Source organism: Pseudomonas sp. GW822-FHT01E03 (assembly GCF_058802985.1).
This window is the reverse complement of record NZ_JBXAOQ010000006.1, coordinates 1-57,671: the sequence shown is the minus strand read 5'-3', so window position 1 is coordinate 57,671 and position 57,671 is coordinate 1. Positions and strand designations below refer to the sequence as shown.

The 57,671-nt window shown below is 60.0% G+C and carries 51 protein-coding genes and 1 tRNA gene (1 of these 52 running past the window's edge); 14 read left to right on the top strand and 38 right to left on the bottom strand.

Annotated elements, in window-relative coordinates:
- A protein-coding gene (ptsP, locus tag AC1RP7_RS13650; protein ID WP_493181940.1) for a phosphoenolpyruvate--protein phosphotransferase crosses the window boundary here: on the top strand, nt 1-2,011 show its 3' portion. The gene continues 506 nt to the left of window position 1, outside the view; only the last 2,011 of its 2,517 coding nucleotides appear in the window; its start codon lies beyond the left edge, outside the window; it ends in the stop codon at nt 2,009-2,011.
- A 29-nt stretch (nt 2,012-2,040) separates the two neighbouring features.
- Nucleotides 2,041-3,756, top strand: coding sequence for an N-acetylglucosamine-specific PTS transporter subunit IIBC (gene nagE, locus AC1RP7_RS13645; protein ID WP_493181938.1), 1,716 nt, complete (start codon nt 2,041-2,043; stop codon nt 3,754-3,756).
- 184 nt (nt 3,757-3,940) lie between these two features.
- Here the strand turns inward: nagE and AC1RP7_RS13640 are convergent, their stop codons facing one another.
- Nucleotides 3,941-4,252, bottom strand: coding sequence for a YqfO family protein (locus AC1RP7_RS13640; protein WP_057716278.1), 312 nt, complete (start codon nt 4,250-4,252; stop codon nt 3,941-3,943).
- Nucleotides 4,253-4,257: 5 nt separating this feature from the next.
- Nucleotides 4,258-8,154, bottom strand: coding sequence for a phosphoribosylformylglycinamidine synthase (gene purL, locus AC1RP7_RS13635; RefSeq protein ID WP_057716279.1), 3,897 nt, complete (start codon nt 8,152-8,154; stop codon nt 4,258-4,260).
- A gap of 285 nt (nt 8,155-8,439) precedes the next feature.
- Here purL and mltF point away from each other — a divergent pair, with 285 nt between their 5' ends.
- On the top strand, nt 8,440-9,900 hold the full coding sequence (mltF, locus tag AC1RP7_RS13630; protein WP_218494991.1) for a membrane-bound lytic murein transglycosylase MltF: 1,461 nt from the start codon (nt 8,440-8,442) through the stop codon (nt 9,898-9,900).
- Between the two features lie 123 nt (nt 9,901-10,023).
- Here the strand turns inward: mltF and pdxJ are convergent, their stop codons facing one another.
- The 8 genes from pdxJ to lptF all read right to left on the bottom strand — a co-directional run bounded on the left by pdxJ (nt 10,024) and on the right by lptF (nt 18,448).
- Entirely contained in the window at nt 10,024-10,770 is a 747-nt protein-coding gene (gene pdxJ, locus AC1RP7_RS13625) for a pyridoxine 5'-phosphate synthase (RefSeq protein WP_429520727.1), read from the bottom strand.
- A 49-nt stretch (nt 10,771-10,819) separates the two neighbouring features.
- Nucleotides 10,820-11,503 carry a DNA repair protein RecO gene (gene recO / locus AC1RP7_RS13620; RefSeq protein ID WP_493183327.1) on the bottom strand — a complete coding sequence of 228 codons (684 nt, stop codon included), beginning with the start codon at nt 11,501-11,503 and terminating at the stop codon, nt 10,820-10,822.
- 172 nt (nt 11,504-11,675) lie between these two features.
- Nucleotides 11,676-12,578, bottom strand: coding sequence for a GTPase Era (era, locus tag AC1RP7_RS13615; RefSeq protein ID WP_007973959.1), 903 nt, complete (start codon nt 12,576-12,578; stop codon nt 11,676-11,678).
- Entirely contained in the window at nt 12,571-13,260 is a 690-nt protein-coding gene (rnc, locus tag AC1RP7_RS13610; RefSeq protein ID WP_008053221.1) for a ribonuclease III, read from the bottom strand. The genes era and rnc overlap by 8 nt, the downstream gene beginning before the upstream one ends.
- Nucleotides 13,261-13,444: 184 nt before the next feature.
- A complete protein-coding gene (lepB, locus tag AC1RP7_RS13605; protein ID WP_057716283.1) occupies nt 13,445-14,299 on the bottom strand; it encodes a signal peptidase I in 855 nt (284 codons plus the stop codon).
- A gap of 5 nt (nt 14,300-14,304) precedes the next feature.
- The gene (gene lepA / locus AC1RP7_RS13600) at nt 14,305-16,104 is read right to left on the bottom strand and encodes a translation elongation factor 4 (RefSeq protein ID WP_008053223.1); all 1,800 of its coding nucleotides are present in this window, start codon (nt 16,102-16,104) and stop codon (nt 14,305-14,307) included.
- A gap of 171 nt (nt 16,105-16,275) precedes the next feature.
- Entirely contained in the window at nt 16,276-17,337 is a 1,062-nt protein-coding gene (gene lptG / locus AC1RP7_RS13595) for an LPS export ABC transporter permease LptG (RefSeq protein ID WP_057716284.1), read from the bottom strand.
- Nucleotides 17,330-18,448 (bottom strand): LPS export ABC transporter permease LptF, encoded by a 1,119-nt coding sequence (gene lptF, locus AC1RP7_RS13590; protein ID WP_102670179.1) that lies wholly within the window; start codon nt 18,446-18,448, stop codon nt 17,330-17,332. Before lptF ends, lptG begins: the two co-directional genes overlap by 8 nt.
- A 392-nt stretch (nt 18,449-18,840) precedes the next feature.
- On the opposite strand from lptF, the gene AC1RP7_RS13585 reads away from it, so the two are divergent.
- The 3 genes from AC1RP7_RS13585 to AC1RP7_RS13575 are packed head-to-tail and all read left to right on the top strand — an operon-like array spanning nt 18,841 to nt 21,236.
- Entirely contained in the window at nt 18,841-20,331 is a 1,491-nt protein-coding gene (locus AC1RP7_RS13585; RefSeq protein WP_493183329.1) for a leucyl aminopeptidase, read from the top strand.
- A 60-nt stretch (nt 20,332-20,391) separates the two neighbouring features.
- Nucleotides 20,392-20,820 (top strand): DNA polymerase III subunit chi, encoded by a 429-nt coding sequence (locus tag AC1RP7_RS13580; protein ID WP_057716286.1) that lies wholly within the window; start codon nt 20,392-20,394, stop codon nt 20,818-20,820.
- A gap of 8 nt (nt 20,821-20,828) precedes the next feature.
- The gene (locus AC1RP7_RS13575; RefSeq protein ID WP_090453250.1) at nt 20,829-21,236 is read left to right on the top strand and encodes a DNA polymerase III subunit chi; all 408 of its coding nucleotides are present in this window, start codon (nt 20,829-20,831) and stop codon (nt 21,234-21,236) included.
- A 140-nt stretch (nt 21,237-21,376) separates the two neighbouring features.
- On the opposite strand, the gene AC1RP7_RS13570 is transcribed toward AC1RP7_RS13575, so the two are convergent.
- Nucleotides 21,377-22,144, bottom strand: coding sequence for a sulfite exporter TauE/SafE family protein (locus AC1RP7_RS13570; protein WP_493183325.1), 768 nt, complete (start codon nt 22,142-22,144; stop codon nt 21,377-21,379).
- Nucleotides 22,145-22,340: 196 nt separating this feature from the next.
- On the opposite strand from AC1RP7_RS13570, the gene xseA reads away from it, so the two are divergent.
- From xseA to leuA, 3 genes are all read left to right on the top strand, one after another.
- Nucleotides 22,341-23,720 (top strand): exodeoxyribonuclease VII large subunit, encoded by a 1,380-nt coding sequence (xseA, locus tag AC1RP7_RS13565; protein ID WP_493183324.1) that lies wholly within the window; start codon nt 22,341-22,343, stop codon nt 23,718-23,720.
- Between the two features lie 3 nt (nt 23,721-23,723).
- On the top strand, nt 23,724-24,545 hold the full coding sequence (locus AC1RP7_RS13560) for a peptidoglycan DD-metalloendopeptidase family protein (RefSeq protein WP_102670186.1): 822 nt from the start codon (nt 23,724-23,726) through the stop codon (nt 24,543-24,545).
- Nucleotides 24,546-24,997: 452 nt separating this feature from the next.
- Entirely contained in the window at nt 24,998-26,677 is a 1,680-nt protein-coding gene (gene leuA / locus AC1RP7_RS13555) for a 2-isopropylmalate synthase (protein ID WP_057716291.1), read from the top strand.
- A 186-nt stretch (nt 26,678-26,863) separates the two neighbouring features.
- On the opposite strand, the gene AC1RP7_RS13550 is transcribed toward leuA, so the two are convergent.
- From AC1RP7_RS13550 to trmJ, 21 genes are all read right to left on the bottom strand, one after another.
- A complete protein-coding gene (locus AC1RP7_RS13550) occupies nt 26,864-27,655 on the bottom strand; it encodes an amidohydrolase (RefSeq protein ID WP_057716292.1) in 792 nt (263 codons plus the stop codon).
- On the bottom strand, nt 27,643-28,791 hold the full coding sequence (locus AC1RP7_RS13545) for a pyridoxal phosphate-dependent aminotransferase (RefSeq protein WP_150813626.1): 1,149 nt from the start codon (nt 28,789-28,791) through the stop codon (nt 27,643-27,645). Before AC1RP7_RS13545 ends, AC1RP7_RS13550 begins: the two co-directional genes overlap by 13 nt.
- A gap of 291 nt (nt 28,792-29,082) precedes the next feature.
- Nucleotides 29,083-30,552 carry a ribosome biogenesis GTPase Der gene (gene der, locus AC1RP7_RS13540; RefSeq protein ID WP_057716294.1) on the bottom strand — a complete coding sequence of 490 codons (1,470 nt, stop codon included), beginning with the start codon at nt 30,550-30,552 and terminating at the stop codon, nt 29,083-29,085.
- A gap of 240 nt (nt 30,553-30,792) precedes the next feature.
- Nucleotides 30,793-31,944, bottom strand: coding sequence for an outer membrane protein assembly factor BamB (gene bamB / locus AC1RP7_RS13535; protein WP_057716296.1), 1,152 nt, complete (start codon nt 31,942-31,944; stop codon nt 30,793-30,795).
- The gene (locus AC1RP7_RS13530) at nt 31,937-32,578 is read right to left on the bottom strand and encodes a tetratricopeptide repeat protein (RefSeq protein ID WP_057716297.1); all 642 of its coding nucleotides are present in this window, start codon (nt 32,576-32,578) and stop codon (nt 31,937-31,939) included. The genes bamB and AC1RP7_RS13530 overlap by 8 nt, the downstream gene beginning before the upstream one ends.
- Before the next feature lie 41 nt (nt 32,579-32,619).
- A complete protein-coding gene (gene hisS / locus AC1RP7_RS13525) occupies nt 32,620-33,909 on the bottom strand; it encodes a histidine--tRNA ligase (RefSeq protein ID WP_008053247.1) in 1,290 nt (429 codons plus the stop codon).
- A 37-nt stretch (nt 33,910-33,946) separates the two neighbouring features.
- Entirely contained in the window at nt 33,947-35,056 is a 1,110-nt protein-coding gene (gene ispG, locus AC1RP7_RS13520) for a flavodoxin-dependent (E)-4-hydroxy-3-methylbut-2-enyl-diphosphate synthase (protein ID WP_003185136.1), read from the bottom strand.
- Between the two features lie 3 nt (nt 35,057-35,059).
- The gene (locus AC1RP7_RS13515; protein WP_493183322.1) at nt 35,060-36,073 is read right to left on the bottom strand and encodes a RodZ domain-containing protein; all 1,014 of its coding nucleotides are present in this window, start codon (nt 36,071-36,073) and stop codon (nt 35,060-35,062) included.
- The gene (gene pilW / locus AC1RP7_RS13510; protein ID WP_493183320.1) at nt 36,073-36,831 is read right to left on the bottom strand and encodes a type IV pilus biogenesis/stability protein PilW; all 759 of its coding nucleotides are present in this window, start codon (nt 36,829-36,831) and stop codon (nt 36,073-36,075) included. Before pilW ends, AC1RP7_RS13515 begins: the two co-directional genes overlap by 1 nt.
- Nucleotides 36,832-36,847: 16 nt before the next feature.
- Nucleotides 36,848-37,990, bottom strand: a complete 1,143-nt coding sequence (gene rlmN, locus AC1RP7_RS13505) for a dual-specificity RNA methyltransferase RlmN (protein WP_046040918.1) — start codon at nt 37,988-37,990, stop codon at nt 36,848-36,850.
- 28 nt (nt 37,991-38,018) lie between these two features.
- Nucleotides 38,019-38,444, bottom strand: a complete 426-nt coding sequence (gene ndk / locus AC1RP7_RS13500; protein WP_007903599.1) for a nucleoside-diphosphate kinase — start codon at nt 38,442-38,444, stop codon at nt 38,019-38,021.
- Between the two features lie 89 nt (nt 38,445-38,533).
- Nucleotides 38,534-38,734, bottom strand: a complete 201-nt coding sequence (iscX, locus tag AC1RP7_RS13495) for a Fe-S cluster assembly protein IscX (protein WP_008070969.1) — start codon at nt 38,732-38,734, stop codon at nt 38,534-38,536.
- A 14-nt stretch (nt 38,735-38,748) separates the two neighbouring features.
- Nucleotides 38,749-39,090, bottom strand: a complete 342-nt coding sequence (gene fdx, locus AC1RP7_RS13490; RefSeq protein ID WP_007998670.1) for an ISC system 2Fe-2S type ferredoxin — start codon at nt 39,088-39,090, stop codon at nt 38,749-38,751.
- A 2-nt stretch (nt 39,091-39,092) separates the two neighbouring features.
- Complete coding sequence (gene hscA, locus AC1RP7_RS13485; protein WP_057716301.1) at nt 39,093-40,955, bottom strand: Fe-S protein assembly chaperone HscA; 1,863 nt, start codon at nt 40,953-40,955, stop codon at nt 39,093-39,095.
- A 51-nt stretch (nt 40,956-41,006) separates the two neighbouring features.
- Nucleotides 41,007-41,528 carry a co-chaperone HscB gene (gene hscB / locus AC1RP7_RS13480; protein WP_057716302.1) on the bottom strand — a complete coding sequence of 174 codons (522 nt, stop codon included), beginning with the start codon at nt 41,526-41,528 and terminating at the stop codon, nt 41,007-41,009.
- Between the two features lie 8 nt (nt 41,529-41,536).
- Nucleotides 41,537-41,860: an iron-sulfur cluster assembly protein IscA gene (iscA, locus tag AC1RP7_RS13475; protein ID WP_003227904.1), complete on the bottom strand. Its 324-nt coding sequence runs from the start codon at nt 41,858-41,860 to the stop codon at nt 41,537-41,539.
- 34 nt (nt 41,861-41,894) lie between these two features.
- Nucleotides 41,895-42,281, bottom strand: coding sequence for a Fe-S cluster assembly scaffold IscU (gene iscU, locus AC1RP7_RS13470; protein WP_028620148.1), 387 nt, complete (start codon nt 42,279-42,281; stop codon nt 41,895-41,897).
- A gap of 101 nt (nt 42,282-42,382) precedes the next feature.
- A complete protein-coding gene (locus AC1RP7_RS13465) occupies nt 42,383-43,597 on the bottom strand; it encodes an IscS subfamily cysteine desulfurase (protein ID WP_057716303.1) in 1,215 nt (404 codons plus the stop codon).
- Nucleotides 43,598-43,647: 50 nt separating this feature from the next.
- Nucleotides 43,648-44,139, bottom strand: a complete 492-nt coding sequence (gene iscR / locus AC1RP7_RS13460) for a Fe-S cluster assembly transcriptional regulator IscR (protein WP_007903581.1) — start codon at nt 44,137-44,139, stop codon at nt 43,648-43,650.
- A gap of 254 nt (nt 44,140-44,393) precedes the next feature.
- Entirely contained in the window at nt 44,394-45,170 is a 777-nt protein-coding gene (gene cysE / locus AC1RP7_RS13455) for a serine O-acetyltransferase (RefSeq protein ID WP_007982740.1), read from the bottom strand.
- 2 nt (nt 45,171-45,172) lie between these two features.
- Entirely contained in the window at nt 45,173-45,943 is a 771-nt protein-coding gene (gene trmJ / locus AC1RP7_RS13450) for a tRNA (cytosine(32)/uridine(32)-2'-O)-methyltransferase TrmJ (protein ID WP_008053257.1), read from the bottom strand.
- A gap of 146 nt (nt 45,944-46,089) precedes the next feature.
- Between trmJ and suhB the strand changes: the two genes are divergently transcribed.
- Nucleotides 46,090-46,908: a type III secretion system regulator SuhB gene (gene suhB / locus AC1RP7_RS13445; protein ID WP_008053258.1), complete on the top strand. Its 819-nt coding sequence runs from the start codon at nt 46,090-46,092 to the stop codon at nt 46,906-46,908.
- Nucleotides 46,909-47,159: 251 nt separating this feature from the next.
- On the opposite strand, the gene AC1RP7_RS13440 is transcribed toward suhB, so the two are convergent.
- The 6 genes from AC1RP7_RS13440 to queA form a co-directional block, all read right to left on the bottom strand.
- Entirely contained in the window at nt 47,160-47,708 is a 549-nt protein-coding gene (locus AC1RP7_RS13440; RefSeq protein WP_223501124.1) for a glycine zipper 2TM domain-containing protein, read from the bottom strand.
- Between the two features lie 121 nt (nt 47,709-47,829).
- Nucleotides 47,830-48,744: a protein translocase subunit SecF gene (gene secF / locus AC1RP7_RS13435; RefSeq protein WP_057716305.1), complete on the bottom strand. Its 915-nt coding sequence runs from the start codon at nt 48,742-48,744 to the stop codon at nt 47,830-47,832.
- A 9-nt stretch (nt 48,745-48,753) separates the two neighbouring features.
- Entirely contained in the window at nt 48,754-50,622 is a 1,869-nt protein-coding gene (gene secD, locus AC1RP7_RS13430; RefSeq protein ID WP_057716306.1) for a protein translocase subunit SecD, read from the bottom strand.
- 64 nt (nt 50,623-50,686) lie between these two features.
- The gene (yajC, locus tag AC1RP7_RS13425) at nt 50,687-51,022 is read right to left on the bottom strand and encodes a preprotein translocase subunit YajC (protein ID WP_007956696.1); all 336 of its coding nucleotides are present in this window, start codon (nt 51,020-51,022) and stop codon (nt 50,687-50,689) included.
- Nucleotides 51,023-51,065: 43 nt separating this feature from the next.
- The gene (gene tgt / locus AC1RP7_RS13420) at nt 51,066-52,181 is read right to left on the bottom strand and encodes a tRNA guanosine(34) transglycosylase Tgt (protein ID WP_162130301.1); all 1,116 of its coding nucleotides are present in this window, start codon (nt 52,179-52,181) and stop codon (nt 51,066-51,068) included.
- A gap of 14 nt (nt 52,182-52,195) precedes the next feature.
- Nucleotides 52,196-53,260 carry a tRNA preQ1(34) S-adenosylmethionine ribosyltransferase-isomerase QueA gene (queA, locus tag AC1RP7_RS13415; RefSeq protein WP_150718723.1) on the bottom strand — a complete coding sequence of 355 codons (1,065 nt, stop codon included), beginning with the start codon at nt 53,258-53,260 and terminating at the stop codon, nt 52,196-52,198.
- Between the two features lie 107 nt (nt 53,261-53,367).
- On the opposite strand from queA, the gene AC1RP7_RS13410 reads away from it, so the two are divergent.
- The 4 genes from AC1RP7_RS13410 (at nt 53,368) to AC1RP7_RS13395 (ending at nt 57,486) form a co-directional block, all read left to right on the top strand.
- Nucleotides 53,368-53,452: transfer RNA gene (locus AC1RP7_RS13410), tRNA-Leu, on the top strand.
- 161 nt (nt 53,453-53,613) lie between these two features.
- Nucleotides 53,614-53,943: a hypothetical protein gene (locus AC1RP7_RS13405; RefSeq protein ID WP_493183317.1), complete on the top strand. Its 330-nt coding sequence runs from the start codon at nt 53,614-53,616 to the stop codon at nt 53,941-53,943.
- 230 nt (nt 53,944-54,173) lie between these two features.
- The gene (locus AC1RP7_RS13400; protein WP_493183316.1) at nt 54,174-56,615 is read left to right on the top strand and encodes an AAA family ATPase; all 2,442 of its coding nucleotides are present in this window, start codon (nt 54,174-54,176) and stop codon (nt 56,613-56,615) included.
- A gap of 562 nt (nt 56,616-57,177) precedes the next feature.
- Complete coding sequence (locus tag AC1RP7_RS13395; protein ID WP_493183315.1) at nt 57,178-57,486, top strand: DUF3077 domain-containing protein; 309 nt, start codon at nt 57,178-57,180, stop codon at nt 57,484-57,486.
- Nucleotides 57,487-57,671: the final 185 nt, after the last annotated feature.

Sequence of the window (57,671 nt, the reverse complement as noted above, 5' to 3'; positions counted from 1 at the left end):
CGAAGAAGTGGTCGGCCACATCCGCATCGCCCATCGTGGCGGTCTGCACGCACGGCCGGCCGCGTTGATCCGTCAGACCGCACAAGGATTCAAAAGCAAATCGCAGCTGCATTTCGCCGGCAAGTCGGCCACCTGCGACAGCCTGATCGGCCTGATGGGGCTGGCCATCGGCGAACAGGCAGAAGTCCAGGTCAGTTGCCAGGGCCCGGACGCCGAAGCCGCGCTGCAAGCCTTGCTGACCGCGTTATCCACAGCCCTGGCCGAAAACAGCCATGCCGCCGCGCCGACCACGATTGCCCAACGCAATCGCCCCGCCGAAGCCGGTGTATTGCACGGCGTCTGTGCGGCGCCCGGCCTGGTCGGCGGGCCGCTGTTCCACCTGAATGCGATCAGCCTGCCGGTGGATGCCGGCCATCATGATCCCCAGCAACAACAGCAAGTGCTGGACGCGGCACTGAGCCAGGTGCGCAGCGAAATCGAACGCACGCTGGTCCTGGCGAAAAAACACAAGGACACCGCTGAAGAGGCGATCTTCGCCGCACACCTGGCGCTGCTGGAAGACCCGGCCCTGCTGGACGCCGCCATACAAACCGTCGCCCTGGGCACGGCCGCGACCCACGCCTGGAGCCAGGCCATCGACGTGCAGTGCGAAGTCCTCCAGCAAACCGGCAGCACGCTGCTGGCCGAACGCGCCAACGACCTGCGCGACCTCAAGCAACGGGTGCTGCGCGCATTGCTCGGCGACACCTGGCATTACGACGTGCCGGCCGGCGCCATCGTCGCAGCGCATGAACTGACGCCCTCCGATTTACTGCAACTGAGCCAGCAAGGCGTCGCCGGACTGTGCATGGCCGAAGGTGGCGCGACCTCCCACGTGGCGATTCTGGCCCGGGGCAAAGGCCTGCCGTGCATGGTGGCGCTGGGTTCGACGCTGCTCGATCAGCAACAGGGGCAACCGGTGGTGCTGGACGCCGACGGCGGCCGCCTCGAACTGACACCCAGCACACAGCGCCTGGCCGACGTGCGCCAGCTGCAACAGCAACAGCAACAACGCCGGGCCGAACAACAGGCCCAGGCGCACACCCCCGCACTGACCACCGATGGCCTGCGCATCGAAGTCGCCGCCAATGTGGCATCCAGCACGGAAGCGGCAGACGCGTTGGCCAATGGCGCCGACGGCGTCGGCTTGCTGCGCACCGAGTTTCTCTTCGTCGACCGCCACACCGCGCCGGACGAACAGGAACAACACCACGCCTATCAAGCGGTGCTCGATGCCATGGGCGACAAGTCGGTGATCATCCGCACCATCGACGTCGGCGGCGACAAGCAACTGGACTACCTGCCACTGCCCGCCGAGGCCAATCCGGTGCTCGGCCTGCGCGGCATTCGCCTGGCCCAGGCTCGCCCTGAACTGCTCGACCAGCAATTGCGCGCCCTGCTGCACCTGCGCCCGTTGTCACGCTGCCGGATCCTGCTGCCGATGGTCACGGAAGTCGATGAACTGCTGCACATCCGCCAGCGCCTCGATGCCTTGTGCGGTGAACTCGGCCTGGCGCAACGCCCGGAACTGGGTGTGATGATCGAAGTTCCGTCCGCCGCGCTGCTGGCCGAGCAACTGGCCGAACACGCGGACTTCCTGTCCATCGGCACCAACGACCTGTCGCAATACACCCTGGCCATGGACCGCGACCACGCCGGGCTCGCCGCGCGCGTCGATGCGCTGCACCCGGCACTGCTGCGGCTGATCGCCCAGACCTGCGCCGGCGCGGCGCAGCACAACCGTTGGGTGGGCGTGTGCGGCGCACTGGCGTCCGATCCATTGGCCACGCCGGTGTTGATCGGCCTGGGGGTCAGTGAGTTGTCGGTGAGCCCGGTACAGGTCGGCGAAATCAAGGACCGCGTGCGTCATCTCGACGCCAGCGAATGCCGGCGCATCAGCCAGGGCCTGCTCAAGTTGAGCAGCGCCAGCGCCGTGCGTCACGCCTGTCACCAGCATTGGCCTCTGAGCTGAAGAACAACAAGAATCCACGGAGAACCGCCATGTACCAACTTTTCATCGAAGGCCTGCAACGCCTCGGCCGCGCGCTGATGCTGCCGATCGCGATCCTGCCGATTGCCGGCCTGCTGCTGCGCCTGGGCGATACCGATCTGCTGAACATCGCGATCATCCACGACGCCGGCCAGGTGATCTTCGCCAACCTGGCAATGATCTTCGCCATCGGTATCGCGGTCGGTTTCGCCAGGGACAACAACGGTACGGCGGGTCTGGCCGGGGTGATCGGTTACCTGGTGATGATCTCCACCCTCAAGGCGCTCGACCCGAGCATCAACATGGGCATGCTCGCCGGGATCGTCAGCGGCCTGATGGCCGGCGCGCTGTACAACCGCTTCAAGGACATCAAGCTGCCGGAATACCTGGCGTTCTTCGGTGGCCGACGGTTCGTGCCGATTGTCACCGGGTTCGCCGCCGTGGGGCTGGGTGTGGTGTTCGGCTACATCTGGCCGCCGATCCAGCACGGCATCAACAGCTTCGGCACACTGATGATGGAAAGCGGCAGCTTCGGTGCGTTCGTCTTCGGCCTGTTCAACCGCCTGCTGATCGTCACCGGCCTGCACCACATCCTCAACAACATGGCGTGGTTCGTGTTCGGCAACTTCACCGCCCCCACCACCGGGGCGCTGGTGACTGGCGACCTGTCGCGCTACTTCGCCGGCGATCCGAAGGGTGGCCAGTTCATGACCGGCATGTTCCCGATGATGATCTTCGGCCTGCCCGCCGCGTGCCTGGCGATGTACCGCAACGCCCTGCCGGCACGGCGCAAGGTGATGGGCGGGATCTTCCTGTCGATGGCGTTGACCGCGTTCCTGACCGGCGTCACCGAGCCGATTGAATTCGCCTTCATGTTCCTCGCGCCGTTGCTGTTTGTGCTGCATGCGTTGCTGACCGGCCTGTCGATGGCCATCACCAATGCGCTGAACATCCACCTGGGGTTCACCTTCTCCGGCGGCTTCATCGACATGATCCTGGGCTGGGGCAAGTCCACCAACGGCTGGCTCGTGTTCCCGGTGGGCCTGGCGTATGCCGTGATCTATTACGTGGTGTTTGACTTCTGTATCCGCCGCTTCGACCTGAAGACACCGGGCCGCGAAACCAGCGCTGACGTCGAGCAGGTTGCCGTCGCCGACAATGAGCGCGCCGGGGCATACATCAAGGCCTTGGGTGGTGCCGAAAACCTGATCACCGTCGGCGCCTGCACCACGCGCTTGCGCCTGGACATGGTGGATCGCAACAAAGCCTCGGATTCCGACTTGAAAGCGCTCGGTGCCATGGCCGTGGTGCGTCCGGGCAAGGGCGGGAGTTTGCAAGTGGTGGTGGGGCCAATGGCCGACGCGATTGCCGATGAGATTCGCCTGGCGATGCCTGCGCTAGGTCGCGCCATGGTGTCGTCACCGGCTGCAGAAATCGACGCGCCGCCACCTGCCGCCATGGCGACACCCGAGGCCCAGCAATGGCTCAATGCCCTGGGCGGCGGCGACAATGTGCTGCAACTCGATTGCGTGGCCATGACCCGCATCCGCCTGCAACTGGCCGATGGCAAGGCGTTGTCGGAGTTCGATTTGAAAGCGTTGGGTTGCCAGGGTGTAAGTCAGCTGGATGGCGGTATCTGGCATCTGCTGATTGGCGACAAGGCGCCGACCTTGAGTGATGCACTGGAGGTGTTGGTCAATCGCAGCGAGGTCAGTGCCAAGGTTTAGATCCTCGGTGCCTGATAGGCCGCCATCGCGAGCAAGCTCGCTCCCACATTGGATCTGCATACACTGGACCACTGTGGGAGCGAGCTTGCTCGCGATGGCGGCCTATCAGGCACCACAATAGTTTGGGCAACAAAAAACCCGCTGAAATCTCTTTCAGCGGGTTTTTCATTTCAGCACCGGAGAATCAGAAATCCTCCAGCCGCCACACTTCATAAGCCGGTGTCTCATAGGGATGGCTCTGTTTCAGAGCCGCCACTACCGAGCGAATCAACTCATCGGCCACCACCAGCTCAACCTTCCATTCCTCGACCTGTTCGACCTGCCCTGCCTCGCCAATGAACGGCTGGCTGCCGTCCAGTGGACGAAACTGGCCAGTGCCCAACACTTGCCATGCACAGTGGTCATAAGCACCGATTCGCCCACCACCGGCGGCGAATACGGCGCTTTTGACCACCTCGACATGACTGTCGGGAACAAAAAAGCTGAGCTTGTACACGGTGCTTAGTTCACCCACACACGAGCGTTACGGAACATACGCATCAACGGAGCATCTTCGTTCCAGTCATCCGAACGCCACGAGTTCTGCACGGCGCGGAACACACGTTCCGGGTGCGGCATCATGATGGTCACGCGACCGTCGCGGCTGGTCAAACCGGTGATCCCGCGCGGCGAGCCGTTCGGGTTGGCCGGGTAGCTTTCGGTGACCTTGCCGTGGTTGTCGACGAAACGCATCGCCACGCAACCCGACAGATCGGCTTCCAGCAGTGCTTCTTCGCTGGCGAACTCGGCATGGCCTTCACCGTGAGCAATGGCGATCGGCATGCGCGAACCGGCCATGCCTTGCAGGAAGATCGAGTTCGACTCCTGGATCTGCACCATGGCAACACGGGCTTCGAACTGCTCGGAGCGGTTGCGCACGAAGTGCGGCCAGAACTCGCTGCCCGGGATCAGCTCGTGCAGGTTGGACATCATCTGGCAACCGTTGCACACACCGAGGGTGAAGCTGTCGTTGCGTTCGAAGAAGCCCTGGAACGCATCGCGGGCACGGCTGTTGAACAGCGCGGATTTCGCCCAGCCTTCACCGGCACCCAATACGTCGCCGTAAGAGAAGCCGCCGCAAGCGACCATGCCCTTGAACTCGTTCAGGTCGACCCGGCCGGCCAGAATGTCGCTCATGTGCACGTCGATCGCGTTGAAACCGGCGCGGTCGAACGCGGCAGCCATTTCCACCTGACCGTTGACGCCCTGCTCACGCAGTACGGCAACCTGTGGGCGAATGCCTTTCTTGATGTAAGGCGCGGCGATGTCCTGGTTGATGTCGTAGCTCAGCTTGACGCTCAGACCCGGGTTTTCTTCTTCCAGCAGCACGTCGAACTCTTGCTCGGCGCAGTCGGCGTTGTCACGCAGACGCTGGATCTGGTAGCTGGTCTCGGCCCACTGGCGTTGCAGCAGACGACGCTGGCCTTCGAACACAGTGTCACCGTTGAAGGTGATGCCGATCTCGCCATTGTTGATTGGCTGACCGATCACCGACACGCAGTCACCCAGGCCGGCAGCGCTGAACTGCGCGAGGATGTCCGGGGTCGCGTCCTGGCGAACCTGGATCACGGCACCCAGTTCTTCGTTGAACAGGATGGCGGCGATGTCGGCAGAGGTTTCTGCCAGACCGTCGAGGTTCAGGCTCAGGCCACAGTGACCGGCGAACGCCATCTCGACAACGCTGGTCAGCAGACCACCGTCGGAGCGGTCGTGGTAAGCCAGCAGGTGGCCGTCGGCGTTGAGGCCCTGGATCACCGCGAAGAAGGCTTTGAGGTCTTCGGCGTCATCGACGTCCGGAGCCTGCTTGCCGAGCTTGCCGTGAACCTGCGCCAGGATCGAGGCGCCCATGCGGTTCTGGCCGCGGCCCAGGTCGATCAGGATCAGGTCGGTGGTGCCCTTGTCCATGCGCAGTTGCGGGGTCAGGGTCTGACGGATGTCAGTCACTGGCGCGAAACCGGTCACGATCAGGGACATCGGCGAAGTCACGGACTTGTCCACGCCTTCATCGTTCCAGCGGGTGGCCATGGACATCGAGTCCTTGCCAACCGGGATGGTGATGCCCAGCTCAGGGCACAACTCCATGCCGACCGCTTTCACGGTGTCGTACAGGCGTGCATCTTCACCCGGGTGACCGGCAGCCGACATCCAGTTCGCCGACAGTTTGATGTCGGAGATCTTGCCGATGCGCGAGGCCGCGATGTTGGTCAGGGTTTCGCCGATGGCCATGCGGCCCGACGCCGGAGCGTCCAGCAGTGCCAGCGGAGTGCGCTCGCCCATGGCCATGGCTTCACCGGTGTAGACGTCGAAGCTGGTGGCGGTGACGGCAACGTCGGCCACCGGAACCTGCCACGGGCCGACCATCTGGTCACGGGCCACGAGGCCGGTGATGGTGCGGTCGCCGATGGTGATCAGGAAGCTTTTGCTCGCCACGGCCGGGTGATGCAGAACGCGCTCGACGCAGTCGGCGATGCTCAGGGTCGACGGATCGAAATCGTCGCCCAGTTCGTTCTCGCGAACCACCGAACGGTGCATGCGCGGGGCTTTGCCCAGCAGCACTTCCAGCGGCATGTCCACCGGGCTGTTGCCGAAGTGGCTGTCGGTCACGGTCAGTTGTGGCTCGGCAGTGGCTTCGCCGACGACGGCAAACGGGCAACGCTCACGCTCGCAGATCGCCTTGAAGCGTTCGAAATCTGCCGGGCCGACGGCCAGAACGTAACGTTCCTGGGATTCGTTGGACCAGATTTCGTGCGGGGCCATGCCCGGCTCGTCGTTTGGAATGTTGCGCAGTTCGAAACGGCCACCGCGGTCGCCGTCGTTGACCAGTTCCGGGAAGGCGTTGGACAGACCGCCCGCACCCACGTCGTGGATGAAGCTGATCGGGTTCTTGTCGCCCAGTTGCCAGCAACGGTCGATGACTTCCTGGCAGCGACGTTCCATTTCCGGGTTTTCGCGCTGTACGGAAGCAAAGTCCAGGTCTGCCGAGCTGGTGCCGGTGGCCATCGAGGAAGCGGCGCCGCCGCCCAGGCCGATCAGCATCGCCGGGCCGCCGAGCACGATCAGCTTGGAGCCGACGACGATCTCGCCTTTCTTGACGTGTTCTTCACGGATGTTGCCCATGCCGCCAGCCAGCATGATCGGCTTGTGGTAGCCGCGAACTTCGTCACCGTGCGGGGTGGTGATCGATTGTTCGAAGGTACGGAAGTAGCCGGTCAGTGCCGGACGACCGAATTCGTTGTTGAACGCAGCGCCGCCCAGCGGGCCTTCGATCATGATGTCCAGCGCGGTAACGATGCGCTCGGGCTTGCCGTACGGCACTTCCCACGGCTGTTCGAAGCCCGGGATCTGCAGGTTCGACACGGTGAAACCGGTCAGGCCAGCCTTCGGCTTGGCACCGCGACCGGTGGCGCCTTCGTCACGGATCTCGCCACCGGAACCGGTGGATGCGCCCGGGAACGGGGCAATCGCGGTCGGGTGGTTGTGGGTTTCAACCTTCATCAGGATGTGCACCGGCTCCTGCACCGCGCCGTACTGGCGGGTCTCAGGGTCCGGGAAGAAGCGACCGGCCACGGAGCCGACGATCACCGAAGCGTTGTCCTTATAAGCCGACAGAACGCCTTCGCTATGCATCACGTAGGTGTTCTTGATCATGCCGAACAGGCTTTTTTCCTGGCTCTCGCCGTCGATGTCCCAACTGGCGTTGAAGATCTTGTGACGGCAGTGCTCGGAGTTCGCCTGGGCGAACATCATCAGTTCGATGTCATGCGGGTTGCGCTTCAAGCCGACGAAGGCGTTGACCAGATAGTCGATCTCGTCTTCAGCCAGGGCCAGGCCCAGCTCGGTGTTGGCTTTTTCCAGCGCGGCGCGGCCGCCACCCAACACGTCGATGGCGGTCAGGGGCTTCGGTTCGGCGTGGCTGAACAGGCCGGCGGCCTGCTCGAGGTTGCCCAGGACGATCTGGGTCATGCGGTCGTGCAGACCGTCGGCGATCAGCTGGGCTTCAGCGTCGCTGAACTGGCCGGCCACGTAGAACGCAATGCCGCGCTCCAGGCGCTGGATTTTCGCCAGGCCACAGTTACGGGCGATGTCGCTGGCCTTGCTCGACCATGGCGAGATGGTGCCGAAACGCGGCAGCACCAGAAACAGACGACCGGTCGGTTCCTGTACCGGAACGCTTGGACCGTACTTCAGAAGGCGCGCGAGCACCTGCTGTTCGTCGCCGGTCAGGACGCCGGTAACTTCGGCGAAGTGAGCGAATTCAGCATACAGGCCGCTGACAGCCGGAACCTTCTGGCTCAGTTGCTCAAGGAGCTTGCTGTGGCGAAAGGCAGAAAGGGCAGGAGCGCCGCGCAGGATCAACATCTTCGGGACAGCCTCGGGAAGGGGTGTGCTTTGAGGCCGTGCATTCTAGCCTAAACAGCCCGCGACATCACCCGAAACGCTACGCACGGTTGCACTCGGGCGTCGATCTGTGTTTCTGCCTCGAAAGTCAGGTTAACCGGGCGTGCAGCAACAGCTTATTTTTACTGTAACAAAATGCAGGCAAGGCCCATTCCTGCGGGGTTTCGGCCGGTTTTGTGATCGCTAGCAGACAAGCCCCTCACTGTCGAGATATGGCGCTCGTGGTCCTTTGCGTATACTGCGCAGATGTTTTTCCCAACGGCTTTGCGTCCGCGGTACGCCAAATGGCTGATCGCAACCGGACTCTTCCTGATGCTCGGTGGCTGTGTTGATAAACCCAACACGCTCGAGCGCGTAAAGGAGGATGGTGTGCTGCGGGTGGTTACCCGAAACAGCCCCGCCACCTACTTTCAGGATCGCAACGGTGAGACCGGCTTCGAATACGAGCTGGTGAAGCGCTTCGCCGACGATCTGGGGGTCGAGCTCAAGATCGAGACCGCCGACAACCTCGATGACCTGTTCAACCAGGTCGGCAAGCCCAATGGCCCGGTGCTGGCGGCTGCCGGTCTGGTCAGCAGCGAAGAGCGCAAGAAGCAGGTGCGCTTCTCCCACTCCTATCTGGAAGTCACCCCGCAGATCATCTACCGCAACGGCCAGTCCCGGCCAACCGATGCGAAGGATCTGGTGGGCAAGAAGATCATGGTGCTCAAGGGCAGCACCCACGCCGAACAACTGGCGCAGCTGAAACAGAAGTTTCCTGGCATCGAATACGAAGAGTCTGACGCGGTCGAGGTCGTCGATCTCCTGCGCATGGTGGATGAAGGTCAGATCGACCTGACCCTGGTCGACTCCAACGAAGTGGCGATGAACCAGGTGTACTTCACCAACATCCGGGTCGCCTTCGACCTCGGCGACGCCAGCAACCAGAGCTGGGCCGTCGCCCCGGGCGACGACAACAGCCTGCTCAACGAAATCAACGATTACCTCGACAAGGTCAAGAAGAACGGCACCCTGCAACGCCTCAAGGACCGCTACTACGGGCATGTCGACGTCCTCGGCTACATGGGCGCCACCACGTTTGCCCAACACTTGCAGCAACGCCTGCCCAAGTACGAACAGCACTTCAAGGCCTACGCCAAGAAGGAGAAAGTCGACTGGCGCCTGCTGGCGGCCATCGGGTACCAGGAGTCGTTGTGGCAACCGACGGTCACGTCCAAGACCGGCGTGCGCGGCCTGATGATGCTGACCCAGAACACCGCGCAGGCCATGGGCGTGTCCAACCGCCTGGACCCCAGGCAGAGCATCATGGGCGGCGCCAAGTACCTGGCCTACACGAAAGACCAGCTCGACGACTCGATTCAGGAACCGGACCGGACCTGGTTTGCCCTGGCGGCCTACAACGTCGGCAGCGGCCACCTGGATGACGCACGCAAACTGGCGGCCAAGGAAGGGTTGAACCCGGACAAATGGCTGGACGTAAAGAAGATCCTGCCGCGCCTGTCGGAAAAGAAGTGGTACAGCAAAACCCGTTACGGCTACGCCCGCGGCGGCGAACCGGTGCATTTCGTGGCGAACATCCGTCGCTACTACGACATCCTGACCTGGGTCACGCAGCCGCAGCTTGAAGGGGACCAGGTCGCCGAGGGCAAACTGCTTGTTCCGGGGATCGACAAGAGCAAGCCGTCGCAGGAACCTGCACCGCTCTGACAGCCACCCAACATCAAATGTGGGAGCGAGCTTGCTCGCGATGAGGCCCTGTCAGTCACATCAATTGTGTCTGTCAGACCGCTATCGCGAGCAAGCTCGCTCCCACAGGGTTTTGTGTTGGTTTTAAGCCTTGGTAGCCGCCGCCAGAATCAGCGCCTTCATCTCCGAAACAGCCGACTTGAAGCCAACGAACAGCGCATGGGCCACCAGCGCATGGCCGATGTTCAGTTCGTTGATGCCCTTGATCGCCGCCACGGCTTCGACGTTGTGATAGTGCAGGCCATGACCGGCATTGACGATCAGGCCCTGGGCCAGACCGAAGGCCACGCCATCGGCTACACGCTTGAGTTCTTCGGCGACTTCGGTCGGCGTCTCGGCATCGGCATAACGCCCGGTGTGCAACTCGATGGCTGGCGCGCCGACACGGCGGGAGGCTTCGATCTGGCGCTCATCGGCGTCAATGAACAGCGACACTTCGGAGCCGATCTTCGACAGACGCTCGACCGCCGCCTTGATCCGCGCCTCCTGCCCCGCCACATCCAGGCCACCTTCGGTGGTCAGCTCCTGACGGGTTTCCGGCACCAGGCAAATGTGCGCCGGGCGGATGCGCTCGGCGAACAACATCATTTCTTCGGTGACCCCCATTTCGAAGTTCATGCGGGTTTGCAGCACGTCCTTGAGCAGCAGAACGTCGCGCTCCTGAATGTGCCGACGGTCTTCGCGCAGGTGCACGGTGATGCCGTCGGCGCCCGCCTCTTCCGCGTCCAGTGCAGCCTTGACCGGGTCCGGGTAACGGGTGCCCCGGGCCTGACGCAGGGTGGCAACGTGGTCGATGTTCACGCCAAGAAGAATACGGGTGCTGGTGGTCACGGAAGCGCTCCAGAAGAAGAGAAAGTTCGGTGCACAGCATACGGTGTGATCAGGGCTTGCGAAACAGCTCGCGACTGACAAGTGGACGGCCGCCCAGGTGAACGGCCAACGCCTGGCGCATCAAGCGCTTGGCGGCAGACAGAGCGCCGGGGGCAGACCAGTCGGCTTCAGCCATGGCCAGCAATTCGGTGCCGTTGAACAGGCCCGGTTGCAGCAGGTAGACACGTTCAAGCCCGGCATCCACTTGCAAACGGTAGAGGCCGTCCGGCGCGATGGGCTGATCATGAATATCAGTCGTCAGGGAAAAACCGTAGCCGAGGTCATCGAGCAAGCGCCACTCGAAGGAGCGCAGCAAGGGCTCCAGAGCACGACCTTCAGCCAGCGCCAGCAAAGTCGCAGCGTAGTGATCGAATACGCCGGGATGAGGATCTTCGGCGGGCAACAGGCGAATCAGCAATTCATTGAGGTAAAAACCGCTGAACAGCGCCTCGCCATTGAGCCAGGTGGAGATGCCAGCACTCTCCATGCGCCCGACATTCTTCAGCTCGCCCTTGCCCCGGAACTCGACTTCCAATGGCACGAACGGCCGCGCCAGTGTCCCGGCCTTGCCCCGTGCACTGCGCAACACCGCCCGTAGCCGACCTTGCGGCGTGAGGAAGTCCACCAGCGCGCTGTTTTCACGGTAGGCGCGGGAGTGCAGGACATAGGCGGGTTGGGCGGGCGCTTGGGACATGGAAATCGCAGTTCTCGATGAAGGAGCGCAGTTTTACATACAACCTGAAACCAATGTGGGAGCGAGCTTGCTCGCGATGAGGGCCTGATATTCAACATCAATGTTGACTGACAGACCGTTATCGCGAGCAAGCTCGCTCCCACAGGGGATCATTGTTGATCCGGAAAACGTATTACAGGTCGCCGTAACCCAACGAACGCAATGCACGCTCGTCATCGGACCAGCCACCCTTAACCTTGACCCACAGGTTGAGCATGATCTTGGAGTCGAACAGCAGTTCCATGTCCTTGCGCGCTTCGGTGCCGATGCGCTTGATGCGCTCGCCCTTGTCGCCAATGATGATTTTCTTCTGGCCATCGCGTTCGACGAGGATCAAGGCATGGATGTGCAGGGTCTTGCCCTGCTGCTTGAACTCTTCGATTTCAACGGTGATCTGGTACGGCAGCTCGGCGCCCATCTGGCGCATGATTTTCTCGCGCACCAGCTCGGCGGCGAGGAAACGGCTGCTGCGGTCGGTGATCTGGTCTTCCGGGAAGAAGTGATCGTTTTCCGGCAAGTGCTCGGCAATCACGCGTTCCAGTGCATCGAGGTTATGCCCGTGCTGTGCGGAAATCGGGATGATCTGCGCATTCGGCAACTGCTCCTGCAACCAGCTCAGGTGCGGCATCAGCTCGGCCTTGTCTTCGATGCGGTCGGTCTTGTTCAACGCCACGATCAGCGGGCCGGTCACGTACTGGACGCGCTCGAGCACCATCTGGTCTTCTTCGGTCCACTTGGTGCGATCGACCACGAAGATCACCACGTCGACGTCTTTCAGCGCCGCTGAAGCGGTCTTGTTCATGTAGCGGTTCAGGGCCTTTTCGCCGCCCTTGTGCATACCAGGGGTGTCGACGTAGATCGCCTGCACATCGCCCTCGGTCTTGATACCGAGCATGTTGTGACGGGTGGTTTGCGGTTTGCGCGAGGTGATCGCCAGCTTCTGACCCAGGATGTGGTTCAGCAACGTGGACTTGCCCACGTTCGGACGGCCGACGATGGCAACATAGCCACAGCGAGTTGCGTTTGTATCAGTCATTGCCATTCTCCACACCCAGGGCAATCAGTGCTGCGGCGGCCGCTACCTGTTCGGCAATACGACGACTCACACCCTGACCTCGGCTTTTTTCATTCAGTAAGATGATTTCGCATTCGACGAAGAACGTCCGGCAATGCGGCTCACCCTGGATATCCACCACTTCGTAACGCGGCAGCTCACAACCACGGGACTGCAGGAACTCTTGCAGGCGGGTCTTTGGATCTTTGTTGGTGTCGACCAGCGTCAGGCCTTCGAACTCGCCGGCCAGCCAGGCGAGCACACGCTCGCGGGCCATTTCCATGCCAGCATCGAGGTAGATCGCACCGATCAGCGCTTCGAGGGCATCGGCCAGAATCGACTCGCGACGGAAACCGCCGCTTTTCAGCTCGCCCGAGCCCAGGCGCAGGTATTCGCCCAGATCGAAACCACGGGCCAGTACGGCCAGGGTCTCACCTTTGACCAGACGTGCGCGCAAACGCGACAACTGGCCTTCGCGAGCCAGCGGGAAGCGCTCGAACAACGCCTCGCCGGCGACGAAGTTGAGAATGGCGTCACCGAGGAATTCCAGGCGTTCGTTGTTACGCCCGGCAAAGCTGCGGTGAGTCAGGGCCAGGACCATCAGTTCCTGATCCTTGAAGGTGTAGCCGAGCTGACGCTCTAGACGGCTTAAGGAGACGCTCACGGTTTACCCACGCTGAGTTCGTGGCTGGATTCCACCGCCATCGCCGTAAGTTGGCGCAGGCTTGGGACAATTAAAGCTGTGTTCAAAAATAACGTCCTGAATATCATTGTTTTCATGCCTCTGGCGCCCATTGTGCCGGCTCCAGAAATGCATTCGGCGCTGTGTTCAACAGCGCCGTGTCTGATTACTTGATCAGGCCAACCCGCGAGAAATTCGGCAGGTGGCTGAGTTTGGGTTCCGGCCAGCTCATCCAGACCGCAAAGGCCTTGCCGACGATATTCTTGTCGGGAACCATGCCCAGCAGATCCTTGGGAATGTTCGGATCATCCCAGTAGCGACTGTCGTTCGAGTTGTCGCGGTTGTCGCCCATCATGAAGTAGTGCCCGGCCGGCACGGTCCACGAATGGTCCGGCATTGCGCGGTAGCGGCTCATTTCCTTGCGGATCATGTGCTCGGCCACACCGAGTTTTTCCTTGTAGAGCTCAGCGCTGCCCAGCGTGCCCGGCTCGGAGCCGACCAGTTGCTCGGCAATCGATTGACCGTTGACGAACAGGCGCTTGTCGGCGGTGTAGCGAACCGTGTCGCCCGGCAAACCAACCACACGCTTGATGTAGTTGACGTTCGGGTCGCTCGGGTAGCGGAACACCATCACATCGCCGCGCTGCGGATCACCGACTTCGATGACTTTCTTGTCGATCACCGGCAAGCGGATCCCGTAGGAAAACTTGCTCACCAGGATGAAGTCGCCGACATCCAGGGTTGGCTTCATCGAACCGGAAGGAATCTGGAACGGTTCCACCAGGAACGAACGCAGCACCAGCACGATGAACAACACCGGGAAGAACGACTTGCCGTATTCAACCAGCAGCGGCTCTTTGTTCAGCTTCTCGACCACGACCATGTCAGGCTGGCTGACGCTGCCCTGATAGGAAGCGATGGCGGCACGCCGACGCGGGGCCAGGATCAACAGATCGAGCAACGCCAACAGGCCGCAGACGAACACGGCAATGACCAGCAACAGCGGGAAATTTAGCGACATAGGACCTAACTATCCAACCTGAGCACTGCAAGGAAGGCTTCCTGTGGAATCTCCACGTTGCCGACCTGCTTCATGCGTTTCTTACCGGCCTTTTGCTTCTCCAGCAGTTTCTTCTTACGGCTGACGTCACCACCGTAGCATTTGGCCAATACGTTCTTTCTGAGCGCCTTGACGGTTGTCCGCGCCACAATCTGCCCGCCAATGGCGGCCTGGATTGCCACGTCGAACATCTGCCGCGGAATCAGTTCTTTCATCTTCTCGGTCAACTGGCGACCTTTGTAGTGCGAGTTGTCACGGTGCACGATCAGCGCCAGGGCGTCGACCTTGTCACCGTTGATCAGCACGTCCAGTTTCACCAGGCTAGCCGATTGATAACGATCGAAATGGTAGTCCAACGAAGCATAGCCGCGGCTGGTGGATTTCAGGCGGTCGAAGAAGTCCAGCACCACTTCGTTCATCGGCAGGTCGTAGGTCACTTGTACCTGGGAGCCGAGGAACAGCATGTCAACCTGCACACCACGTTTTTCGATGCACAGGGTAATGACGTTGCCCAGGTGCTCTTGCGGCACAAGAATATTGGCCCGCACGATCGGCTCACGCATGTCTTCGATCGAGGACAGGTCCGGGAGCTTCGACGGGTTATCGACGTAGATCGTCTCGCCGGTCTTGAGCAGCAGCTCGAAGATTACCGTCGGCGCCGTGGTGATCAAGTCCAGGTTGTACTCGCGCTCCAGGCGCTCCTGGATGATTTCCATGTGCAGCATGCCGAGGAAGCCGCAACGGAAGCCGAAGCCCAGTGCGTCAGAGCTTTCCGGCGTGTATTGCAGCGACGAGTCGTTCAGGGTGAGCTTTTGCAGCGCTTCGCGGAAATCTTCGAAGTCGTCGGAGCTGACCGGGAACAGACCGGCGTAAACCTGCGGCTGAATACGTTTGAAGCCTGGCAGTACATCAACGTCCGGCGTCGAGCTCAAGGTCAGGGTGTCGCCCACTGGCGCACCGTGAATGTCCTTGATGCTGGCGATGATGAAGCCCACTTCACCGGCCTTGAGGTCAGCGGTAGGGGTGTGCTTCGGGTTGAAAACACCGACGCTGTCTACCAGGTGGATCTTGCCGGTGGACTTGACCAGGATCTTGTCGCCCTTCTTCACACGACCGTGGCGCACGCGCACCAGGGAAACAACACCCAGGTAGTTGTCGAACCAGGAGTCGATGATCAACGCTTGCAGCGGATCTTCGTAGTTGCCGGTCGGTGCAGGAATGGTGGCGACCAGGCGCTCGAGCACTTCGTCGACGCCCAGGCCGGTCTTGGCCGAACACTCGACCGCATCGGTGGCATCGATGCCGATGATTTTTTCGATTTCTTCTTTAACACGGTCCGGATCGGCCTGTGGCAGGTCGATCTTGTTCAGCACCGGCATCACTTCCAGGCCCTGCTCGATGGCCGTGTAGCAGTTGGCAACCGACTGTGCTTCAACGCCTTGACCGGCATCGACCACCAACAGCGCGCCTTCACAGGCAGCCAGCGAACGGCTCACCTCATAGGTGAAGTCAACGTGGCCGGGGGTATCAATGAAGTTCAGCTGGTAGTTGATACCGTCGCGAGCCTTGTAATACAGGGTGACGCTGTGCGCCTTGATGGTGATCCCGCGTTCACGCTCGAGGTCCATGGAGTCCAGGACCTGGGCTTCCATTTCGCGCTCGGCGAGGCCGCCACACATCTGGATGAAGCGATCGGCCAGCGTCGACTTGCCATGGTCAATGTGGGCGATGATGGAGAAATTGCGGATATGACTCAAATCACTCACGGATCAACACTCAAAAAGGCTGCAGGCATAGCCCGCCGAAAAATAGCCGGGAATTGTACCTGATCCACGGCGCAAGCGTCACGTTCGCAGGTCAGACGGTGCCTACAAAAACGCCCCGGTCTTGCGACAAGGGCGTTTTTTAACGTCAAAGCGGTCGGAAAATGCCCGCCATCAGCCAGCTCGACGCAACAGCCAGAGCCCCGCCACGGCACAAACACCCGCCGGCACCAGCACCGAAAGCAACGGCGGGAAGCCGAACACCTGGCTCGAAGGCCCCAGCAGATCCTGAACGATACGGAAGGTGAAACCCACCAGCACGCCGGTGAACACCCGTTGACCCAGGGTCACCGAGCGCAGCGGACCAAAGATGAAGGAAATCGCCATCAACACCAGAGCGGCAGTCACCAGCGGCTGCAACACTTTGACCCAAAATGCCAGCCAGTAGCGGCCATTGTTCAGCCCCTGGTCCGCCAGATAATGGATGTAACTCCACAGGCCACTGATCGACAGCGACTCGGGCACCATGATCACGGTGTTCAGCAACTGCGGACTCAACGCAACGTCCCAGCGCTCTTGCGGGGTCGAAACCACTTCGGTGCTGCGCTCGTGGAACAGCGTGGTCGTGACATCCGACAACTGCCAGTGATCGTTTTCGAAGTTGGCACGCTTGGCGAAACTCGCCGACAGCATGTGCCGCTCTTTGTCGAAGCGATAACGGGTCACGCCATACAGGATGCCGTTGGGTTGTACCGAGTTGACGTGAATGAACTCATCGCCCTGGCGGTGCCACAAGCCGTGCCTGGCGCTTTGTGCATCACCGCTGCCCTGGGCCAGCGAGCGATTGGCCTGTGCGGCGGTTTCAGCGGGCGGAGCGACGTACTCGCCGACCAGCACGCCGGCCAGCATCAATACCAGCATCGGCTTCATGACCGCCCAGACGATCCGGCCGATCGACACGCCGGCGGCGCGCATGATGGTCAGCTCACTGTTGCTGGCCAGGCTGCCCAGACCGATCAGGCAGCCGATCAGCGCAGCCATCGGCAGCATTTCGTACATCCGGCGCGGAGCGGTCAACAACACATAACTCAGCACATCGACCAGGGTGTAGGTATCGCTGATTTCCCCCATCTCGTCGATGAAGGCAAACAGTGTCGCCAGACCAAGAATGATCCCGAGCACCGCCAGGATCGCCATGAACACACTGCTACCAATGTAGCGATCAAGCTTAACCACGGGCCACCTCCAGCGCGCTGCGGCGACTCGCCCTCTTCAAGCGCAAGGGTTCCCAGTAGAGCAAGCCCAGGCCGATGGACAGGAAAATCCCGTGCACCCACCACAAGCCAAACACCGCAGGGATCTTGCCCTTGTCGAGGGCACCGCGGGCGGCAATCAGAATGCTCAGGTAAGCCATATAAAGAAGAATCGCCGGCAGTAACTTGAGGAATCGGCCCTGACGCGGGTTGACCCGTGACAGCGGCACCGCCATCAAGGTCACGATGAACACCAGCAACGGCAGAGACATGCGCCATTGCAGCTCGGCGCGCATGCGAATGTCGTCACTGCCGATCAATGTACGGGTCGGCATTGCGTCACGGTCGGTGACTTCGTCACTGACTTCCGGTTTTGGCAGCAACACACCGTACTCGTCATACTTGATCGCCCGGTAGTCGGCCTGCCCCGGACTACCGTCATAGCGATAGCCGTTATCAAGAATCAGGTAGCGGTTGCCGTCCGGACGAATTTCCTGGCGCCCCTTTTCCGCCACCAGCACAGAAATCCCGCGATCCTTGTTATTGGAACTGATGTTTTTTTGCGAGATGAACACACCACCCAGATTGACGCGGTCATCGGACATGCTCTCGGTGTAGGTGACCCGGGTGCCGTCACGCAAAGCCTGGAAACGCCCTGGCTCCAGGGTATCGAATTCGGTCAGGGCATCCTGCTTGTTCAGCAGCAACTGAAACTGATTGGCCCCCTGTGGCGCCAGGCTCAGGCTCAGCCACGCAACGACGAGCGCAACCAGGGTGGCCGGGAACAGCGTCATGCAAAACAGCCGCTGCTGGCTCATGCCCGTGGCCGAGAGCACGGTCATTTCGCTTTCGAGGTACAGGCGACCGTAGGACAACAGGATCCCGAGAAACAGCCCCAGCGGCAGGATCAGCTGGAGGAAGCCCGGCAGGCGATAGCCCATGATCAGGAACAACGACCCCGGATCCAGCAGGCCCGAAGCCGCCTGGGCGAGGTATTTGATGAAGCGACCGCTCATGATGATGACCAGCAGCACGGCACTGACGGCGCTCAAGGTCAACAGGACTTCGCGGGATAGATAACGGAAGACGATCAAACCAGACACTCCAGGGTTGTCAGGCTAAGGCGGCCGAACAAGCAAACGTATCGGACAGCCCGCAAGGCAGAGCCGCCGAAAAAAGATGGCGCATTATCCTGTGATTGGGTGCGCCTGTCACTGCGCAATGCATCCCCCCTTGTAGGAGCGAGCCTGCTCGCGATGGTCGTCAACGATAACGCGGGGAGCCTGACACCCTGCGTCAATCTAGGGTTCTTCGCGAGCAGGCTCGCTCCTACATTCGTGCGGTCGAGGGTTGTCAGCCGCCGGTAGCGAGGTTCAAACTGCGGCCTTTGTCGCCGGTCGATCCTGGCGCCTTTCTGTTTATAAGCAATCGACGCACATAAGGTGTCGGGCGCATGCGTGATAACCATCAATTCAGGGACCCGGACATGGAACTGGTTGTAAAAAGCGTCAACCCCGAAACGTTGAAGACCGCCACTCTCGTGGTCTCCGTCGGCGAAGGCCGCAAGCTCGGCGGTGTTGCCAAACAACTCGACGAACTGAGCGGCGGCGCGATCAGCACTGTGCTCAAGCGCGGCGACCTGGCCGGCAAGGTCGGCCAGAGCCTGCTGCTGCACAGCCTGCCGAACCTCAAGGCCGAGCGTGTGCTGCTGGTGGGCGTTGGCAAGGACGACGAACTGGGTGACCGCCCGTTCCGCAAGATCATCGCCGGCATCCTCAATACCCTCAAAAGCCTGGGCGGCAGCGATGCGGTGCTGGCCCTGGATGAAGTGGTCGTCAAAGGCCGCGACAGTTATGGCAAGACCCGCCTGCTGGCCGAAACCCTGGTGGACGGCGAGTACAGCTTCGACCAGTTCAAGAGCCAGAAGGCCGAACCCCGCGCGCTGAAGAAAATCACCCTGCTGACCATCAAGGCCGCCCAGGCTGAAGTGCAACGCGCCGTGACCCACGCCACCGCCATCGCCAACGGCATGGCCTTCACCCGCAACCTGGGTAACCTGCCGCCGAACATCTGTCACCCGACCTTCCTCGGTGAGCAGGCCAAAGACCTGGGCAAAGAATTCAAGGACCTGAAAGTCGAAGTCCTCGACGAGAAGAAGATCAAGGCCCTGGGCATGGGCTCGTTCTACGCCGTCGGCCAGGGCAGCGCCCAGCCTCCGCGCCTGATCGTCATGCAATACAACGGTGGCAAGAAATCCGAGAAGCCGTACGCGCTGGTCGGCAAAGGCATCACCTTCGACACCGGCGGCATCAGCCTCAAGCCGGGCGCCGGCATGGATGAAATGAAGTACGACATGGGCGGCGCCGCCAGCGTGTTCGGTACCCTGCGTGCCGTGCTCGAGCTGAAGCTGCCGATCAACCTGGTGTGCATCCTGGCCTGCGCCGAAAACATGCCGAGCGGCAACGCTTCGCGCCCGGGGGACATCGTCACCACCATGAGCGGTCAGACCGTGGAAATCCTCAACACCGACGCCGAAGGCCGTCTGGTGCTGTGCGACGCCCTGACCTACTCCGAGCGCTTCAAGCCGCAAGCGGTCATCGACATCGCGACCCTGACCGGCGCCTGCGTGGTTGCCCTGGGTTCCCACACCTCGGGCCTGCTGGGCAACAATGACGAACTGATCGGCCAACTGCTGAGCGCCGGCAAGGCCGCCGACGACCGCGCCTGGCAACTGCCGCTGTTCGATGAATACCAGGAACAGCTGGACAGCCCGTTCGCCGACATCGCCAACATTGGCGGCCCGAAAGCCGGCACCATCACTGCGGCCTGCTTCCTGTCGCGCTTCACCAAGAACCTGAACTGGGCGCACCTGGACATCGCCGGCACGGCCTGGACCAGCGGCGGCAAGGACAAGGGCGCCACTGGCCGTCCGGTTCCCCTGCTGACCCAATACCTGCTGGACCGCGCCAAAGCCTGAAACCGTTGATGGGCCGCGGCGTCACTTTTCGGTGGCGCCGCTTGCCGCTCTGGAACCGCAATGACCAAAGTCGACTTCTATATCCTGCCCAGCGCCGATCCTTCGGCACGCCTGGACTTTGCCTGCAAGCTCACCGAGAAAGCCTGGCGCATGGGCCACCGCATCTACCTGCATTGCAGCGACGCGGCCCAGCGTGACGATCTCGATGCGCGGCTGTGGACGTTCAAGGGCGAAAGCTTCGTGCCCCACGGCCCTGCCGACAGCGAGCCTGAGGGTTTGATTGTCCTGGGGTTGGGCGATGACTGCGGTCAACATCAGGATTTGCTGGTCAATCTCGACCTGAAAGTCCCGGCCTTCGCCAACAGGTTCGCCCGGGTGGCGGAAGTGGTGGTGGAGGATCCGACGATCAGAGCGGCCGCGCGGGAGAGTTTCCGTTTCTACCGCGAACAGGGCTATCCTCTGCAAGATCACCGTTTACAGCGACTCTGAGCCTTCCAATGGACACTCCAAAACCGCTGCAACAGTCCGCGCACCTGCTGGACGACCTTGAGTCGATCCGCCAATTGCTCGGCGATGACAACCTGCAACCGCCTCTGCTGACCGACACGGTCGAGGAAGGTGATCAGGAACAGATTCCCATGTTGTTCGACGCCGTGAGCGAACCTTCGCCACCCGTCGTACCGACAACGCCTGCCCCGATCGTTGAACCCGTCACCGCGGCAACGTCGGCGCCCGCCCCCAGCAAGAACCCGGATGACTTGCTGCACCTGGACAGCGAATTGCGCGCCGCCGCGCAATTGATCATGCAAGACGTGATCGACGATTTCGCCCCGCACATCGAGACCGAAATCAAACGCCGCCTCAGTGCGCGACTGGAGCGCTTGTTGAGCCAGTACAACGACTGAACAACTTGCAGTGGGGGGCTCTTCTGTGGGAGCGAGCTTGCTCGCGATGACGATCTGTCTGGCACATCAATGCTGAATTTGCTGACCCCATCGCGAGCAAGCTCGCTCCCACACAAAGCGTCTCGCCACAAGTTGAATCTTCAGGTACTGAGATAGCGTCCGATCAACGCGATCCCGCTGGCCAGCACCAGCCACGTCACCAGGCGCACAAACGCCTCGCGGGACAAGCGCATGGTCAGCCGTCGACCGAACCACAGCCCCAGCACCATCGCCGGCAACAGACAAACCGCCAGCACCAGCAACGGCAAATCGGCATACACACCGGCGATTGCAAACAGGCTCAAACGCACCACCGTACTGCAACTGATCAGCGCGCTCTGGGTGGCCCGGGCCGCCTCCTTGGGCAACCGGCTGTTCAAATAGATCGCATAGAGAAAGCCGCCGCTGCCAAACAACGCGCCAAACATTCCGCCCACCGTCCCCATCGGCAGCGCCCACGCGGCGGACAACTGCGCCGGACGGACCTTTATCCACAGGCTGTAAATTGCATAGGCGCTGATAAACAGCCCCATCAGCAGCAGCAACAGGTCGGATTTCAGGTTCAGCAGGAATATCACGCCAAGTGTGCAGCCCACCGCCATGCACGGCAGCAACCGCAACAGCTCCGGCCTCGCCACATCTCGCCGTGACGGCAGCAGATTGCCGAATGCCGCGACAAAATCGAGCAACACCAGTAAAGGCACGATCTTCGACAGCGGCATGAACAGAATCAGAATCGGCCCCGCCACCAGCGCGGTGCCGAAACCGGCGATGCCGAACACGATGTAGGCCAGGGCGATGCCCGCACCGATTACCAGCCAATCCAGCGGGACGAATGGCCATTGGTTCAACAGTTCAAACACATTCATCCGAACATCTTCCTTGATCACATGAGGCGACTTTACCTCTGTGGGAGCGAGCTTGCTCGCGATGGCGATCTGTCTGGCACATCAATGCTGAATTTGCTGGCCCCATCGCGAGCAAGCTCGCTCCCACATAAATGCCCTCAATGGATTTGTGAGCAGTCGTGGAGATTGCCAGGCAAATGCCTTTAAACTGCGCCCCATGATTAAAGATCCCTTTGCAAGACTCGGCCTGGACCGCGAAGTCCTGACCGTCAGCCAGCTCAACGGCCGCGCGCGGGTGTTGCTTGAAGACGTGTTCAGCAACATCTGGGTCGAAGGCGAAATCTCCAACCTCGCCCGCCCGGCTTCCGGCCACGTGTATTTCACCCTCAAGGACAGTGGCGCCCAGGTGCGTTGCGCGTTGTTCCGGCAGAACGCGGCACGGGTTCGTCAGGCCTTGAAAGACGGCCTGGCGGTCAAGGTGCGTGGCAAGGTCTCACTGTTCGAGGGACGCGGTGATTATCAGCTGATCCTCGACACCGTGGAGCCGGCCGGCGATGGCGCCTTGCGCCTGGCGTTCGATGCACTCAAGGAAAAGCTCAGCGCCGAAGGCCTGTTCAGTGCCGAGCGCAAGGTGCCGTTGCCGGCGCATCCGCAACGCATCGGCATCATCAGTTCGCCCACTGGGGCGGTGATCCGCGACATCATCAGCGTGTTCCGCCGTCGTGCACCGCAGGTGCAATTGACCCTGATCCCTACCGCCGTACAGGGCCGTGAAGCCACAGCACAGATTGTCCGCGCCCTGAAACTGGCCGATGCCCGCGGTTTCGACGCGCTGATCCTGGCCCGGGGCGGTGGCTCGCTGGAAGATCTCTGGTGCTTCAACGAAGAAGCCGTGGCCCGCGCCGTAGACGCTTGCGTGACGCCGATTGTCAGCGCGGTCGGCCATGAAACCGACGTGTCGATCAGCGACTTCGTGGCCGACGTACGCGCGCCCACCCCTTCCGCTGCCGCCGAATTGCTCGCACCGGACTCCAGCGACTTGATGCGTCGGGTCGAAAGCCTGCACCGACGGCTGGTGATGCGCATGCGTGACCGCTTGATGCGCGACCGCCTGCGCCTGGAAGGCGTTTCCCGACGCCTACGCCATCCCGGCGAGCGCCTGCGCCAGCAAGCGCAACGCCTGGATGACCTGGACATGCGCATGCGCCGCGCGTTCGAGCGCAGCCTCAACAGCCGCCGCGAACGCTTGATCCGCCTGGAAACCCGTCTGGCTGCACAACATCCGGGCCGGCAACTGGCAATGCTTCGCCAGCGCCTCGACAGCCTGGCCGAACGCCTGCCGCGCGCGATCCGCGAAGGGCTGAAGAGCCGTCGCCTGCAGTTGCACAGCCAGATGCAGACACTGCATGTGGTCAGCCCGTTGGCGACCCTCGGCCGTGGCTACAGCATCTTGCTGGACGAGCGCGGCAACGCGATCCGCAACGCCGCGCAAACCCATACCGGCCAGCGCCTGAAGGCCAAACTGGGCGAAGGCGAACTGCAAGTGCGGGTCGAAGACAATCACCTGACGCCCGTCACCCTTTCTTTACTGGATTGATCCATGCCGCGTTTCTTTGCTCCGCTGCTGTTGCTGCTCCTGACCTTCAACGCCCATGCCGACAGCTACATTACTCGCCAGTTGAACAAACCGGTGCCGGGAGGCGTTGCGGTGGTGGACCTGGGCACGTCCGCCCAGGCACCAAAAGCCACTTATCAAGGCAAACCGGTGCTGGTAGTGAAGGAACAGAACAACTGGCTGGCCATTGTCGGCCTGCCGCTGACGGTCAAGCCGGGGGTTCAATCGGTCAGCAGCGGCGGCCGTAATCTGAATTTTACGGTTGGCAATAAGAAATACCCGGAACAGCGCATCACCCTGAAGAACACCCAACAGGTCAATCCGGACCCGGAAAATCTCAAGCGCATCGAGCGTGAACTGGCTGAGCAGATTACTGCCTACCGCACGTTCAGCCCCAACACCCCGAGCAACCTGCTGCTGGACAAACCGGTGAACGGGCCGCTGTCGAGCAAGTTCGGCGTGCGGCGCTTTTTCAACGGTGAAGAGCGCAACCCCCACTCAGGCCTGGACTTCGCCGTACCCGGCGGTACGCCAATCAAGACCCCGGCCGCCGGCAAGGTGATCCTGATCGGCAACTATTTCTTCAATGGCAACACGGTGTTCGTCGACCATGGCCAGGGCTTTATCAGCATGTTCTGCCACATGTCGAAAATCGACGTGAAGGTGGGGCAGCCACTGGCCCGTGGTGACGTGGTCGGCAAAGTCGGCGCGACCGGCCGCGCGACCGGACCGCACATGCACTGGAACATCAGCCTGAACGATGCGCGGGTCGATCCGGCTATCTTCATTGGTGCGTTTCAGCCCTAGCTTTTTGTTGAAGCTGATGGCCTCATCGCGAGCAAGCTCGCTCCCACAGGGTTTGCGCTGTACCTGTGGGAGCGGGCTTGCTCGCGATGGCAATATCACAGACACCGAAAGCAGTCCGGCAGTGTCACATCATCAATTGCGCACCACTCAAACCTCGCGCAAACAACAAAACAATCACTGCCAATCACAGCAATAAAATCTCGATAAATACCCGCCCACGAGTATTCCTCTCAATTTTTTTCGACTGCTTGCCATCTTTCCCCCCCAAGGTTAGGGTTGAAGGCATGAAAACCTCTCACACCCTCATTCAGCTCCGCCAACACCGCAGCCTGTGCCTCGTCAGTGCACGACTGCCGGGCTGAATCGTGGTGCCTCGTCCCAAGCGTTAGTCCAAGAACTTTTGATCCACCGGCAGGCCGCCTTTTTTCGGCCAACACAATAAGGATTTCCTGATGAGCATGCTCAAAGACCCGTCTTCGAAATACCGCGCGTTCCCGACCATCGACATTCCGGACCGCACCTGGCCGTCGAAAACCATCACCGCCGCGCCGATCTGGTGCAGCTCCGACCTGCGCGACGGCAACCAGTCGCTGATCGAACCGATGGACGCCGTCAAGAAGCTGCGTTTCTGGAAAACCCTGGTGCAGGTCGGCGTGAAGGAAATCGAAGCGTCGTTCCCGGCCGCCTCGCAAACCGACTTCGACTTCGTCCGCACCCTGATCGAAGGCAACCACATCCCGGACGACACCACCATCCAGGTGCTGACCCAGGGCCGTGAAGACCTGATCGAGCGCACCTTCGAATCCCTGCGCGGCGCGAAGAAAGCCATCGTTCACCTGTACAACGCGACCTCCCCTTCCTTCCGCCGCATTGTCTTCAACCAGGACAAGGACGGGGTCAAGGCCATCGCCGTGAACGCCGCCAAGCTGTTCGTCAAATACGCGGCCATGCAGCCGGACACCGAGTGGACCTTCGAATACTCGCCGGAAACCTTCAGCGCCACCGAAATGGAGTTCGCCAAGGAAGTCTGCGACGCGGTGATCGAAGTCTGGAACCCGACGCCCGAGCACAAGATGATCCTCAACCTGCCGGCCACGGTGGAATGCGCGACGCCGAACATCTATGCCGACCAGATCGAATGGTTTGGCCGTCACATCAACCGTCGTGACAGCGTGATCATCAGCCTGCACACCCACAACGACCGTGGCACCGGCGTTGCCGCCACCGAACTGGGCCTGATGGCTGGCGCCGACCGTGTCGAAGGCTGCCTGTTCGGCAACGGCGAGCGTACCGGTAACGTCGACCTCGTGACCGTGGCGTTGAACCTCTACACCCAGGGCGTGAACCCTGAGCTGGACTTCTCCGACATCGACGGCGTGCGCAAAGTCGTCGAAGAGTGCAACCAGATCCAGGTGCACCCGCGTCACCCGTACGTCGGCGACCTGGTGCATACCGCGTTCTCCGGCTCGCACCAGGATGCGATCCGCAAGGGCTTTGCCCAGCAGAAACCGGACGCACTGTGGGAAGTACCGTACCTGCCGATCGACCCGGCCGACATCGGCCGCAGCTACGAGGCGGTCATCCGCGTCAACAGCCAGTCGGGCAAGGGCGGTATCGCCTACCTGCTGGAACAGGAATACGGCATCAGCCTGCCGCGTCGCATGCAGATCGAGTTCAGCCAGGTCGTGCAGCGTGAAACCGACCGCCTGGGCCTGGAAATGACCGCCCAGCAGATCCACGCATTGCTGCACAGCGAGTACTTGCAGGCCAACACCCCGTACGCGCTGGTCAGCCATCGCCTGCAGGAAGAAAACGGTCACAGCGCCGTCGAAGTGGAAGTGGCCAGCCAAGGCCAGGGCGAGACTAACCTGCACTGGCGCGGCAAGGGCAACGGCGCCCTGGAGGCGCTGGTGGCCGGCTTGCCGGTACCGGTGGAAATCATGGATTACAACGAGCACGCCATCGGCGCTGGCACCAATGCCAAGGCTGCGGCCTACATTGAACTGCGAGTGAACGGCGAACGCGCGGTGCATGGCGTCGGCATCGACGAAAACATCACCACCGCCAGCTTCAAGGCCCTGTTCAGCGCACTGAACCGCTCGCTGAGCCAGCCGGAAGCGAAAGCGGCGTAACCCATCGCTGAAATGCAAAAGGCCTCAAGGTGCGAACCTTGGGGCCTTTTTGTTTGCCTGCCTGTTTTTGTGTTGCTTGTCCCGGCCCCATCGCGAGCAAGCTCGCTCCCACATTTGATCGGTGTGAACGCGGTCACTGTGGGAGCGAGCTTGCTCGCGATGAGGCCCTGTCAGACAGTAAAGATTTCAGGTGAACTCGAAGGTATCGGCATCCAGATTCGCCGGAAACCGCGTGCGATACGCCGCCAGTTCCGCCGCATCCAGCACCACCTTGAACACCCCGTCAGCCTCTCCGGCACTGAGCAGCGTCTCGCCCTGGAAATCCAGGACCTGGCTGTCACCGGTATACGCAAAACCTTTGCCATCCGTGCCAATACGGTTCACCGCCGCCACATAGCACAGGTTCTCGATCGCCCGCGCCGGCAGCAAGCGGTTCCAGTGCTGGCGCCGCGCACCGGGCCAGTTCGCCGTGTACAGCAGCAGGTCGGTGTCCTGGGCGTCGCGGCTCCACACCGGGAAGCGCAGGTCGTAGCAAATCAGCGGCCGTACTCGCCAGCCCTTGAGCTCGAACTGCACCTGGCGCTCGCCGGGGGTGTAGTGGTTATGCTCACCGGCCATGCGGAACAGATGACGCTTGTCGTAATGCCACACCTCGCCATCCGGGCGGGCCCACAACAGACGATTGCGATGACTGCCGTCGGCGGCCTGGACGATCACGCTACCGGTGATCACCGCATCAAGCCTCAAAGCCTGAGCCCGCAACCATTTACTGGTAGGCCCGTTTTCCGCTTCGGCGAGGGCTTCCGACTCCATGGAAAAACCGGTGGTGAACATCTCCGGCAGAATGATCAGGTCGGCGCCGCGAGCCTGCTCCAGCAACGGCTCGAAATGCTCAAGGTTGGCCTGGCGGTCGTGCCAGGCCAGGGACGTCTGGATCAGCGCAACGGTCAGTTTCGGCAATGCACTCAGATCACGCATAGTTTTTCCGCCGCTTCACGCAGGGTCTCCTCACGCTTGGCAAAGCACAGCCGCACCAGGCGCTGGCCGACCGGTGGCGTCTGGTAGAACACCGAGATCGGGATACTGGCCACGCCGTGCTCGCGAGTCATCCACAGGGCCATCTCGACGTCATTGAGGTCCGGGCGGATCTGCGAGTAATCGACCAACTGGAAATAGGTGCCGGTCACCCGGGTGAAACTGAAACGCGACGGCGCCAGCAGATCGCAGAACAGATCACGCTTGGCCTGATAGAAAGCAGGCAGCTCTTCGACGTGCTCGGGATGCTCGGCCATAAAATCGGCCAAGGCATATTGCAGCGGCGTCACACCACAGAAATTGACGTACTGGTGCACCTTGCGCAATTCCGCCGTCAGGGCCGGCGGTGCGATCACATAACCGGTTTTCCAGCCGGTGACGTGGTAGGTCTTGCCGAACGAACTGACCACGAATGCACGCTGATACAGCTCTTCATGGGCCAGCACGCTGACGTGAGGCACGCCGTCATACACCAGGTGCTCGTAGACTTCGTCGCTGATCACATAGATATCGCGATCACGGATTAACGTCGCCAACTGGTCGAGTTCGTCACGGCTGATCAACGCACCGCTAGGGTTGTGCGGGGTGTTGAGAATGATCATCCGCGTGCGCGGGCTCAGTGCCTGAGCAAGCTTCTCGAAGTCGATACTGAAATCGTTCAGGCCCAGTTGCACATGCACGCAACGGCCGCCTGCCAGCTCCACCGAAGGTTCGTAGCTGTCGTATGCCGGGTCAAACACAATGACTTCGTCACCGCTGTGGATAACCGCCTGAATGGCACAGAAAATCGCCTCGGTCGCACCGGGGGTAACCGTCACTTCAGTATCCACATCCACCTGCACGCCATAACTGCGGGCGATCTTCGCCGCGATCTGCTGACGCAACACCGGCAGCCCGGTCATTGGCGAATACTGGTTATGGCCGCTGGCGATATGCCGGCCGACCGCATCGCACAGGGCCTGCGGGGCCGCGAAATCGGGAAAGCCCTGGGACAGATTGAGCGCGCCGGTCTGAGCCGCGAGCTGAGACATCTGAGTGAAGATAGTGATGCCGACATTCGGCAGCTTGCTGGTGATCATCGGTGGTTCCCTGCTCTACACCCGGCTCTACGGCGGCGCGGGGGAATCCGAGGATAGCCCAAACGGCAGGCATGAAAAAGGGCGCCTTATAGACGCCCATCTTCAATTGATCACCGCCGTACCTTGTGGCGAGCGGGCTTGCCCGCGTTGGGTCGCGAAGCGACCCCAATCCTGCGATCTCGGTGTGTCTGGTAGACCGCACTTGCAGGTATTGCGGCTGCTGCGCAACCGAACGGGGGCAAGCCCCCTCGCCACAACAAGCCCACCCCAAAAGAGTGAGCAAGCGCTGAATCAGCGCTTGTCGCGACGCTTCTTGTCGGCCTTCTTGTGGTGCGACATCAAGCGACGCTTCTTGTTGACCTGACGGTCGGTGAGCGTGTTCTTGTTGCCTTCGTACGGGTTCTCGCCACCCTTGAACTCGATGCGGATCGGTGTACCGACCAGCTTCAGCACACGGCGGTAGGTGTTTTCCAGGTAACGCACGTAGGACTTCGGCACCTTCTCGATCTGGTTGCCGTGGATCACGATGATCGGCGGGTTCGCGCCACCGAGGTGAGCATAACGCAGCTTGATCCGGCGGCTGTTGACCATCGGCGGCTGGTGCTCGCTGACCGCGTCTTCCAGGATCTGGGTCAGGCGGCTGGTCGGCCAGCGGGTAACCGCGGACTTGAACGAGTTCTGTACCGACGCGTAGAGGTTGCCCACGCCGGTGCCGTGCAGTGCCGAGATAAAGTGAATATCGGCAAACTCGACGAAAAACAGACGACGCTGCAACTCGATCTTGACGAAGTCGCGCTCGCTCGGCGTCATGCCGTCCCACTTGTTGATCGCGATGACCAATGCACGACCGGCCTCAAGGGCAAAGCCCAGCAGGTTGAGGTCGTGATCCACCACGCCTTCGCGGGCGTCCATCACGAAGATCACCACGTTGGCGTCTTTGATCGCTTGCAGGGTTTTGACCACGGAGAACTTTTCGACTTCTTCGTGGATCTTGCCGCGCTTGCGCACACCGGCGGTGTCGATCAGCGTGTACTTCTCGTCGTTACGCTCGAACGGGATGTAGATACTGTCGCGGGTGGTGCCGGGTTGGTCGTAGACGATTACCCGGTCTTCCCCGAGCATGCGGTTGACCAGGGTCGACTTGCCGACGTTCGGACGGCCGATGATGGCGATCTTGATCCCGTCTTTTTCGCTTGGGCCAGGAATGCGCTTGGCTTCCTCGCCTTCGGCTACATCTTCTTCCTCGCCTTCTTCCAGCTCGTCTTCGTCTTTCGGGAAGTCACTCAGTGCGATTTCCAGCAACTGGGTGATACCACGGCCGTGGGCACCGGCGATCGGGATCGCGTGGCCCATGCCCAACGGGGCGAATTCGGCGCGGGCCATTTCCGGGTCGATGTTGTCGACCTTGTTGGCCACCACGTGGGAACGCTTGTTACGTTTGCGCAAATGCTCGGCGATCATCTGGTCGGCGGCGGTGAAACCGGCCTTGGCATCTACCAGGAACAGAACGACATCCGCTTCTTCAATGGCCAGCAGCGACTGCTCGGCCATTTTTTCGTCCATACCGTGCTCGTCACCGGAGATACCGCCGGTGTCGATCAGAATGTAGGAACGCCCTTGCCACTTGGCCTCACCGTACTGGCGATCACGGGTCAGACCGGACAAGTCGCCGACGATGGCGTCACGAGTCCTGGTCAGGCGGTTGAACAAGGTGGACTTGCCGACGTTCGGTCGGCCCACCAGGGCGATTACGGGAACCATGCGGCTCTCCACTTCGTTATTTCAGAAAATACAAAAGCCGCTGCGAGGCAGCGGCTGGTGCTCGGGGCAATCACCGTGTGTTTTTTTGTAGGAGCGAGCTTGCTCGCGAAAAACGCAAAGACACCGCGTTTATCCAGATTGCCAACGTAATCGTTGACGTCCATCGCGAGCAAGCTCGCTCCTACACTCTTACAAACGGTGAAGCAGCCTGGGGGGTTAACCCCAAGCATAGTCAAACCTTTACTTAATGGTCAGGGCTTCCAGTTTGCCGCTGTTGCCATATACATAAATCGTGTCACCCACCACCAGCGGACGGGCACGCAGGCCGTCGCTGTCGATGCGCTCGCGGCCGACGAAACGACCGTCCACCTGACTCAGCAGGTGCAGGTAACCTTCCAGGTCACCGACTGCAACGTAGCTGGAGAACACTTCCGGAGCCGACAGTTGACGGCGGGCCAGCGAGTCGTTGCTCCACAAGGCTGTGGTGGAACGCTCGTCGACGCCTTCAACGGTGCCCGAAGACAGGGTCACATAAACGGTACCGAAACCCTGGGCGACACCGGCATAGCTGGAAGCATCACGCTGCCAGAGCTGACGGCCGCTTTGCAGGTCCAGAGCAGCAACGCGCCCCTGATAGCTGGCGACATACAGCGTCTCGCCCGACAGCAGCAAGCCACCGTCGATGTCGACCACACGCTCCAGCTCCGAACGACCTTGCGGGATCGCTACGCGCTGTTCCCACACCGGTACGCCGTTGGAGATGTCCACGGCAACCACTTTACCGGTCGACAGGCCAGCCACCGCGAGGCGGTTGGTCACGATCGGCGCACTGGTGCCACGCAGGGTCAGTACCGCAGGCGTGCTGTCATAGATCCAGCGACGGTCACCGGTGGAGGCATCCAGGCCGATCAGACGATCGTCCTGGGTCTGAACCACCACGACGTCACCGTTGTTGGCTGGCGGCGCCAGTACTTCGCTGGACACGCGAGCGCGCCACTTTTCTTCACCGTTGATCGCGTCCAGGGCAACGATTTCACCCTTGATCGTACCAATGGTGACCAGACCGTAACCTACGCCAACGGCGCCGGAAACAGGCAACTCGAGGTCTTTCTTCCATTTGACGTCGCCGGTGTTGCGGTCCATCGCCATCAACACGCCAGTGACGTCGGCGGCATAGATGGTATCGCCATCGATGGCCGGAACCAGCATGTTGTAGGTTTCGCCCTGACCGTCACCGATCGAACGACTCCACTGCTTGTGCAGAACCACTTCTTCCTTGAAGTCGACCAGCTCGGCCGGAGGCAGTTCTTTTTTGCTGTTGCTGCTGCAACCCGCGGCCAAAATGGCCAGGGCCAGCAATGCTGCATGTTTCCAACGAATCACGTCACGCATCCCCTTTGGCCAGGTCGTCCAGCTTGATTTGCAGGCCACCGACCGCCGCTTCATCCGACAGTGCCGCCTTGGCTTTTTGATACGCCGCGCTCGCCTCGTCAGTACGACCCAGCTGCACCAGCAGGTCACCCTTGAGCTCTTCGCGAGTGGCCAGGAATGCCTTGTCGGCATCGCCTTCGAGCAGCTTCAGTGCTTCGTCGGCCTTGTTTTGCGCGCCGAGTACCTGGGCCAGACGCTGACGGGCGATTTCGCCCAGCGCCGGGTTGGCCGGTTTGGCGACAATGGCCTTGAGCTCGGTGACCGCGTCGTCCAGCTTGCCGCTGTCGACCGCTACCTTGGCCACGAACAGGCTGCCGTACTGCGCATAGGCGCTGCCGCCGAACTCGCTGTTGAGCTTGCCGGCCAGGTCCGAAACACGGGCCGCATCAGGCTTGCCGTCAGGCGTCAGCGTGGTTTCGAGCAATTGCTGATAGAGAATCGAGGCGCCTTGCGACTGATTGCTCTGATACTTCTGGAACGCCTGCCAGCCGAACACGATGACCAGCGCCAACAGGCCGCCAGTGACCAGGGGCTTACCGTTGCGTGACCACCATTCCTTCAATTCCATCAAATGTTCGTCTTCGGTACTCGACACCCCAATACTCCTTAATCGCTAATTCGGCTGTTAAGACAGCTTCAACCCTGCACGACGCAGGTGGCCAGGTGTGCAGCAAGCGCATCCCAGGCAATGCTTTGTTGTTCGCCCTGGCCACGCAGGGGTTTGAAACCTACCACTTGCTGGGCCATTTCGTCGTCACCGAGGATCAGCGCGTACAGCGCGCCGCTCTTGTCGGCCTTCTTGAACTGGCTTTTGAAACTGCCGGCGCCGGCATTCACTTGCAGGCGCAGGTTGGGCAACTGGTCACGCACGCGCTCTGCCAGGGTCAGGCCGGCCAGTTCGGCGGCTTCACCGAAGGCGCAGAGGTAGACGTCGACCTGACGGGAGATCTCTTGCGGGATCTGCTCCAGGGTTTCGAGCAACAGCACCAGGCGTTCGATGCCCATGGCAAAGCCAACGCCGGCGGTCGGCTTGCCGCCCATCTGCTCCACCAGACCGTCGTAGCGACCACCGGCACACACGGTGCCCTGGGCGCCCAGCTTGTCGGTGACCCATTCGAAAACGGTCTTACTGTAGTAATCCAGCCCGCGAACCAGCTTCGGGTTGATCACATAAGGAATGCCGGCGGCGTCCAGACGAGCCTTGAGGCCCTCGAAATGCACGCGGGATTCTTCGTCGAGGTAGTCGGCCATTTTCGGCGCATCGACCAGAATCGCCTGCGTCTCGGCGTTCTTGGTGTCCAGGACTCGCAACGGGTTGGTCTTCAGGCGGCGCTGGCTGTCTTCGTCCAGCTTGTCCAGATGCCGGGACAGGAACTCGACCAGAGCCTCGCGATAACGACCGCGAGACTCGCTGGTGCCCAGGCTGTTGAGCTCGAGCTTGACCGCATCGCGGATACCCAGTTCGCCCCACAGGCGCCAGGTCAGCACGATCAACTCGGCGTCGATGTCCGGACCGTCGAGGTTGAACACTTCGACACCGATCTGGTGGAACTGGCGATAACGGCCTTTTTGCGGACGCTCGTGGCGGAACATCGGACCGATGTACCAGAGTTTCTGAACCTGGCCGCCGCCAGTGATGCCGTGCTCCAGCACCGCGCGCACACAGGCCGCCGTGCCTTCAGGGCGCAGGGTCAGGGAGTCGCCGTTGCGGTCGTCGAAGGTGTACATCTCTTTTTCGACGATGTCGGTCACTTCACCGATGGAACGCTTGAACAGTTCGGTGAACTCGACGATCGGCATGCGGATCTGCTTGTAACCGTAGTTATCCAGCAGGCGCGAAACGGTGCCTTCAAAATGACGCCACAGGGGAGTCTGTTCGGGCAGGATGTCGTTCATGCCACGAATGGCTTGCAGAGACTTGCTCACTTTAAATCCTTAAATTCATGCGGCTCGTTAGTCGGACTCAGCCGCGCGCAATGACTGCAGCGTCAGCTTCGACCTTTTCGGCCGCTTTCTGGCGGATCAAGCGTTCAAGCTCATCCACCAGATTGTCATTCGTAAGCTTCTGCGACGGCTTGCCGTCGATGTAAATCAGGTTCGGCGTGCCGCCGGTCAAGCCGATATGGGCTTCCTTGGCTTCGCCCGGGCCATTGACCACGCAACCGATAACCGCGACATCCAGCGGCACCAGCAAATCCTCGAGGCGCCCTTCCAGCTCGTTCATGGTCTTGACCACATCGAAGTTCTGCCGCGAGCAGCTCGGGCAGGCGATGAAGTTGATGCCACGGGAACGCAGGTGCAGGGATTTGAGAATGTCGTAGCCGACTTTCACTTCCTCGACCGGGTCGGCCGCCAACGAGATGCGGATAGTATCGCCAATCCCTTCGGCGAGCAGCATACCGAGGCCCACGGCAGATTTCACCGTGCCGGAACGCAATCCACCGGCTTCGGTGATGCCCAGGTGCAACGGCTGGACGATTTCCTTGGCCAGCAAGCGGTAGGCTTCGACGGCCATGAACACATCGGAGGCTTTCACGCTGACCTTGAAGTCCTGGAAGTTCAGGCGCTCAAGGTGCTCGACGTGGCGCAAGGCAGACTCGACCAGTGCCGCCGGGGTCGGCTCGCCGTATTTCTTTTGCAGGTCTTTTTCCAGGGAACCGGCGTTCACGCCGATACGGATCGGGATCCCGCGGTCACGGGCGGCATCCACCACCGCACGAACGCGGTCTTCGCGACCGATGTTGCCCGGGTTGATCCGCAGGCAATCGACACCCAGTTCGGCTACGCGCAAAGCGATCCGGTAGTCGAAGTGAATGTCGGCAACCAAGGGTACTTTGACCAGCTGCTTGATCTTGCCGAAGGCTTCGGCGGCGTCCATGTCCGGTACGGAGACCCGCACGATATCGACGCCGGCCGCTTCCAGGCGATTGATCTGTGCGACGGTGGCCGCAACATCGTTGGTGTCGCTGTTGGTCATGCTCTGCACAGCGATAGGCGCATCGCCGCCCACAGGCACGTTACCGACCCAGATCTTGCGGGATTCGCGACGTTTGATTGGAGATTCGCCGTGCATGACTTATTGACCCAACTTCAGGCGAGCAGTCTCGCCACTGGTGAACGGAGCGACATCAACCGGCTGGCCGTTGTAGCTGACCTGAGCGCCACGGGCAAAGCCCAGACGCACGGCAAACGGTGGTTTGCCATTGACCGCCAGGCTGTCGCCTTTGCGTTTGAGACCGCTGAACAGCACCTTGCCGTTACCGTCGGTCACTTGTGTCCAGCAATCGGAGGTGAACTGCACCTGAACCTGGCCTTGACCGGCCACCGGCGCGGCTGCCGCTGGAGCCGGAGCCGGAGCGACAGGGGCTACCGGTGCAGTCGCCACCGGGGTCGGGACGGCAGGAGCTGCCGGGGTCACCGGCGCTGCGACAACGGGCGCGGGTGCGGCTGGCGTGGTCGGCGCTACCGGGGCGGCTGGCGCAGTCGCCTGAGCCTGCTCTGGTGCTTCAGCCGGAACGTCGGCCTGTGGCAGCGCGAGGGCGGTTACGCCTTCGCTCTGACCTTCCACGACGGCCTGGTCTTCCGGCTCGTCCAGCGGGTGAATCTGTGTAGTACCGTCGGCGCCTTCGACTTCTACGTGCTCTGGTGCCAGACCGATCAGGTCCTTGGTGCGCATCGAGGTCTGATCCTGCCACCAGACGAAACCGCCACCGATCACCGCGACCAGCAACAGCAGGCTGACGATTCGTAAAATGGTGTGGGAAACCCGGACCGGCTCTTCAATACGGCCCAGGCTGTGAACATTGCTGCCCTGGGAGTCGGTACCGGTGGATTGATCGAATTGCTGGACCAGAACGGCCTGGTCCATGCCGAGCAATTTGGCATAGGCGCGAATGTAACCACGGGCAAAAGTATGCCCGGGCAGCTTGTCGAAGGCGCCGGCTTCCAGATTGCTCAGGGAAGTGGTGGTGAGGTTGAGCTTGAGGGCCACTTCGGCCAGCGACCAGCCATTGCTTTCGCGGGCCTGGCGCAAAGTCTCACCGGGGTTTACGCGATTCGCTGCTACAACTTCGGGATGCGCCGCTTTCATCATTGCTCCGACAGGTATTGCTGATATTCCGGCGTACCGGGATAGAGTCTTTTTAGTTGCAGGCCTGCACTTGCGGCCTTGTCGCGGTCTTCGAACACTTTTGCCAGCCGAACGCCGAGCAATAGACTACGTGCATTTTGCTCGGAGAGCTGGCTAAAACGGTCGTAATAGTCACGCGCAGGCACATAATGCCTGTCTTCGTAAGACAACTCAGCCATTTCCAGCAATGCACGTGGTTGTTGGCGGTTCAGGCGCAGGGCTTTTTCCAGTTGCTGCCGGGCCAGATCGCGCTGACCGAGCATCGCTGCGGTCATGCCAAGGTTCTCGAACACCCGCGAACGCTCAGGATACAGGGTATCGGCAGCGGCCTGTTCAAAGCGCTCGTAGGCTTCGCTGTAACGCTTCTGCTCGAACAGGAAACTGCCGTAGTTATTGAGGATTCGTGCATCGGCGGGACGGGAAGCCAGCGCCTTGCGAAAATGCTCGTCGGCAAGTTCCGGTTCCATCTCGGCCTGGAACACCAGCCCCAGCGCCGCGTTGGCATCAGGGTCGGAGCCATCCAGCTCCAATGCTTTCTTCAACGGAACCTTGGCGCGCTCGGTCATGCCTTGTTGCAAATACCCGATACCGAGTTGCACATAGGCCTCACGCGCTTCATCACGGCCCTTGCTGGTCTTCATCGGGTTGTAATCACCCGAAAGCACGCAGCCAGCACACAGGCTGGCCAACAGCAAAAGCAGCGCAAAGCGCAGGGACATAGAGATCCTCTCTTGGTTATTTCGCGGCGTCTTGCGCTACATCGTTGTCGGCGTTGAGTTCACGCACGGCGATATAGCGTTCGCTGCGACGGGTGCGATCCAGCACCTGCCCTACCAGTTGACCACAGGCCGCATCGATGTCTTCACCACGGGTGGTGCGGACGGTGACGTTGAAACCGGCATGATGAAGCTGATCCTGGAAACGACGAATGGCGTTGTTGCTCGGGCGCTCGTAACCGGAGTGCGGGAACGGGTTGAACGGGATCAGGTTGATCTTGCACGGGATGTTCTTGAGCAGCTCGATCATCTCCACGGCGTGCTCGACCTTGTCGTTGATATCTTTGAGCAAGGTGTACTCGATGGTCAGCACGCGCTTTTCGCCGAGATTCGACATGTAGCGCTGGCACGACTCGAGGAGCATCTTAAGCGGATACTTCTTGTTGATTGGCACCAATTGGTTACGCAATGCGTCATTCGGTGCGTGCAGGGACAACGCCAGGGAGACGTCGATGTGCTTGGAGAGCTCATCGATCATCGGCACCACGCCGGAGGTCGACAGGGTCACACGGCGCTTGGAAATGCCGTAGCCCAGGTCGTCCATCATCAAATGCATGGCCGCGACGACGTTGTCGAAGTTCAGCAGCGGCTCACCCATGCCCATCATCACCACGTTGGTGATGGCACGGTCGACGGTTGCCGGGACGCTGCCAAAGGATTTGTTGGCAATCCACACCTGCCCGATGACTTCGGCGGCGGTGAGGTTGCTGTTGAAGCCTTGCTTGCCGGTGGAGCAGAAACTGCAATCCAGGGCACAGCCTGCCTGGGACGAAACGCACAAGGTGCCGCGTTTGCCCTGGGGAATGTAAACGGTCTCGACGCAGCTGCCGGACGCCACGCGCACCACCCACTTGCGGGTGCCGTCGCTGGAGATGTCCTCGCTGACCACTTCCGGACCACGGACCTCAGCAACAACCTTGAGCTTTTCGCGCAAGGCCTTGCTGACGTTCGTCATGGCATCGAAATCATCGACACCAAAGTGGTGAATCCATTTCATTACCTGACCGGCACGGAAACGCTTCTCCCCGATTGAGTCGAAGAATTTTTCCATTTCCAGCTGGGTCAGACCCAGCAGGTTAGTTTTTACAGTCGATGTAGTCATGGATTCACCTTCACTCTTAAGCCAATGCTTAGCGAGTGGTTACTTCAGTAGCTGCGAAGAAGTACGAGATTTCGCGAGCGGCAGCGGCTTCGGAGTCCGAACCGTGTACGGCGTTGGCGTCGATGGAATCAGCGAAGTCAGCGCGGATAGTGCCGGCAGCAGCTTCTTTAGGGTTGGTAGCGCCCATCAGCTCACGGTTCAGAGCGATAGCGTTTTCGCCTTCCAGAACCTGAACGACAACCGGACCGGAGATCATGAAAGCAACCAGGTCGTTGAAGAAACCACGAGCGCTGTGCTCAGCGTAGAAGCCTTCAGCTTCGGCTTTGGACAGTTGCTTCAGTTTCGAAGCTACAACGCGCAGGCCAGCTTTTTCGAAACGAGTGGTGATCTCGCCGATAACGTTTTTAGCAACGGCGTCAGGCTTGATGATGGAGAAAGTACGTTGAACAGCCATGGTGTAACTCCAGAAACGGTAATTTACGAAAAATTAAACCCGCGAATTATACGCGGGTTCTCGGGTATTGCCTAACCTGCTCGACAGACTCAGTCTGCCTCTTCGATCCAGGCGGCCTGAATGGCTTCAAGCACTTTCTCGCCGCCGCGGGTCGGATCATCGCTGAACTCCGGCAATGCCAGCACCCATTGGTGCAGATCGACGAAGTTCACGTAACGCGGGTCCACCTCAGGCTTGCTTTCAGCCAACTGGATCGCGATTTCCAGCACATCAACCCATTTCAGACTCATTTCAGATCCTTGAATCAGTGCGGTGCTTCGGCCGCATGGTTGAGCGAATACTTCGGAATCTCGACGGTCAGGTCTTCGGTACCGACCTTGGCCTGGCACCCCAGACGGGACTCGCGTTCAAGACCCCAAGCCTTATCAAGGTAGTCCTCTTCCAGCTCGTCAGCCTCTTCCAGCGAGTCGAAACCCTCGCGGATGATGCAGTGACAAGTGGTGCAGGCACAAACGCCGCCACAGGCACTTTCCATCTCGATGTGGTGCTCGTGGGCCAGTTCGAGGATGGAAATACCCGTCTCAGCCTCAACAACCATGCCTTCGGGGCAAAACTTCTCGTGTGGCAGAAAAATGACCTGCGGCATCGTTATTCCTCAATCTCATTCAGGTTGCGCCCCGCCAGCGCGGCTTTCACCGTCGAGTCCAGGCGGCGGGCAGCAAAGGCGTCGGTCACTTGCGACAGACGCTTGGTCTGCTGCTCGATGGCGTAACCATCGGTACCTTTCATCAGTTCGGTCAGTTCCTGCACCTGCAGGTCGATGACCATGCGCTCGTCGGCGTCGAGCAGTCGGTCGCCGTCGGCCTCCAGGGCAGCCTGCACCGCTTCGATCAGGCGCTGGGCATCGACCTGCTGCTCACGCAGTACCCGGGCAACCTTGTCATCGTTGGCGTGCTGGAACGAATCCTTGAGCATCTTGGCGATTTCGCCGTCGGTCAGACCGTAGGACGGCTTGACCTGGATGCTGGCTTCGACGCCCGAACCCAGTTCGCGGGCGGACACACTGAGCAAGCCATCGGCATCGACCTGGAAGGTCACGCGAATCTTCGCTGCGCCGGCCACCATCGCTGGAATGCCACGCAGCTCAAAGCGCGCCAGTGAGCGGCAGTCGCTGATCAGCTCGCGCTCGCCCTGCAACACGTGGATTGCCATGGCCGACTGGCCGTCTTTGTAAGTGGTGAAGTCCTGGGCACGAGCGACGGGGATGGTGGTGTTGCGTGGAATCACCTTCTCCATCAGGCCGCCCATGGTTTCCAGCCCCAGGGACAACGGAATCACGTCGAGCAGCAGCAGCTCATCGCCATCGCGCTTGTTGCCGGCCAGGGTATCGGCCTGGATCGCGGCACCGATGGCCACCACTTGATCCGGGTCGATTTCAGTCAGCGGCTGGCGACCGAAGGCTTCGGCGACGGCTTCACGAACGCGAGGCACGCGAGTCGAACCACCGACCATGACCACGGCATGCACGTCTTCCAGCTCGACACCGGAATCACGCACCGCGCGGCGGCAGGCCTTCAGGCTTCGCGCGACCATCGGCTCGATCAACGCATCAAAGGCTTCACGGGTCAGTTCGGCTTTCCAGGCGCCATGCGCCACTTCGACCGACGAGGCACTGGTCAGCGCTTCTTTGGCGGCACAGGCAGTCTGCAGCAGTTGACGCTGCGCGCCCGGATCAAGGTCGGCCGACAAACCGGCGCCCTCAATGATCCAGCCAGCAATCGCGTGGTCGAAGTCATCGCCACCCAGGGCGCTGTCGCCGCCAGTGGCCAACACTTCGAAGACACCGCCGGTCAGGCGCAGAATCGAAATATCGAAGGTGCCGCCGCCCAGGTCGTAAATCGCGACCAGACCTTCGGCGTGCTGGTCCAGACCGTAAGCCACGGCTGCCGCGGTCGGCTCATTGAGCAAGCGCAATACGTTCAGACCGGCCAGCTTGGCCGCGTCCTTGGTGGCTTGACGTTGAGCGTCGTCGAAATAGGCCGGAACGGTGATCACCGCGCCCACCAACTCACCGCCCAGGGTCGCCTCGGCACGCTGACGCAGGACCTTGAGGATGTCGGCGGAGACTTCCACCGGGCTTTTCGGCCCCTGGATCGTCTCGATGAACGGCATGTGCGATTCGCCACCGACAAAGCGGTACGGCAACTGATCACCCAGCTGCTTGACGTCGGACAGACCACGACCCATCAAGCGCTTGACCGACAGCACGGTGTTCAAAGGATCGGTGGCGGCGGCCAGTTTGGCGGACTCGCCAACTTCGACGCGATCGGCGTGATAGCGTACGGCAGACGGCAGAATGACCCGCCCTTCTGCGTCAGCCAGAGGCTCGGAAAGTCCACTGCGCAATGCAGCGACCAGCGAATTGGTAGTGCCCAAGTCGATCCCCACAGCCAGACGACGCTGGTGCGGTTGAGGACTTTGGCCGGGTTCGGCGATCTGCAGTAGGGCCATCGTTATCAGGACTTATCTGTATATCAGGCGTGCGACCGGAGCGGCACTGGGTTAATCGTCGAGGCGCTCTTCTAACTGGCGCACTTCGTAGGTGAGCTTGTCGAGGAACTGCATGCGCCGCATCAGGCGTTCGGCCCGTTCACGGTGCGCGGCATCGTTCCAGCAAGCTGCGAAGCTTTGGTTCAGTTCATCCTGGGCAGCCTTGAGGCGGCGCTTGAAGACGGCAACGCCATTCAGGTCGGCGCTGTCCTGCAGGTCTTCGAGCTCTTCGCGCAGCTCCATCTGCTGCAGCAGAAACTCCGGATCATGCACCGTGACCTCCAGCGGCAGCTCGCCACCATTCAAGGCGAGCAGGTAACGCGCGCGCTTGGGTGGACTCTTGAGCGTCTGGTAGGCCTCGTTGAGGCTCGCGGATTGTTCCAGCGCCAACCGCTGCTCGCGCTCGGAAGCGTCAGCAAAACGGTCCGGATGAACGCCGCGCGCCAACTCACGGTAGCGCGTAGCCAGCTGATCGAGATCCAGATCGAAACTCGGTTGCAGCTCAAATAAAGCGAAATGACAAGGAGTACCCACGACAAGCCTCAGATGTTGAAGCTTTCGCCGCAGCCACATTCACCGCGTACGTTGGGGTTGTTGAACTTGAAGCCTTCGTTCAACCCTTCCTTGACGAAATCGAGTTCGGTGCCGTCCAGGTAGGCCAGGCTCTTCGGGTCGATGATCACTTTCTCGCCGTGACTCTCGAACACCTGGTCCTCTGCAACCACCTCGTCGACAAACTCCAGCACGTAGGCAAGGCCGGAACAGCCCGTGGTGCGAACACCCAGACGAATCCCTTCACCTTTGCCGCGCCCGTCGAGGGAGCGCCGCACGTGTCGAGCAGCCGCTTCTGTCATGCTGATAGCCATCGGTGACTCCTTACTCGTCGCCAAAACTCGAAAATCAGATCAAGCCTTTCTTCTGCTTGTAATCGCGAACAGCCGCCTTGATGGCGTCTTCAGCGAGTACCGAGCAGTGGATTTTCACTGGCGGCAGGGCCAGTTCTTCAGCCAGCTGGGTGTTCTTGATGGTTTCCGCTTCGTCCAGGGTCTTGCCCTTCATCCACTCGGTGGCGAGGGAGCTGGAAGCGATAGCCGAACCGCAGCCGTAAGTCTTGAACTTGGCATCTTCGATGATGCCGGCTTCGTTGACCTTGATCTGCAGGCGCATCACGTCGCCGCACGCCGGAGCGCCGACCATGCCGGTGCCGACATCAGGATCTTCCGCGTCCATCTTGCCGACGTTGCGCGGGTTTTCGTAGTGGTCGATGACCTTTTCGCTGTAAGCCATGATTCTCAATCCTCACTCATCAGGGCCGCTCTTGAGACCCTGCAGTTACGCTGCGTGGACCGCCGCGCTGCTACAGGACCCGTATCCGGCGGCTTCTTTGTTTAGTGTGCCGCCCACTCGATCTTCGAGATATCGACGCCGTCTTTGTACATGTCCCACAGCGGCGACAGAGCGCGCAGCTTGGTAACGGCCTCGCAAACTTTCTGCGCGGCGTAATCGATTTCTTCTTCGGTGGTGAAACGGCCGAAGGTGAAGCGGATCGAGCTGTGTGCCAGTTCGTCGTTGCGACCCAGGGCGCGCAGTACGTACGAAGGCTCAAGGGACGCCGAGGTGCAGGCCGAACCGGACGAAACCGCCAGATCCTTGAGTGCCATGATCAGCGACTCGCCTTCAACGTAGTTGAAGCTCAGGTTCAGGTTGTGCGGAACGCGGGCGGTCATGCTGCCGTTGACGTACAGCTCTTCCAGGTGCTCGACCTGCTTGTAGAAACGGTCGCTCAACGCCTTGATGCGCGCGTTCTCGGCAGCCATGTCTTCCTTGGCTACGCGGAAAGCTTCACCCATGCCGACGATCTGGTGGGTCGCCAGGGTGCCGGAACGCATGCCGCGCTCGTGGCCACCGCCGTGCATGGTCGCTTCGATACGCACGCGCGGCTTGCGGCTTACGTACAGGGCGCCGATGCCTTTAGGACCGTAGGTCTTGTGGGCGGAGAACGACATCATGTCGACTTTCAGCTTCTGCAGGTCGATCTCGACCTTGCCGGTGGACTGAGCGGCGTCGACGTGGAACAGGATGCCCTTGGAACGGAGCAGTTCGCCGATCGCTGCGATGTCGTTGACGGTGCCGATTTCGTTGTTCACGTGCATGACCGAAACCAGGATGGTGTCGTCGCGCAGTTCGGCTTCGATCATCTCCGGGGTCACCAGGCCATCGGTACGAGGCTCGATGTAGGTCACTTCGAAGCCTTCACGCTCCAGTTGGCGCATGGTGTCCAGGACAGCCTTGTGCTCAATCTTGGTGGTGATCAGGTGCTTGCCTTTGGTGGCATAGAAATGTGCCGCACCCTTGATTGCCAGGTTGTCGGATTCGGTGGCACCGGAAGTCCAGACGATTTCACGCGGGTCGGCGTTGACCAGATCAGCGACCTGACGACGAGCGTTTTCAACGGACTCTTCAGCTTTCCAGCCGAACACGTGGGAACGGGACGCCGGGTTACCGAAGTTTCCGTCGACCAGCAGGCATTCACTCATTTTTTGCGCAACACGCGGATCAACCGGGGTGGTCGCAGAGTAATCAAGGTAAATCGGCAATTTCATGGACTATCTCCTAAATCAGGCTGGCTGGCGTGCCGCTAGCTCTTTGGCTGTCATTCGACGGCGGACGCTTCAATCTTGTCCAGGCGTGGCGCCTTGCTGTTGCAACGGCGCTGGTCCTGACGCTGGGCTACTTCTTGTACCTCACGGCGAGTCACAAGGTCAGCCAAGCTGATACCGCTCAGAAATTCGTGAATTTGCAGGCTCAGATCGCACCACAAGTGGTGGGTCAGACAGGTGTCGCCTTGATGGCAATCACCCTGGCCCTGGCATTTGGTTGCATCGACCGATTCGTTCACCGCATCGATCACCTGGGCGACCTGGATGCCCTGCATGTCGCGGGACAATTGGTAGCCACCACCCGGACCACGTACGCTGGACACCAGATTGCTGCGGCGCAGCTTGGCGAAAAGCTGTTCGAGGTAGGACAGGGAGATGCCTTGGCGCTCGGAGATATCGGCCAGGGACACGGGCCCGTGCTGCGCGTGTAACGCCAGGTCAAGCATGGCGGTCACGGCGTATCGGCCTTTTGTAGTCAGTCGCATGGACAATTACCACGGAGTTCGGAATGAGGCGAGTATGCAATTCCCGAGTATTTAAGTCAACTATAAGACCTAGTACTTTAGTCAGGTTTACCCGCAAAAGAGCGGCAGCATCATAGCAAAGGCCGGCCATATACAGCCAGCAGTACCGCGTTATCGTTCATCGCGAGCAAGCTCGCTCCCACACTGGACCGCGTCAGCCTGTACAACTTGATCACCTGTGGGAGCGAGCTTGCTCGCGATGAATTCGACTCGGTTTAGCTGGCCTGACTCTGATCCTTGTCCTTCACGCAGGCGAAATCTTCTTCGCGCAGCTCAGGCAGATCTTTCGCACAGTAATTGCTGCCCAGGTCCTTCAACGCCCCGCACATCCCCTCCAGACGACCATCGACCGCCTGCAGGTGATCGAGCAACTGGTTAATGGCGCGAGCCACCGGGTCAGGCATGTCTTCAGTCACACCGTAGGCATCGAAGCCGATTTTCTCGGCCATGGCCTTACGCTTGGCATCTTGTTCTTCGTCGGACTTGACGATGATCCGCCCCGGAATACCCACCACAGTGGCACCCGGCGGCACTTCTTTAGTCACAACGGCGTTGGAACCGACCTTGGCCCCGGCACCAACCGTGAACGGGCCGAGCACCTTCGCGCCCGCCCCGACCACGACGCCATCACCCAGCGTTGGGTGACGCTTGCCCTTGTTCCAGCTGGTGCCGCCCAGGGTCACGCCCTGATAAATAGTGACGTCATCGCCGATCTCGGCGGTTTCACCGATGACGATGCCCATGCCATGGTCAATGAAGAAACGACGACCGACCTTGGCCCCCGGATGGATCTCGATCCCGGTCAACCAGCGGCCGAAGTTCGACACCAGCCGCGCCAGCCATTTCAGGTCCGCGCGCCACAGCATCGCCGACAAACGGTGGATCCAGATGGCGTGCATGCCCGGATAGCAAGTCAGGACTTCAAAAGCGTTACGCGCCGCCGGGTCTCGGTGGAATACGCTCTGGATATCTTCACGCAAACGCTCGAACATCATTAATCCTTCCGCTTAAGGAGCTCACCACGGGCCGCTTTTTGGGTTTCCGTGAGGATGCCACGCAAAATATTCATTTCCGCCCGGCTGACCGAGCTGCGTCCGTACAACCGGCGCAGGCGCGCCATCAAGTGCCGTGGCTTTTCCGGATCGAGGAATTCGATGGCCACCAGGGTCTGCTCCAGGTGCTCATAGAATCGCTCCAGCTCGTCCATGGTCGCCAGCTCAGCGCTTTTGACCGAGGCCACTTCTTCCTTCTCGACCTTGCTCGGCTGACCTTGGGCCGCCAGCCAGGACATGCGCACTTCATAACCCAACACCTGCACCGCCGCCCCAAGGTTCAACGAGCTGAACTCAGGGTCTGATGGAATGTGCACGTGATAATGACATCGCTGCAGCTCTTCGTTGGTCAGGCCGGAATCTTCACGACCGAACACCAGAGCGATTTCCGCACCCTGCCCCGCTTCCTCGACCACCTTCGTTCCGCATTCGCGGGGGTCGAGCAGCGGCCAGGGAATGCGCCGGTCGCGAGCACTGGTACCAAGCACCAGGTTGCAACCGACCAAGGCATCTTCCAAGGTGGCGACGACTTGCGCGTTTTCAAGGATGTCCCCGGCACCGGAGGCACGGGCATCGGCCTCGTGATGCGGGAACACACGAGGCTCGACCAGCACCAGCCGCGACAGCCCCATGTTCTTCATGGCACGCGCAGCCCCGCCGATATTGCCCGGATGGCTGGTATTGACCAGGACGACACGAATGTTTTGCAGCAAGGGAGGCGCTCTCGAACACAATAATCGGGAGCCGAATCTTACAGCTGAACCTACCGTTAAGCCATGAAAGCGAACGTCGTCCTTCTCCTGTAGAAACTTTCTGATAGAATGCCCGGCTTTCTTTAACAACCTTAGGTGACACATCCATGCAGCCCATGCTGAATATCGCGCTGCGCGCCGCCCGCAGCGCCAGTGAATTGATCTTCCGCTCCATCGAGCGCCTGGATACCATCAAGGTCGACGAAAAAGACGCCAAGGATTACGTATCCGAGGTGGATCGCGCCGCCGAACAGAAAATCATCGATGCCCTGCGCAAGGCGTACCCGAATCACTCGATCCTGGGTGAAGAAACCGGCATGCACGCCGGCACCGGCATCGAAGGCGAAGAGTACCTGTGGATCATCGATCCGCTGGACGGCACCACCAACTTCCTGCGCGGCATTCCTCACTTTGCTGTCAGCATCGCCTGCAAATACCGCGGTCGTCTTGAGCACGCTGTTGTTCTGGACCCGGTTCGCCAGGAAGAATTCACCGCCAGCCGTGGTCGCGGCGCTCAACTGAACGGTCGTCGCCTGCGCGTCAGCGGTCGCACCAGCCTCGACGGCGCCCTGCTGGGTACCGGCTTCCCGTTCCGTGACGACCAGATGGACAACCTCGACAACTACCTGGGCATGTTCCGCGCCCTGGTTGGCCAGACCGCCGGCATCCGCCGCGCCGGCTCTGCAAGCCTGGACCTGGCCTACGTGGCTGCCGGCCGCTTCGACGCCTTCTGGGAGTCGGGCCTGTCCGAATGGGACATGGCGGCAGGCGCCCTGCTGATCCAGGAAGCTGGCGGCCTGGTGAGCGACTTCACCGGCGGTCACGACTTCCTTGAAAAAGGCCACGTCGTTGCTGGTAACACCAAGTGCTTCAAGGCAGTCCTGACGGCCATCCAGCCGCACCTGCCAGCCTCGCTGAAGCGCTAAGCTTCCAGCGACAGAAAAAGCACCCTTCGGGGTGCTTTTTTTATGCCTGGAATTTGCCCCCTCAAACACCGCAAATCCAAATGTGGGAGCGAGCTTGCTCGCGAAGAGGCCGTGTCAGTCAATTGAGATGGCGACTGACACACCGCCTTCGCGAGCAAGCCCGCTCCCACAAGGGATTGCGGTGGCGCATAAATCGCGGGCACAAAAAAGCACCCCGCAGGGTGCTTCTTTTTTAATCCAGCGTCAGCAGATCAGTGAGCCGTCTGATTATCCGACAAGATCAACTTGCCCTCTTTATCCACAGGGATCTGGTTCCCCGGATCACGATCCATGCGCACCTTGCCTTCCTTGCCGTCCAGCGAATAACGCACGTCGTAACCTACAACCTTGTCACTGATGTCGTTAACCGTGTTACAGCGGGTCTGGGTGGTGGTGTAGGTATCACGCTCCTGCATGCCTTCCTGCACCTTGTTACCGGCGTAACCGCCACCGACAGCACCTGCGACCGTGGCGATCTTCTTGCCGCTGCCGCCACCGATCTGGTTACCCAGCAAACCACCTGCCAATGCACCGACCACCGTACCGGCGATCTGATGTTGATCTTTCACCGGCGCCTGCCGGGTGACCGCTACATCCTTGCACACTTCACGTGGAGTCTTGATTTGTGTCTTGACCGGCTCAACGGCGAGTACTTGTGCGAACTCCGGGCCGCTTTTAACCAGGCTGTAGGTGGCCACAGCACCCCCGGCAGTCACACCGACAGCACCCAGTACAGCACCAACCAGCATCGACTTGTTCACATGAACCTCCTGGACCATCACATGCGGGATAAACCCGCGCTTCTCCCTGCCTTGGAGCACAAAAAAAGGCGCGAGTTCAACTCGCGCCTTTTTCGGACTACATCGCTGAAAGAAGCTTCCTTCAAGGACGGTCGTCGACTTCCTTCTCGGCATTGGCCGGAGGAATCAGGTCTTCCGTGCTCAGGTTCAGCCAGATCAGCACCACGTTCGCGATGTAGATCGACGAGTAAGTACCCGCCAGAACACCGATGAACAGGGCGATGGAGAAGCCGAACAGGTTGTCGCCACCGAAGAACAGCAGGGCCGCGATCGCCAGCAAGGTGGAAATCGAAGTCGCCATGGTCCGCAGCAGGGTTTGCGTGGTCGAGATGTTGATGTTCTCGATCAGGCTGGCCTTGCGCAGTACCCGGAAGTTCTCACGAACCCGGTCGAATACCACGATGGTGTCGTTGAGCGAGTAACCGATGATCGCCAGCACCGCCGCCAGTACCGTCAGGTCGAAGGTGATCTGGAAGAACGACAGGATACCGATGGTCACGATCACGTCGTGGATCAGGGACACGATCGCACCGACCGCAAACTTCCACTGAAAGCGGAACGCCAGGTAGATCAGGATGCCGCCCAGCGCCATCAGCATGCCGAGGCCGCCCTGGTCGCGCAGCTCTTCACCCACCTGCGGGCCGACGAACTCGACGCGCTTGACCGTCGCCGGGTTTTCGCCGCCCACCTTCTGCAAGGCTTCGGCCACCTGGTGACCCAGTTGCGGGTCTTCGCCAGGCATGCGCACCAGCAGGTCGGTGGTTGCACCGAAGTTCTGCACGATGGCTTCGTGATAACCCGCGGTCACCAGCTGCTCACGCACCTGGGTGACGTCGGCCGGACGCTCGTAGGTCAGCTCGATGAGCGTACCGCCGGTGAAGTCCAGGCCCCAGTTCATGCCCTTGGTGGCGACGCTGAACAAGGCCAGCACCGTAAGGAACAATGTGACGCCGAACGCAAAGTTGCGAACGCCCATGAAGTTGATTGTACGTAACATGGCAGCCCCTTAAATCCACAACTTCTTGAAGTCACGACCGCCGAAGATCAGGTTGACCATCGCGCGGGTCACCATGATGGCCGTGAACATCGAGGTAAAGATCCCGAGGGACATGGTCACTGCGAAGCCCTTGACCGGGCCGGTGCCCATGGCAAAGAGGATGCCGCCGACCAACAGTGTTGTCAGGTTGGCGTCGAGAATCGCGGTGAATGCCCGGCCGAAGCCTTCGTTGATTGCGCGCTGCACGGTCATGCCGGCGGCGATCTCTTCACGGATCCGCGAGAAGATCAGCACGTTGGCGTCGACCGCCATACCCATGGTCAACACGATACCGGCGATACCCGGCAGGGTCAGCGTTGCACCCAGCAGAGACATCAAGGCCAGCAGCATCACCATGTTCACCGTCAGCGCGACGGTGGCGATAATGCCGAAGAAGCGGTAGATGGCGATGATGAACAGCGAGACGAACAGCATGCCCCACAGCGATGCATCGATACCCTTGGTGATGTTGTCGGCACCCAGGCTTGGACCGATGGTGCGTTCTTCAGCGAAGTACATCGGAGCGGCCAGACCACCGGCACGCAGCAACAGCGCCAGTTCGGACGACTCGCCCTGGCCGTTCAGGCCAGTGATGCGGAACTGAGCACCCAGCGGCGACTGAATGGTCGCCAGGCTGATGATCTTCTTCTCTTCCTTGAAGGTCTGAACCGGCACGTCTTTCTCGACGCCGTTGACCACTTGCTTGGTGTAAGTGGTAACCGGGCGCTGCTCGATGAAGATCACCGCCATGCTGCGACCGACGTTCGAACGGGTCGCACGGCTCATCAGCTCGCCGCCGTGGCCATCCAGACGGATATTCACTTCTGGCCGGCCGTGCTCGTCGAAGCCAGCCTTGGCGTCGGTTACCTGGTCACCGGTGATGATCAGGCCACGCTCGATCAGTGCAGGAGGACGGTTGCCCTCACGGAACTCGAAGGATTCGGAAGTGGCTTTCGAAGCACCCGGCTCAGCCGCCAGACGGAACTCGAGGTTGGCCGTCTTGCCGAGGATACGCTTGGCTTCGGCAGTGTCCTGCACGCCCGGCAGCTCAACCACGATGCGGTTGGCGCCCTGACGCTGGACGATCGGTTCGGCAACACCCAGCTCGTTGACGCGGTTACGTACCGTGGTCAAGTTCTGCTTGATGGAGTATTCACGGATTTCCGCCAGCTTGGCCGGGGTCATCGCCAGACGCAGCACCGGTTGACCATTGAGGTCGGCCGGAACAATGTCGAAATCGTTGAAGTTCTTGCGGATCAGCGTACGGGCCTGTTCGCGGGCTGCTTCATCAGTGAAGCCCAGCTGAATGGCACCGCCCAGTTGCGGCAGACTGCGATAGCGCAGTTTCTCTTTACGCAGCAGGCTCTTGACGTCGCCTTCGTAGACTTTCAGGCGCGCGTCGAGGGCTTTGTCCATGTCCACTTCCAGCAGGAAGTGCACACCACCGGACAAGTCCAGACCCAGCTTCATCGGGTGCGCAGCGAGGTTGCGCAGCCATTGCGGGGTGGTTTGTGCCAGGTTCAGCGCGACGACGTAGTCATCACCCAATGCCTTGCGCACGACGTCCTTGGCCGGCAGCTGGTCTTCAGCCTTGGTCAGGCGAATCAGACCGCCCTTGCCGCCCTCTGCCAGCGTGGCAGCCTTGACGTTGATCCCGGATTCCTTGAGCGCAGCGCTCACGCGATCCAGATCAGCCTGATTGACCTGCAGCGCAGTGCTTGCACCGCTGACCTGAATGGCCGGGTCATCAGGATAAAGATTGGGAGCGGAATAAATCAGACCGACCGCCAGCACCGCCAGGATCAGAATGTATTTCCACAGAGGATATTTGTTCAGCATCACGCCGCCCGTTTATGACGCGGGGCGCCTTGCGCGCCCCGTCGATTGAAAATGAAGTTGAAACTTAGATCGCTTTGAGCGTGCCTTTTGGCAGCGTGGCGGCGATGGCGCCTTTCTGGAACTTCATTTCGACGGTGTCGGAAACTTCCAGAACGACGAAATCGTCGGCCACTTTAGTGATCTTGCCGGCGATGCCGCCGGTGGTCACAACTTCGTCGCCTTTCTGCAGGCTGCTCAGCAGGTTTTTCTGCTCTTTGGCGCGTTTGGCCTGTGGACGCCAGATCATCAGGTAGAAGATGACCAGGAAGCCGACCAGGAAAATCCACTCGAAACCGCCGCCCATAGGGGCTGCCGCAGGTGCAGCAGCGTCTGCCATGGCATTAGAGATAAAAAAGCTCATTTAGCACTCCAGTTGCAAATGTTGAATCTTGGGGTCAGTAAACTCAGTCCAAAGGCGGAACAGGCAACCCGCGTTTGGCGTAGAAGGCATCGACAAAGGCGGCCAATGTACCCTGTTGAATAGCCTCGCGCAAACCAGCCATAAGCACTTGATAATGGCGCAAGTTATGGATGGTATTGAGCATGCTTCCCAGCATTTCGCCGCACTTGTCCAGGTGATGCAGATAAGCGCGGGAGAAGTTCTGGCAGGTATAGCAATCGCAGGTCGGATCGAGCGGCGAATCATCATGGCGATGGAACGCGTTACGGATCTTCAGCACGCCGGTATCAATGAACAGATGCCCATTGCGGGCATTACGGGTTGGCATCACGCAATCGAACATGTCCACACCGCGGCGCACACCCTCAACCAAGTCTTCCGGTTTGCCAACGCCCATAAGGTAACGAGGTTTGTCAGCGGGCATCATGCCCGGCAGGTAATCCAGCACCTTGATCATCTCGTGCTTGGGCTCGCCCACCGACAGGCCGCCGATGGCCAGGCCGTCGAAGCCGATCTTGTCGAGGCCTTCCAGGGAGCGCATGCGCAGGTCCTGGTGCATGCCGCCCTGAACGATACCGAACAGCGCCGCCGTGTTGTCACCATGGGCTTCTTTCGAACGCTTGGCCCAACGCAGGGACAATTCCATGGAGATGCGGGCAACGTCTTCGTCGGCCGGGTACGGCGTGCATTCGTCGAAAATCATCACGATGTCGGAGCCCAGGTCACGCTGGACCTGCATCGACTCTTCCGGGCCCATGAACACCTTGGCGCCGTCGACCGGAGAAGCGAAGGTCACGCCCTCCTCCTTGATCTTGCGCATCGCGCCCAGGCTGAACACCTGGAAACCGCCGGAGTCGGTCAGAATCGGGCCTTTCCACTGCATGAAATCGTGCAGGTCGCCGTGCTTCTTGATCACTTCCGTGCCCGGGCGCAGCCACAGGTGGAAGGTGTTGCCCAGAATGATTTCAGCGCCCGTCGCCTCGATATCCCGTGGCAGCATGCCCTTGACCGTGCCGTAGGTGCCCACCGGCATGAAGGCCGGGGTCTCGACGGTACCGCGCGGGAAGGTCAAACGACCGCGACGAGCCTTGCCATCAGTGGCCAGCAGCTCGAAAGACATACGACAGGTGCGACTCATACAGTTTCCTCTGGGCCCGATTCTTTAGGGGCAGTCGGCGCAGGATTACGCGTGATGAACATCGCATCACCGTAGCTGAAAAAGCGGTAACCGTTGTCGACCGCGGCCTTGTAGGCAGCCATGGTCTCGGGATAACCGGCGAACGCCGAAACCAGCATCAACAGCGTGGATTCAGGCAAATGGAAGTTGGTGACCAGGGCATCGACCACATGAAACGGCCGGCCCGGGTAGATGAAAATGTCGGTATCGCCACTGAACGGCTTGAGCACGCCATCGCGGGCGGCGCTTTCCAGGGAACGCACACTAGTAGTCCCCACCGCCACCACGCGACCACCGCGAGCGCGACAGGCGGCGACGGCATCGACCACGTCCTGGCCGACTTCCAGCCATTCTGTGTGCATGTGGTGGTCTTCGAGCTTCTCGACCCGCACCGGCTGGAAGGTGCCAGCGCCAACGTGCAGGGTCACGAACGCGGTCTCGACGCCCTTGGCGGCAATCGCCTCCATCAGCACCTGATCGAAATGCAGCCCCGCCGTCGGCGCCGCCACCGCGCCCAAACGCTCGGCGTAGACGGTCTGGTAACGCTCGCGGTCGGCGCCCTCGTCCGGGCGGTCTATATAAGGAGGCAGCGGCATGTGCCCGACACGGTCGAGCAACGGCAACACCTCCTCAGCGAACCCCAGCTCGAACAACGCATCGTGACGCGCCAGCATTTCAGCCTCGCCACCGCCGTCGATGAGGATCTTCGACCCAGGCTTGGGCGACTTGCTGGAACGCACATGGGCCAGCACGCGATGACTGTCGAGCACCCGCTCCACCAGGATTTCCAGCTTGCCGCCGGAAGCCTTCTGGCCAAACAGCCGCGCCGGAATCACCCGGGTATTGTTGAACACCATCAAATCGCCGGGGCGCAAATGCTCCAGCAAATCAGTGAATTGACGGTGTGCCAGGGCGCCGCTGACCCCATCAAGGGTCAACAGGCGACTATTGCGCCGCTCGGCCAGCGGATGGCGGGCGATCAGCGAATCAGGGAGCTCGAAGGTAAAGTCAGCAACGCGCATGATGGGGTTCGTCTAGCAGGGCCGGGAAGTCTAGCGGAATTATCAAAAATTCTCCATGTACCTGATTGACCAGCGGTTATCTCATCTCTATACTTCGCCGCCATTGAGCCCTGATGGCGGAATTGGTAGACGCGGCGGATTCAAAATCCGTTTTCGAAAGGAGTGGGAGTTCGAGTCTCCCTCGGGGCACCAAAATTAAGAAAGGTCTTGCTTTGCAAGGCCTTTTTTTTCGTCTGCAGAAAAGTACCTGACACCCCACCGGCTTGTGTAGGAGCTGCCGAAGGCTGCGATCTTTTGACCTTGCTTCTCTCTTTTACCCTTCACCCCGCCTGACCCTTTCACAAGGACTCCCCATGGAATCGCAACTGGAAACCGTCGCCCTCTTCTCCCTCAAACTGGCTTATGAATCGGAAGGTTCGAGCCCGATTTTGCGGGATGATTTGGTGATGGGTGACTACCAGCGGGATGTGTTTGAGTTGCTGGTGCGTCGGGGGGATGTTGAGGCGATTCAGGTGAAGGTGGATGAGTGTGTGGGGTTGGCGTTGGAGGCTGTTGGGGGTGTGGATAAGCCGTTAGGGCGGGAGTTGCGGAGGTTGGCGGCTGAATTTGCCAATATTCAGACGATGGAGCAGCTCGACACCCCACTCATTGCGCTCAAGGATTATCTGAAAGACATTCAATGAATTAAGCAGCCTAAAAGGCGGACCGCCAACGGACAAACCGGCGTTGGTCGCCACGCCTCATCCAATAATTAATCCGTCCCCATTTCTCCCGAACCGGCTACGCTGAACGAGGCCAATCGCCAGCATGCGATTGTTCAGGGTCAAGGCCGTCGATATTCGCTGTCTCGATCCTCCAATTTTGAACGAGCGGTGGCTCTCAGCATGCCGCCGTTTCTCCATGGAAGTGAGACATGATTGAGTCGATTAGCCTGTCCAATATTGCTACTTACAGTCCAACAACCCCTGAAACCGTCGCGAATCTCAAGCAAATAAACTTCTTTTACGGGGCGAATGGTGCGGGCAAGACAACCCTCAGTCGGCTCATAAATAAGCCCGAGATTTCCGGAGACTCCAAGATCACTTGGCTCCGGAATACTCCAATCCCGGCGATGGTCTACAACAACGACTTTATCAAGGATAACTACAAAGACTCCGAAGACCTCAAAGGCGTCTTTACACTGGGCAAAGCTGAGAAAGAACAGCTTGATCGTCTCAAAGAACTCCAAGCAGAAAAGCAGCGCCACCAGCAGCAAAAAAACAGGTCGATGGCGATGCTAGATGGTGAGAATAGTAATGGTGGTAAAAATGCAGAGCTTGCAGCCTTGGAAGCAAAGTTTCTTGCCCGCTGCTGGGATCAAAAGCAAAAGCACGACAACGAATTTCATGGCGCTTTTACAGGCGTAAGGAACAGTAAAGAAGGGTTTAAGGCTCGTGTCTTGCAGGAAAGTTCGAGCAATCAGGCGGCGCTTGTCGATCTGGCCAACCTCAAAGAAAGAGCTTCAGTCTTGTACGGCGAAGCACCCTCGCCAATGAACGTTGTTTCAAATCTCGACCTATCTCGCTTGATTAATTTCGAGAGCAGTCCGGTTCTGAAAAAGAAGGTAATCGGTAAAGAGGATGTAAGTATCTCTGCTCTGATCCAGCGACTTAATAACAGTGACTGGGTTCGTCAAGGTATGAGGTTTTTAGAAAACTCGGATGAGCAGTGTCCTTTTTGCCAGCAGGCTATTTCCCATGATTTCGAGAAAAGCCTTGCCGACTATTTCGATGAAACATTCGAGGCGGATACCAAGGCAGTAGCAGACTTTCGCTCGCATTACTTTCGAGTCGCCGATGAAATGCTGGGGCAGGCTAATGCCATATTAACCATGGACTGCATTCATCTTGATAAAGAAAAGCTCGGACTCGATTTCCAGACCATGGAAGCCATAGTTCTTGTCAATAAGGGCCGAATCGACAATAAGGTGTCCAGTCCGAGCATAGAAGTAGGCCTAGAAAGTCTTGAAGGACTTCAACACGGTATCGAGGAGGTTATCCGCGCTGCCAATGTGAAGGTCACGGAGCATAATCGCTTGGTCGCGAGTTTTACCGCTGAGCAAAAGAAGCTGACTGGAGAGGTGTGGAAATACATTCTGGAGTCTGAATTCAAAACTACATTGGCAGACTATGGCAATGACAAATCGCGGTTGCAAAAGGCGATAGCTGGAATCACCAGTAGCCTTGAGAAGGCTCAGCAGGACACTGCTCAGACCGAGTTAGAAATCGATAAGATAGAAACATCTCTAACGAGCGTTAAGCCGACGGTTATTGCCATCAACAAAATACTGAAGGATTTTGGATTTCGAAGTTTTTCCCTCGATCCGACCTGTGCTGGAAATTCCTACAGGCTTATTAGGGCTGATGGAACGGATGCCAAAAACACGCTTAGTGAAGGTGAAAAGACGTTCGTCACCTTCCTGTATTTCTATCATCTGCTCAAAGGCAGCATCACGACATCTGGTATCACGACCGACCGCGTCGTGGTCATTGATGACCCTGTGTCCAGTCTCGACAGCGACGTGTTATTCATCGTGAGTAGTTTAATCAAGCAGCTATTTAGCGAGGTCCGACAAAAGGGAGGCAATCTAAAGCAAATTTTTGTACTCACTCACAATGTGCATTTTCACAAGGAAGTCACCTTTAACCAAAACAGGAAATCTGGCACCTCTCTCGGCGATGAAGGGTTCTGGATTGTTCGTAAACCTGGGCATTACTCGGAGATCGAATTCCACTCCGCCAACCCCATTAGAACTTCGTATCAGCTACTGTGGAACGAACTGAAGAAAAAGCCCGTACCGGCCCTCACGCTCCAAAATACCATGCGCCGGATCTTGGAGAATTACTTCAAAATCCTTGGCGGCATCGACACCCAGGAGCTTGTCGCTCGGTTTGAGGGACATGAGAAGATTCAGTGCCAGTCACTCATCAGTTGGGTTAATGACGGATCGCATTACGCTCCCGACGAGCTCTACGTTGCCATCGGTGACGCCATGGCTGCCAGCTACATGAAGATTTTCTTCAAAATATTTAAAGTCACAGACCACATGGCTCATTACCAGATGATGATGGATGGTGACTTCGTAGATCTCGATCCTGATGAGCCCAATCCAGAGGCAGAGACAGAGACGGAACTCTCTGACAGTGCGCACCAACTCGCCTCAATCGTCGAGAATCCTGCGTCTCCCATATTAGTTGCTCTACCAATCGAGCGTGAGGGAGAGAGTCTAGGTGAGCCCCCCACTACAGCTCCCACGAAACCCACTGACCTGCTGACGCTTAGCCCTGAGGACCCGGATTCAGACATACCGTTCTGAGTTTCATCTGAACCTCGCTTGGTGTGCCAGGAACCACGCACACCAAGACAGCGGGCCGGTAGCGGCTGCTTTCGCCACGGCAGCCACCGCGCAAATATGTAACTCTCGGACAGATGGCCCTGTCCTGTTTCAACATTCGTCATAGATCAAAAGTTCGCCGCCGCACGTTTTCACCCCACGTGTTTGAAGGTTGCGAGAAAAGGGCCCGCACGATAACCTCCCACCGTCGCTGCCAATTCAGCGACCGGGTGTGGTAACCCGAGTTATTCAAGGCGCAACAGCGCCCCAATCACGTCTTCAGGCGCTTTTTTTTATGCCTGCGGCGTGAGTTATGGCGGCTGTGCGTGGGACGCCCTCGGGCGTGCCGGTTTCCTTGATTCCCGGTTTACCACCCTGCGCACAGCTGTCACCCATTCGTGTGGTAACGAACGTGGCAGCTCCTCATATCAAGGAGTTGGATAATGCGCAGTATCAATCCGTTTGAAATTTGGCTTTTCTCTCTATGCAATTCCCAATCGCGTAACGCCCTCCCCCATCACATCTCCATCCTCGGAGGTGGCCAATGACTGAACAACTTGAACTCAAAACCATCGGCCTGACGCCCGCCATCTACTGCGCGGATCAAGCGCTGTTTCATGTCACTCGCGGCGTTCCTCTCGGCGAGGCGTTGTCCATGGCCTCCGATTTTCTGTTCCTGGCCAAAACGCTCACTGAAGATGCCGCTTATGCCAGGGACACTGACCGTCACGCCTGGGCGGCGCACTATCTGACTTCGATGAGTAAGGCGTTGGTGGATGATGCGGTGAAGGTGCTGGAGCGGGATCGGGCGGTTGCGTCGATGTCCAAACGGGCGGCGGAGGCTGAAGGGTAGGTTCTTGGTTTTAGGCGTCAGGCATAACGCTTGTGGGGACGGGTTTGGTTGCGGGGGGCTTGGGCATTCAGCGGGAGCGGTGGTTGCCTTGGGTTTTTCGCGAGCAAGCTGAACTGGTCAAGTAATCCCAGACACCGATTACGGTGTTTATGCCGCTTTTTGCTCCATAGCTATTGGCGACAGGT

Coding starts and splice junctions, on each gene's coding strand:
- leuA (WP_057716291.1), top strand. CDS start 24,998: ATGAGCATGCTCAAAGACCCGTCTTCGAAATACCGCGCGTTCCCGACC.
- der (WP_057716294.1), bottom strand. CDS start 30,552: ATGGTTCCCGTAATCGCCCTGGTGGGCCGACCGAACGTCGGCAAGTCC.
- AC1RP7_RS13560 (WP_102670186.1), top strand. CDS start 23,724: ATGCCGCGTTTCTTTGCTCCGCTGCTGTTGCTGCTCCTGACCTTCAAC.
- xseA (WP_493183324.1), top strand. CDS start 22,341: ATGATTAAAGATCCCTTTGCAAGACTCGGCCTGGACCGCGAAGTCCTG.
- AC1RP7_RS13395 (WP_493183315.1), top strand. CDS start 57,178: ATGACTGAACAACTTGAACTCAAAACCATCGGCCTGACGCCCGCCATC.
- hscA (WP_057716301.1), bottom strand. CDS start 40,955: ATGGCCCTACTGCAGATCGCCGAACCCGGCCAAAGTCCTCAACCGCAC.
- rlmN (WP_046040918.1), bottom strand. CDS start 37,990: ATGACTACATCGACTGTAAAAACTAACCTGCTGGGTCTGACCCAGCTG.
- AC1RP7_RS13465 (WP_057716303.1), bottom strand. CDS start 43,597: ATGAAATTGCCGATTTACCTTGATTACTCTGCGACCACCCCGGTTGAT.
- AC1RP7_RS13545 (WP_150813626.1), bottom strand. CDS start 28,791: ATGATCACCAGCAAGCTGCCGAATGTCGGCATCACTATCTTCACTCAG.
- pilW (WP_493183320.1), bottom strand. CDS start 36,831: ATGTCCCTGCGCTTTGCGCTGCTTTTGCTGTTGGCCAGCCTGTGTGCT.
- era (WP_007973959.1), bottom strand. CDS start 12,578: ATGACTGATACAAACGCAACTCGCTGTGGCTATGTTGCCATCGTCGGC.
- AC1RP7_RS13515 (WP_493183322.1), bottom strand. CDS start 36,073: ATGAAAGCGGCGCATCCCGAAGTTGTAGCAGCGAATCGCGTAAACCCC.
- mltF (WP_218494991.1), top strand. CDS start 8,440: ATGTTTTTCCCAACGGCTTTGCGTCCGCGGTACGCCAAATGGCTGATC.
- queA (WP_150718723.1), bottom strand. CDS start 53,260: ATGCGCGTTGCTGACTTTACCTTCGAGCTCCCTGATTCGCTGATCGCC.
- purL (WP_057716279.1), bottom strand. CDS start 8,154: ATGTTGATCCTGCGCGGCGCTCCTGCCCTTTCTGCCTTTCGCCACAGC.
- AC1RP7_RS13550 (WP_057716292.1), bottom strand. CDS start 27,655: ATGCGTGATCTGAGTGCATTGCCGAAACTGACCGTTGCGCTGATCCAG.
- yajC (WP_007956696.1), bottom strand. CDS start 51,022: ATGAGCTTTTTTATCTCTAATGCCATGGCAGACGCTGCTGCACCTGCG.
- suhB (WP_008053258.1), top strand. CDS start 46,090: ATGCAGCCCATGCTGAATATCGCGCTGCGCGCCGCCCGCAGCGCCAGT.
- secF (WP_057716305.1), bottom strand. CDS start 48,744: ATGTTACGTACAATCAACTTCATGGGCGTTCGCAACTTTGCGTTCGGC.
- tgt (WP_162130301.1), bottom strand. CDS start 52,181: ATGTCTTTCGAGCTGCTGGCCACTGATGGCAAGGCTCGTCGCGGTCGT.
- AC1RP7_RS13580 (WP_057716286.1), top strand. CDS start 20,392: ATGACCAAAGTCGACTTCTATATCCTGCCCAGCGCCGATCCTTCGGCA.
- bamB (WP_057716296.1), bottom strand. CDS start 31,944: ATGCGTGACGTGATTCGTTGGAAACATGCAGCATTGCTGGCCCTGGCC.
- AC1RP7_RS13400 (WP_493183316.1), top strand. CDS start 54,174: ATGATTGAGTCGATTAGCCTGTCCAATATTGCTACTTACAGTCCAACA.
- iscR (WP_007903581.1), bottom strand. CDS start 44,139: ATGCGACTGACTACAAAAGGCCGATACGCCGTGACCGCCATGCTTGAC.
- recO (WP_493183327.1), bottom strand. CDS start 11,503: ATGTCCCAAGCGCCCGCCCAACCCGCCTATGTCCTGCACTCCCGCGCC.
- iscX (WP_008070969.1), bottom strand. CDS start 38,734: ATGAGTCTGAAATGGGTTGATGTGCTGGAAATCGCGATCCAGTTGGCT.
- cysE (WP_007982740.1), bottom strand. CDS start 45,170: ATGTTCGAGCGTTTGCGTGAAGATATCCAGAGCGTATTCCACCGAGAC.
- fdx (WP_007998670.1), bottom strand. CDS start 39,090: ATGCCGCAGGTCATTTTTCTGCCACACGAGAAGTTTTGCCCCGAAGGC.
- secD (WP_057716306.1), bottom strand. CDS start 50,622: ATGCTGAACAAATATCCTCTGTGGAAATACATTCTGATCCTGGCGGTG.
- ispG (WP_003185136.1), bottom strand. CDS start 35,056: ATGCACGGCGAATCTCCAATCAAACGTCGCGAATCCCGCAAGATCTGG.
- ndk (WP_007903599.1), bottom strand. CDS start 38,444: ATGGCTGTTCAACGTACTTTCTCCATCATCAAGCCTGACGCCGTTGCT.
- iscU (WP_028620148.1), bottom strand. CDS start 42,281: ATGGCTTACAGCGAAAAGGTCATCGACCACTACGAAAACCCGCGCAAC.
- nagE (WP_493181938.1), top strand. CDS start 2,041: ATGTACCAACTTTTCATCGAAGGCCTGCAACGCCTCGGCCGCGCGCTG.
- AC1RP7_RS13405 (WP_493183317.1), top strand. CDS start 53,614: ATGGAATCGCAACTGGAAACCGTCGCCCTCTTCTCCCTCAAACTGGCT.
- lepB (WP_057716283.1), bottom strand. CDS start 14,299: ATGTCGCTAAATTTCCCGCTGTTGCTGGTCATTGCCGTGTTCGTCTGC.
- AC1RP7_RS13585 (WP_493183329.1), top strand. CDS start 18,841: ATGGAACTGGTTGTAAAAAGCGTCAACCCCGAAACGTTGAAGACCGCC.
- iscA (WP_003227904.1), bottom strand. CDS start 41,860: ATGGCTATCAGCATGACAGAAGCGGCTGCTCGACACGTGCGGCGCTCC.
- AC1RP7_RS13575 (WP_090453250.1), top strand. CDS start 20,829: ATGGACACTCCAAAACCGCTGCAACAGTCCGCGCACCTGCTGGACGAC.
- AC1RP7_RS13570 (WP_493183325.1), bottom strand. CDS start 22,144: ATGAATGTGTTTGAACTGTTGAACCAATGGCCATTCGTCCCGCTGGAT.